38 protein-coding genes and 1 pseudogene (1 of these 39 cut by a window edge) are annotated in these 40,713 nt (G+C 54.5%); 11 read left to right on the top strand and 28 right to left on the bottom strand.

Annotation, left to right across the window (positions count from 1 at the left end; translation table 11 throughout):
* Window positions 1–602: 602 nt before the first annotated feature.
* From rpmH to VIJ98_RS19985, 8 genes and pseudogenes are all read left to right on the top strand, one after another.
* A complete protein-coding gene (rpmH, locus tag VIJ98_RS20020) occupies window positions 603–743 on the top strand; it encodes a 50S ribosomal protein L34 (RefSeq protein WP_003849659.1) in 141 nt (46 codons plus the stop codon).
* A 14-nt stretch (window positions 744–757) separates the two neighbouring features.
* Complete coding sequence (gene rnpA / locus VIJ98_RS20015) at window positions 758–1,117, top strand: ribonuclease P protein component (protein WP_036648555.1); 360 nt, start codon at window positions 758–760, stop codon at window positions 1,115–1,117.
* Window positions 1,081–1,338, top strand: a complete 258-nt coding sequence (gene yidD, locus VIJ98_RS20010) for a membrane protein insertion efficiency factor YidD (RefSeq protein ID WP_007893564.1) — start codon at window positions 1,081–1,083, stop codon at window positions 1,336–1,338. Before rnpA ends, yidD begins: the two co-directional genes overlap by 37 nt.
* 2 nt (window positions 1,339–1,340) lie before the next feature.
* Window positions 1,341–2,987 (top strand): membrane protein insertase YidC, encoded by a 1,647-nt coding sequence (yidC, locus tag VIJ98_RS20005; protein ID WP_008105303.1) that lies wholly within the window; start codon window positions 1,341–1,343, stop codon window positions 2,985–2,987.
* An 84-nt stretch (window positions 2,988–3,071) separates the two neighbouring features.
* Window positions 3,072–4,436, top strand: a complete 1,365-nt coding sequence (mnmE, locus tag VIJ98_RS20000; protein WP_008105304.1) for a tRNA uridine-5-carboxymethylaminomethyl(34) synthesis GTPase MnmE — start codon at window positions 3,072–3,074, stop codon at window positions 4,434–4,436.
* A gap of 134 nt (window positions 4,437–4,570) precedes the next feature.
* Entirely contained in the window at window positions 4,571–4,849 is a 279-nt protein-coding gene (locus VIJ98_RS19995; protein ID WP_323275699.1) for a helix-turn-helix domain-containing protein, read from the top strand.
* A pseudogene (locus VIJ98_RS19990) lies at window positions 4,849–5,756 on the top strand (HipA N-terminal domain-containing protein). The gene VIJ98_RS19995 and the pseudogene VIJ98_RS19990 overlap by 1 nt, the downstream one beginning before the upstream one ends.
* Window positions 5,757–5,898: 142 nt before the next feature.
* Window positions 5,899–6,489 (top strand): malonic semialdehyde reductase, encoded by a 591-nt coding sequence (locus VIJ98_RS19985; protein ID WP_323275694.1) that lies wholly within the window; start codon window positions 5,899–5,901, stop codon window positions 6,487–6,489.
* A 46-nt stretch (window positions 6,490–6,535) separates the two neighbouring features.
* Here VIJ98_RS19985 and VIJ98_RS19980 read toward each other — a convergent pair whose 3' ends face one another.
* The gene (locus VIJ98_RS19980) at window positions 6,536–7,045 is read right to left on the bottom strand and encodes a flavin reductase family protein (protein WP_061719984.1); all 510 of its coding nucleotides are present in this window, start codon (window positions 7,043–7,045) and stop codon (window positions 6,536–6,538) included.
* A gap of 295 nt (window positions 7,046–7,340) precedes the next feature.
* On the opposite strand from VIJ98_RS19980, the gene VIJ98_RS19975 reads away from it, so the two are divergent.
* Window positions 7,341–8,087: a 4'-phosphopantetheinyl transferase superfamily protein gene (locus VIJ98_RS19975; protein ID WP_008105307.1), complete on the top strand. Its 747-nt coding sequence runs from the start codon at window positions 7,341–7,343 to the stop codon at window positions 8,085–8,087.
* A 31-nt stretch (window positions 8,088–8,118) separates the two neighbouring features.
* Here the strand turns inward: VIJ98_RS19975 and VIJ98_RS19970 are convergent, their stop codons facing one another.
* Complete coding sequence (locus tag VIJ98_RS19970; protein WP_101763902.1) at window positions 8,119–9,432, bottom strand: NCS2 family permease; 1,314 nt, start codon at window positions 9,430–9,432, stop codon at window positions 8,119–8,121.
* A gap of 151 nt (window positions 9,433–9,583) precedes the next feature.
* Between VIJ98_RS19970 and yieH the strand changes: the two genes are divergently transcribed.
* Entirely contained in the window at window positions 9,584–10,246 is a 663-nt protein-coding gene (gene yieH / locus VIJ98_RS19965; RefSeq protein ID WP_323275691.1) for a 6-phosphogluconate phosphatase, read from the top strand.
* Window positions 10,247–10,329: 83 nt separating this feature from the next.
* Here the strand turns inward: yieH and VIJ98_RS19960 are convergent, their stop codons facing one another.
* The 24 genes from VIJ98_RS19960 to ravA form a co-directional block, all read right to left on the bottom strand.
* Window positions 10,330–11,568 (bottom strand): MFS transporter, encoded by a 1,239-nt coding sequence (locus VIJ98_RS19960; protein ID WP_061719980.1) that lies wholly within the window; start codon window positions 11,566–11,568, stop codon window positions 10,330–10,332.
* Between the two features lie 120 nt (window positions 11,569–11,688).
* The gene (phoU, locus tag VIJ98_RS19955; RefSeq protein ID WP_007893583.1) at window positions 11,689–12,423 is read right to left on the bottom strand and encodes a phosphate signaling complex protein PhoU; all 735 of its coding nucleotides are present in this window, start codon (window positions 12,421–12,423) and stop codon (window positions 11,689–11,691) included.
* A gap of 14 nt (window positions 12,424–12,437) precedes the next feature.
* Window positions 12,438–13,211, bottom strand: a complete 774-nt coding sequence (pstB, locus tag VIJ98_RS19950; RefSeq protein ID WP_007893584.1) for a phosphate ABC transporter ATP-binding protein PstB — start codon at window positions 13,209–13,211, stop codon at window positions 12,438–12,440.
* Between the two features lie 43 nt (window positions 13,212–13,254).
* Window positions 13,255–14,142, bottom strand: coding sequence for a phosphate ABC transporter permease PstA (gene pstA, locus VIJ98_RS19945; RefSeq protein ID WP_061719979.1), 888 nt, complete (start codon window positions 14,140–14,142; stop codon window positions 13,255–13,257).
* On the bottom strand, window positions 14,139–15,101 hold the full coding sequence (gene pstC / locus VIJ98_RS19940) for a phosphate ABC transporter permease PstC (RefSeq protein WP_061719978.1): 963 nt from the start codon (window positions 15,099–15,101) through the stop codon (window positions 14,139–14,141). The genes pstA and pstC overlap by 4 nt, the downstream gene beginning before the upstream one ends.
* A gap of 89 nt (window positions 15,102–15,190) precedes the next feature.
* The gene (gene pstS, locus VIJ98_RS19935) at window positions 15,191–16,234 is read right to left on the bottom strand and encodes a phosphate ABC transporter substrate-binding protein PstS (RefSeq protein WP_008106709.1); all 1,044 of its coding nucleotides are present in this window, start codon (window positions 16,232–16,234) and stop codon (window positions 15,191–15,193) included.
* A 175-nt stretch (window positions 16,235–16,409) separates the two neighbouring features.
* Complete coding sequence (glmS, locus tag VIJ98_RS19930) at window positions 16,410–18,239, bottom strand: glutamine--fructose-6-phosphate transaminase (isomerizing) (RefSeq protein ID WP_008106713.1); 1,830 nt, start codon at window positions 18,237–18,239, stop codon at window positions 16,410–16,412.
* Between the two features lie 130 nt (window positions 18,240–18,369).
* Window positions 18,370–19,740, bottom strand: a complete 1,371-nt coding sequence (glmU, locus tag VIJ98_RS19925; RefSeq protein ID WP_323275684.1) for a bifunctional UDP-N-acetylglucosamine diphosphorylase/glucosamine-1-phosphate N-acetyltransferase GlmU — start codon at window positions 19,738–19,740, stop codon at window positions 18,370–18,372.
* A 208-nt stretch (window positions 19,741–19,948) separates the two neighbouring features.
* Window positions 19,949–20,368 carry a F0F1 ATP synthase subunit epsilon gene (locus VIJ98_RS19920; protein WP_008106717.1) on the bottom strand — a complete coding sequence of 140 codons (420 nt, stop codon included), beginning with the start codon at window positions 20,366–20,368 and terminating at the stop codon, window positions 19,949–19,951.
* Between the two features lie 24 nt (window positions 20,369–20,392).
* Complete coding sequence (gene atpD, locus VIJ98_RS19915; protein ID WP_008106718.1) at window positions 20,393–21,790, bottom strand: F0F1 ATP synthase subunit beta; 1,398 nt, start codon at window positions 21,788–21,790, stop codon at window positions 20,393–20,395.
* 63 nt (window positions 21,791–21,853) lie between these two features.
* A complete protein-coding gene (atpG, locus tag VIJ98_RS19910; protein ID WP_007893596.1) occupies window positions 21,854–22,720 on the bottom strand; it encodes a F0F1 ATP synthase subunit gamma in 867 nt (288 codons plus the stop codon).
* 52 nt (window positions 22,721–22,772) lie between these two features.
* Window positions 22,773–24,314 (bottom strand): F0F1 ATP synthase subunit alpha, encoded by a 1,542-nt coding sequence (gene atpA, locus VIJ98_RS19905; RefSeq protein WP_008106721.1) that lies wholly within the window; start codon window positions 24,312–24,314, stop codon window positions 22,773–22,775.
* Window positions 24,315–24,328: 14 nt separating this feature from the next.
* A complete protein-coding gene (atpH, locus tag VIJ98_RS19900; protein WP_008106723.1) occupies window positions 24,329–24,862 on the bottom strand; it encodes a F0F1 ATP synthase subunit delta in 534 nt (177 codons plus the stop codon).
* Window positions 24,863–24,876: 14 nt separating this feature from the next.
* Window positions 24,877–25,347, bottom strand: a complete 471-nt coding sequence (gene atpF, locus VIJ98_RS19895; RefSeq protein WP_007893603.1) for a F0F1 ATP synthase subunit B — start codon at window positions 25,345–25,347, stop codon at window positions 24,877–24,879.
* A gap of 107 nt (window positions 25,348–25,454) precedes the next feature.
* On the bottom strand, window positions 25,455–25,694 hold the full coding sequence (gene atpE / locus VIJ98_RS19890) for a F0F1 ATP synthase subunit C (protein ID WP_003849523.1): 240 nt from the start codon (window positions 25,692–25,694) through the stop codon (window positions 25,455–25,457).
* Window positions 25,695–25,743: 49 nt separating this feature from the next.
* Window positions 25,744–26,562 (bottom strand): F0F1 ATP synthase subunit A, encoded by an 819-nt coding sequence (atpB, locus tag VIJ98_RS19885; protein WP_007893608.1) that lies wholly within the window; start codon window positions 26,560–26,562, stop codon window positions 25,744–25,746.
* 8 nt (window positions 26,563–26,570) lie between these two features.
* Window positions 26,571–26,951: a F0F1 ATP synthase subunit I gene (atpI, locus tag VIJ98_RS19880; RefSeq protein WP_008106725.1), complete on the bottom strand. Its 381-nt coding sequence runs from the start codon at window positions 26,949–26,951 to the stop codon at window positions 26,571–26,573.
* A 713-nt stretch (window positions 26,952–27,664) separates the two neighbouring features.
* A complete protein-coding gene (gene rsmG / locus VIJ98_RS19875; protein ID WP_008106727.1) occupies window positions 27,665–28,282 on the bottom strand; it encodes a 16S rRNA (guanine(527)-N(7))-methyltransferase RsmG in 618 nt (205 codons plus the stop codon).
* Between the two features lie 47 nt (window positions 28,283–28,329).
* Window positions 28,330–30,219 carry a tRNA uridine-5-carboxymethylaminomethyl(34) synthesis enzyme MnmG gene (gene mnmG, locus VIJ98_RS19870; RefSeq protein ID WP_176973320.1) on the bottom strand — a complete coding sequence of 630 codons (1,890 nt, stop codon included), beginning with the start codon at window positions 30,217–30,219 and terminating at the stop codon, window positions 28,330–28,332.
* Window positions 30,220–30,661: 442 nt separating this feature from the next.
* The gene (gene mioC, locus VIJ98_RS19865) at window positions 30,662–31,102 is read right to left on the bottom strand and encodes an FMN-binding protein MioC (protein ID WP_323275662.1); all 441 of its coding nucleotides are present in this window, start codon (window positions 31,100–31,102) and stop codon (window positions 30,662–30,664) included.
* A 154-nt stretch (window positions 31,103–31,256) separates the two neighbouring features.
* Entirely contained in the window at window positions 31,257–31,718 is a 462-nt protein-coding gene (gene asnC / locus VIJ98_RS19860; protein ID WP_008106733.1) for a transcriptional regulator AsnC, read from the bottom strand.
* 106 nt (window positions 31,719–31,824) lie between these two features.
* Window positions 31,825–33,951, bottom strand: coding sequence for a 5-histidylcysteine sulfoxide synthase (gene ovoA / locus VIJ98_RS19855; RefSeq protein WP_323275659.1), 2,127 nt, complete (start codon window positions 33,949–33,951; stop codon window positions 31,825–31,827).
* A gap of 67 nt (window positions 33,952–34,018) precedes the next feature.
* Entirely contained in the window at window positions 34,019–35,479 is a 1,461-nt protein-coding gene (gene viaA, locus VIJ98_RS19850; RefSeq protein ID WP_154156963.1) for an ATPase RavA stimulator ViaA, read from the bottom strand.
* Entirely contained in the window at window positions 35,476–36,972 is a 1,497-nt protein-coding gene (gene ravA, locus VIJ98_RS19845; RefSeq protein WP_154194995.1) for an ATPase RavA, read from the bottom strand. The genes viaA and ravA overlap by 4 nt, the downstream gene beginning before the upstream one ends.
* A 297-nt stretch (window positions 36,973–37,269) precedes the next feature.
* Between ravA and kup the strand changes: the two genes are divergently transcribed.
* Window positions 37,270–39,138 carry a low affinity potassium transporter Kup gene (gene kup / locus VIJ98_RS19840; protein WP_008106742.1) on the top strand — a complete coding sequence of 623 codons (1,869 nt, stop codon included), beginning with the start codon at window positions 37,270–37,272 and terminating at the stop codon, window positions 39,136–39,138.
* Window positions 39,139–39,237: 99 nt separating this feature from the next.
* Here kup and qseC read toward each other — a convergent pair whose 3' ends face one another.
* Entirely contained in the window at window positions 39,238–40,569 is a 1,332-nt protein-coding gene (gene qseC, locus VIJ98_RS19835; RefSeq protein ID WP_323275656.1) for a quorum sensing histidine kinase QseC, read from the bottom strand.
* Window positions 40,566–40,713, bottom strand: partial view of a quorum sensing response regulator transcription factor QseB gene (gene qseB, locus VIJ98_RS19830; RefSeq protein ID WP_323275654.1) — the final stretch only. The gene runs 515 nt beyond the window's last position; only the last 148 of its 663 coding nucleotides appear in the window; its start codon lies beyond the right edge, outside the window — the gene reads right to left on this strand; the stop codon is at window positions 40,566–40,568. The genes qseC and qseB overlap by 4 nt, the downstream gene beginning before the upstream one ends.

The following is a 40,713-nucleotide window of genomic DNA, read 5'->3' as shown; positions in this document are numbered from 1 at the left end:
GGCGGACTCCACTCGTACAAAATCGATAAGAATTTTAGGCGCTAATAAATAGAAACGTAATTTTTAGACACAGACGGTTGGAAAGCGCCTGCGACCGCTATTCGCGGTAGTCTTCCCCGGCGATCGCAGTGAGGATCGTCAGCGGAAGGGCGGATCATAACGTAAAGCCGCACAGAGATCTTCCCTTTCTACACAGTTTTGATCCAATTTATCCACAGGCTGCTGAAGCGATAATGAGTTTACGCTTTCTGCGAAAAAAGCCAGCGTTAATGTGGCTGAAAGCGGTAATTTTTCTGGCGAGCTCTCGTTTCTGCGCAACAAATCTGCAAATTGATCGCAAGAAGATCCTGCGCGATCCTTGCGCTTTAACCCACAGCCCGTATAATTCCCCACCCGGCATTATTGCGTGAAGCCTTGATGCCCGGAATCAGCGGGCTGTATCTGGGTTTCCAGGTGCCGCGACCAGCGAAGTAAATTGACTCTGGACTGTACAATTATTACAATCCCGCCTCTTTATTAAAGACACATTGAGGCGTTGGTCGATTTACTGGCCCGAAAACGCGTCACCCAGTGAAAATTTTCAAGTTTAGGTAGAAATCGCCATGAAACGCACTTTTCAACCGTCCGTACTGAAGCGCAACCGTTCACACGGTTTCCGTGCTCGTATGGCAACAAAAAATGGTCGTCAGGTTCTGGCACGTCGTCGTGCTAAAGGCCGTTCTCGTCTGACCGTTTCTAAGTAATAAAGCTAACCCTCGTGGTTAAGCTCGCATTTCCCAGGGAGTTACGTTTGTTAACTCCCACTCATTTCACTTTCGTCTTCCAGCAGCCACAACGAGCCGGTACGCCGCAAATCACCATACTCGGCCGACTTAACGCGCTGGGGCATCCCCGCATCGGTCTCACCGTCGCAAAAAAACATGTAAAACGTGCCCATGAACGCAACCGGATCAAGCGATTGACCCGCGAAAGCTTTCGTCTGCGTCAACATGAGCTCCCTGCGATGGATTTTGTGATCGTGGCTAAAAAAGGGATTGCTGACCTGGATAACCGTGCGCTGACGGAAGCGTTGGAGAAACTATGGCGTCGTCACTGTCGCCTGGCTCGCGGCTCCTGATTGCCCTGATACGCGTTTATCAACGCGCCATCAGCCCACTGCTGGGACCTCATTGCCGGTTCCATCCCACCTGTTCGCAGTATGGGATTGAGGCCTTACGCCGCTTTGGCGTTGTAAAAGGCAGTTGGTTGACGATAAAACGCGTATTAAAATGCCACCCTTTGAACCCGGGTGGTGACGATCCTGTGCCGCCAAAAACCTTTGATACCAGAGAACATTAACGATGGATTCGCAACGCAATCTCTTTCTCATCGCTTTTCTGTTCGTGTCTTTTATGATCTGGCAAGCCTGGCAGACGGACCACGCTCCGCAGCCACAGCAAACCCAGACCACGCAAAACACAAGCAGCGCAGCGGGTGATGCCGCCACTTCCGGCGTGCCGGCTAGCGGACAGGGCAAAACGATCACCGTTAAGACAGATGTCCTGTCACTCAACATCAATACGCGTGGTGGCGATATTGAGCAGGCTCAGCTGCTGACTTACCCGGACAAACTGGGTTCAGACGCACCGTTCCAGCTGCTTGAAACCACACCAGCCTTCGTTTATCAGGCGCAGAGCGGCTTAACTGGCCGTAACGGTCCGGATAACCCGAACAATGGCGCACGTCCGCTGTATACCACTTCGCAAGATAGCTTCGTCATGGCGGATGGCCAGAGCGAATTGCGCGTGCCGCTGACCTGGACCGGTGAAAACGGCGTGGTTTACACCAAGACGTTCGTCTTCAAGCGCGGTGAGTATGCGGTAAACGTTGACTACAACATCAACAACACCACGCAGCAGCCGCTGGAAGTGTCGATGTTTGGTCAGCTGAAGCAGACCATCGACGTGCCGAAGCACCGCGATACCGGCAGCAACAACTTTGCTCTGCACACCTTCCGTGGCGCAGCGTACTCAACCAGCGATGCGAAATACGAAAAATATAAATTCGACACCATCGCGGATAACGAGAACCTGAACACCACCACCAGCAATGGTTGGGTGGCGATGCTGCAGCAGTACTTTGCTACCGCCTGGGTGCCACGTACGCAGGGTAACAACACGCTGTACACCACTAACCTCGGCAATGGCATCGCGGCAATTGGCTACAAATCTGCACCGGTTACCGTTGGCGCAGGCGCACAGCAAGATCTTGGCGCAACGCTGTGGGTCGGCCCGGAAATTCAGGACCAGATGGCAGCCATCGCGCCTCACCTGGATCTGACCGTAGATTACGGCTGGTTGTGGTTCATCTCTCAGCCGCTGTTTAAGCTGCTGAAGTTCATCCACAGCTTTATCGGTAACTGGGGCTTCTCCATTATCGTTATCACCTTCATCGTGCGTGGCATCATGTACCCGCTGACTAAAGCGCAGTACACCTCGATGGCGAAGATGCGTATGCTGCAGCCGAAGATTCAGGCGATGCGTGAACGTCTGGGCGATGATAAGCAGAAGCAGAGCCAGGAAATGATGGCGCTGTATAAGGCGGAGAAAGTGAACCCGCTGGGCGGCTGTCTGCCACTGGTTATTCAGATGCCAATCTTCCTGGCCTTGTACTACATGCTGTCAGGCTCGGTTGAACTGCGTCATGCGCCGTTTATTCTGTGGATTCATGACCTGTCAGCGCAGGACCCGTACTACATTCTGCCGATCATCATGGGTATCACCATGTTCTTCATTCAGAAGATGTCACCGACCACCGTGACCGATCCGATGCAGCAGAAGATCATGACCTACATGCCGGTTATCTTTACCGTGTTCTTCCTGTGGTTCCCATCAGGTCTGGTGCTGTACTACATCGTCAGCAACCTGGTAACCATTCTCCAGCAGCAGCTGATTTATCGCGGCCTGGAAAAACGTGGTCTGCATAGCCGCGACAAGAAGAAAGCGTAACGTCTGACTGCAACCAGCAGCAGCGTATAATTAAGGGGCGGCATTTATGTCGCCCTGTTTTTTTGTTTCGAGAAAAGGTGAATCATGAGCCACAGCGACACTATCGTTGCCCAGGCGACGCCTCCCGGCCGCGGCGGCGTCGGCATTCTGCGTATCTCCGGCGCCAAAGCCGCTGAGGTGGCGCAAGCCGTGCTCGGCAAGCTGCCAAAACCGCGCTATGCCGACTATCTGCCCTTTACCGATGCCGATGGCAGTGTGCTCGATCAGGGCATCGCGCTGTGGTTTCCTGGCCCGAACTCCTTTACCGGTGAAGATGTGCTGGAGCTGCAAGGCCATGGCGGCCCGGTAATTCTCGACCTGCTGCTGAAACGCATCGTGGCGCTGCCCGGCTTGCGTATCGCCCAGCCCGGTGAATTCTCTGAACGCGCCTTCCTCAACGACAAGCTCGATTTAGCGCAAGCCGAAGCGATTGCCGATCTGATCGATGCCAGCTCAGAGCAAGCCGCCCGCTCGGCGGTGAACTCGCTGCAGGGCGCTTTTTCCCTGCGCATTAACGCGCTTGTGGAAGCACTTACTCACCTGCGCATCTATGTGGAAGCGGCTATCGACTTCCCGGATGAAGAGATCGATTTCCTTTCCGACGGCAAAATTGAAGCCCAGCTCAATGTGGTGATCGGCGACCTTGATGGCGTGCGTGCCGAAGCGCGTCAGGGCAGCCTGCTGCGCGAAGGGATGAAAGTGGTGATTGCCGGTCGTCCCAATGCCGGTAAATCGAGCCTGCTGAATGCCTTAGCCGGGCGCGAAGCGGCGATCGTCACCGATATCGCTGGCACCACGCGCGACGTCCTGCGCGAGCATATCCATATTGACGGCATGCCGCTGCACATCATCGATACCGCCGGTTTGCGTGAAGCCAGCGACGAGGTCGAGCGCATTGGTATCGAACGCGCGTGGCAGGAGATCGAGCAGGCCGACCGCGTGCTATTTATGGTTGATGGCACCACCACTGACGCGACCGAAGCCGCCGCGATCTGGCCGGATTTTGTTGCGCGTCTGCCGGAAGCGCTGCCGATTACCGTGGTGCGCAACAAAGCGGATATGACCGGCGAAGTACTGGGCCTCACTGAAGTGAACGGTCACTCACTGATTCGTCTCTCGGCGCGCACCGGTGAAGGTGTGGAAGCGCTACGCGATCACCTGAAACAGAGCATGGGATTTGCCGGCAACATGGAAGGCGGATTCCTCGCCCGCCGTCGCCATCTGCAAGCACTGGAGTTAGCCGCAACGCATTTACAGCAGGGCAAGCATCAGCTGTTAGGCGCGTGGGCCGGCGAATTACTGGCAGAAGAGTTACGCTTAGCGCAACAGGCGCTGAGCGAAATCACCGGCGAATTCACCTCCGACGATCTGTTGGGCAGAATCTTCTCCAGTTTCTGTATTGGTAAGTAACACGTCAGGTTAGAGATTCTCTACGCGCTATAGCGGATGAATGATGTTTTATCGGTTAAAGCGTGTGAATTCATTTTTACACGCTTTAACAGGTAAATATTGATATACCGGTTATAGCGTGTAAATGTGGTGCCTTGCTGATTGCAGGAGTGCCACAAATCACCAATGCCAAACAATTGAGTGCCTATCTCAAGGACGTAAGACAGTCTGAGCACCTTTCCCAGGGAAAAGTGGCCAACAAAGTGGGGATCCGGCAAGACACGGTCTCTAATTTTGAACTGCAACCCGGCACCACAAAACTCGATACGTTCTTTCGCATTCTCGCCGCCTTGAATTTAGAACTGGAGATAAAACCGCGCGGCAATTCCGATCACACCCAGCAAAAGAGTAGCGGCTGGAAGGAGGAGTGGTGATGACAGAATTGGATGTCTATATGAACGGCTACAAGGTGGGTATTTTCGCGCGAGCCGCAACGGGCGCCCATCAGTTTTGCTACTTAGAAGAGTGGTTAAACCAACCGGGAAGCCGCCCTATTTCTCTTTCAATGCCGTTACGCCATCCACCCTATACAGGCAGTGAAGTCTACAACTTCTTCGATAACCTACTGCCAGACAATATCGAAATTCGTAATAGAATTCTCACTCGACACCAAGCTGAATCCAGTCAACCATTTGATTTATTGTATAAAATTGGCGCAGATACTGTTGGAGCATTACAGCTGCTGGCTCATGACTCGCCTCCACGTGATGTGCAATCAATACACTATAAAGCGCTCGATGATGCTGAACTTGAGAAGATCCTAACCGGCTATCAAGCTGGCGCACCGCTCGGCATGATCGAAGAAATTGATGACTTCAGAATTTCACTGGCAGGTGCGCAGGAAAAAACCGCGTTATTCCGCATCAACGATAAATGGTGTCTGCCGCAAGGTACAACCCCCACAACGCATATCCTCAAATTGAAGCCGAAGGTCGTTTTCGCCTGGCGCCTTTTTACGACATCCTCTCCGTCTATCCCGTGATTGGCGGCAAAGGGTTAAATATTCGCGATGCAAAATTGGCAATGGGACTAAAAGGAAGCAAAGGCAAAAAGTATGCGGTTGAGCAAATTTTCCCACGCCATTTTATTGAGACCGCCAAAGCAGTCGGATTTGATCCTGCTGCCATGCAACGTGTTCTGCGTGAATTAAGCGAAAGCGTGGATGATGTTATTGAGCGCGTGTGCCAACAGCTTCCGGAAGATTTTCCTCCCTCTATCCAGGCCACCATTCTTGATGGTCTTAAGATGCGTGCAACACGCTTGAAACCAGAACAAGACTAACCCTATACATGCGTCTTTGTTATTTGGCTCTCCAACGCCTTTGCAGTATAACGATCACTGCCCGGCGAACAGGTCCTGCTGGGTACATTCATTATTCATGCTAAATATTGGGCGCAAGTTGCTGCCTGAACAGGAGAGAAACATGAGTACAACGCTCGACAGCGTGGCGCTGAACGCGCTGTTCAATGAAGCCCGCACCCACAGCTATTGGCAGGACAAACCGGTTTCGCAGGACGTGCTGAAACAGCTCTATAACCTGACCGCGCTGGGCCCAACCTCCGCTAACTGCTCGCCAGGCCGTTTTGTATTTGTGACCTCGCAGGAAGGCAAAGAGAAGCTGAAACCCGCGCTCTCATCGGGCAACGTCGATAAAACCATGGCTGCGCCGGTAACGGTGATCGTGGCGTGGAATCCTGAATTCTACGAAGCGCTGCCGAAGCTGTTCCCGCACGGTGATGCGCGCAGCTGGTTTACCAGCAGCCCGGATCTGGCGAAAGAAACCGCGTTCCGTAACAGCAGCTTGCAAGCAGGTTATTTGATTCTGGCCGCGCGTTCGCTGGGCCTGGATGCGGGCCCGATGTCCGGTTTCGATCCGTCAAAAGTGAACGATGCGTTCTTCAGCGAGAGCAAATGGCAGGTGAACTTACTGATCAATCTCGGCTATGGCGAAGCCAGCAAACTGCACGCGCGTCTGCCGCGTCTCGGCTTTGATGAAGCCAGCACCTTTGCCTGATTGAGAAAAGGCGTCGGGCTGAGCCCACGACGCCCGTTTTAAGCGGTTATCCCAGTGAATGGAAGCCGCTGTTGAAGTAGATCATCGGCTCTGCCGCTTCACCTGGCAGAGCAATGCCGACGATACGCGCCAGCAGCACGCTGTGCGTGTTCCACTCCACCACTTTCTCCAGCTGACAATCAAAGCTCACCAGCGCATCAGCTAAAATCGGCGCGCCGGTATTTAATGTCTGCCACGTACCACTTTGAAAGCGCTCGTCGCGGCGTGAGGATTGGCTGAACTGGGCACATAAATCGTCATGCTGTTCACGCAGCACGTTAACGGCAAAATGGCCGGCGGCGATAAAGGCATCATGACTGGACGCGCTGCGATTAACGCAAACCAGCAGACTTGGTGGCTCAGCCGCCAGCGAACTGACCGAAGTCGCAATCAGCCCCAGCTTTTCGCCCTGAAATTCGGTGGTAACCAGTGAAACACCCGCGGTTAAGCGACGCATGCCGTGACGAAACTCATCAAGCGAGATCGATTCCTGGCGAGAAATAGCGGTAACTGACATAGAAAACTCCGACGTGCATGCTTCTAAGATGCGCACGATTGGCAGATGAATGAATTGGTTAGCGCACTTCACTGTGCCTTTTTACTGTCCAAATCCTACACCACATCAGGCCGTTCGGCATCCGTTGAGACACGAATCTGCAAAAGCGTTCTATGCAAAGTTGCCAAATGGGATTGCCGCCTGGCTTCGTCCTTATCTGAAATATCGCCTATTCCATCTTAAGCCGGATGCAAACCCATGAGAAAATTCTTACAATAGCACTGATGATTATTCGACCATTTTCACGGAGCGACAGATGGCTAGTCATTTTGTACGTTGGATAGGTAATCCGCCCTTTTCTTCCGGGAATATGCGGGTGCCACAGGAAGTGATAAACAGCGCTCAGCGCTTCGCTGACAAGCGTCGCGGACGTTTTCTTGCCGCGCGCGAACTGCTGGCGCAACTGATGCTGCGCGTTTACGGCATTCGCGAACTCCCCGCGCTGACGACCTCCAGCAGCGGACGCCCCTGCTTTGCCGATGCCAACCTGCCCGACTTCAGCATTTCCTACGCCGGAAACACCATCGGTGTGCTGCTGGCCGAAGAAGGCGGTCGCGCCGGATTGGATATGGAAATTGTGCGCGCGCACAGCCGTCAAACGCAGGACATGCTGACGCAGGATCTCTCCTCCGGCGAAAAAGCCTGGATCAACGCGCAGCAGGATTTTATGGAAGCGCTGACGCAAATCTGGACGCTGCGCCAAAGCATTCTCAAGCTCACCGGTGAAACCGATAGCGGTATTGATTCACTGCGTTTGCATCCTGCGGCTGGTCGGCTGCGTTCCACCGTGTTCCCCGATATTCAGGCGGTGTGTGATGCTGAGCCGACGCTGGTGTGGTCGTGCGCGCTGTCGCCCGGCACCGAGCGCTTACACTTGTGGGAGATTGATGGCGCGCAGCAGTGGCAAGCGCTGCGCGATGTCGAGATGAGCAAACCCAATATCGGGCCGCGTACTCTGCGCCTGACCAGTTTGGTCACGCCGCATGAGATGGGACATCCGTAATAAAAAAGGCCGCATCAGCGGCCTCTTCTATTTAGTGGGCGTCAATAAAGACGATTTTCAGTACGAACAGCAGCGCAACAACCACCACACACGGGCTGATTTCACGCCAGCGCCCGGTTCCCAACTTCATCACGCAGTAAGAGATAAAGCCCAGCGCGATGCCTTCGGTGATCGAGAAGCTGAAAGGCATCATCGCCGCAGTAACGAACGCTGGCACCGCTTCGGTGAGATCGTCCCACTGCACACGTGACAGCGACGCCGTCATCAATACGCCAACGTAAATCAGTGCACCCGCCGCCGCATAAGAAGGCACCATCGCCGCCAACGGTGACAGGAACATCACCAGCAGGAACAGAATGCCGGTAATCACCGCCATCAGGCCGGTGCGACCGCCGATCGCCACGCCGGACGAGCTTTCAATGTAGGCGGTCACCGATGAGGTACCAATCAACGAACCGGTCACCGAACTAATGCTATCAACGTACAGCGCCTGCTTCATGCGCGGGAAAGTGCCTTTCTCGTCGGTCAGCCCGGCTTTATCGGTTACGCCAATCAGCGTGCCGGATGAGTCGAACAGGTTTACCAGCATAAAGGAGAAGATCACACCGGCCATGCCGATGTTGAACGCGCCTTTGATATCGACCTGGCCGACAACGGAAGTGATCGCAGGCGGCGCCGCGAACACACCGCTGAATTTCACATCACCAATAATCAGGCCCAGCGCGGTCGTCACCACAATCGATACCAGCACTGCCGCATGGATATTGCGTGAAGCCAGAATCGCGATAATGAAGAAACCGAGCGCCCCAAGCAGCACGCTATGCGAGGTCAGATTGCCAACGGCAACGATGGTATCGGCGTTTGGCACGATGATACCGGCGTTTTTCAGCCCCATCATGGCGATAAACAGGCCGATACCGGCGGTGATACCCACGCGCAGGCTGAGCGGAATGTTGGCAATCATCCAGTAACGCACGCGCAGCAGCGTAAGGATCAGCAGACCCAGCGCGCCCCAGAAAATCGCGCCCATACCAATCTGCCACGAATAACCCATGGCACCGACCACCACAAAGGCGAAGAAGGCATTCAGGCCCATCGCCGGCGCCAGCGCCACCGGCAGATTCGCCACCAGCCCCATCAGAATGCTGCCGAACGCGGCAATCAAGCAGGTAGTAACAAACACTGCCTGCGTATCCATGCCCGCCACACCGAGAATTTGTGGGTTAACGAAAACGATGTACACCATCGTCAGGAAAGTCGTGCAACCGGCAATCACTTCGGTACGCACGGTGGTTCCGTGTTCCTGCAGTTTGAAGATGCGCTGCAAAAGGCCCTGATTAGTCATTCCACTGTTCCGCTAAAAAATTTATCGCCGCGTATCCTATAGAGTTTAGCGCGGCAAAACACTGATTTTTCGCAACCGGTTGCTCAGGGTCGCTTTCTGCGCTCAGTGCGCTAGAGTGTCAGCTTATTGTTTAACAAAAGGATGATGTGCGATGTCGGTTGAATGTATTTTTTTTGATTGCGACGGCACGCTGGTCGACAGCGAAGTGATCTGTACGCAAGCTTACGTCAACACCTTTGCCCGCTACGGTATTGAACGCTCTCTGCAGCAGATGTTTGAGCAGTATAAAGGGGTGAAGCTTTACGACATCATCCGCGATGTGGCGGCAGAACATCAGGTTGAGTTGCCGCTCGAAGAGGTGGAAGCCGCCTATCGTGCCGAAGTAGCTAGATTGTTTGATCTCGATTTAAAGCCGATTGCCGGTGCCAAAGCGCTGGTGGAAAGTGTCAACGTGCCGATGTGCGTGGTTTCCAACGGCACGGTGAAGAAGATGCAGCATTCGCTGGGATTGACCGGCATGCTGCCGTATCTCGATGGCAAGCTGTATAGCGGTTATGACATTAATCACTGGAAGCCAGATCCTGAGCTGATGTATCACGCCGCCGAACAGATGCAGGTGCCGATTGAGAAGTGCATTCTGGTGGATGATTCCGAGGCTGGCGCGCGCGCGGGGATCGCGGCCGGGATTCCGGTGTTTTACTACTGCGCCGATGCGCACAATCCTGAATTAGATCATCCGCTGGTGACGCGCTTTGATGATATGGCGCAGTTGCCGGATCTGTGGCGCGCGCGTGGCTGGGATTTGTTGAAGTAAGGTGCGGTAATCAGCCAGGTCGGCATAAATGCCGACCCTACATTCATTCAGGTGTAGGGTCGCCATTAATGGCGACCACAAACTCAACCAATCGCCCCTAACGAATCCTCGTTGCTCTGCTTCTTCGGTAGCAGGAACAGCGTGGCGGCGATATCCAGCAGATAAATCAGCGCCAGCAGCGTAATCGCGGCGGTGAAAGAGATATTGGTCGCCAGCAGGCCAATCACCAATGGACCAAATCCGCCTACGCCACGTCCCAAATTAAACAACACGTTCTGCGCCGTCGCGCGTGCCTGCGGTGGGAAGGTGTCGGAAATCAGCGCGCCGTAGCCGCCAATCATGCCGTTTACAAACATCCCCATCAGCGCGCCGGTAAACAGCATCACCGTTGGATCGCGCAGCTGCGCGTACACCACCACCATCACCACTGCGCCGAACTGATACAGCAGGAATATTTTCCAGCGCGCGAAACGATCGGCCAGCACGCCAAACAGCCAGATGCCGAACGTCATGCCCACCACCGTGACGGCGGTCCACAAACCAGATTTGGTCAGGCTGAAACCGAAGTTGGATGACAGATAGCTCGGCATCCAGATCATCAATCCGTAGTAACCAAAGTTCTGCACCGAGCAGAGAATGAAAATCCCCAGGCTGGCTTTGCTGGTGGCGCGATCGGCAAACAGTAATTTAATGCGTGCGGCAAAAGAGAGCTGCGGCGTTTTCTCAACGTGACGCGTAAAGCTCTCCGGCTCGCCCATGCTGCGGCGGATCACAAACGACACCAGCGCTGGCAGCAAACCGACGAGGAACATGCCGCGCCAGCCAATCACGCTCAGCAGCGGCGGCGTGATAAAGGCCGCCAACAGCACACCGAGCTGCCAGCCAATGCCGACCCACGCCGAGGCGCGGTTGCGCTTCTCTTTCGGCCAGGCTTCGGCAATCAGCGCCATGCCGATGCCGAACTCACCGCCCAATCCCACACCCGCCAGCGTGCGATACGCCAGCAGATCCCAATAACCTTGCGCCACCGCGCACAATCCAGTGAACACCGAGAACACCAGAATGGTGACAGTGAGAATGCGGATGCGGCCATAACGATCGCTCAGATGACCAAACACAATGCCGCCGATCACTGCACCGATCAGCGTCCAGGTGACCAGCGAACCGGCCTGAGAGGGATCGAGCGCCAGCGAGACGCTGATCGCTGGTAGCATAAAACCAAGAATCAGCAGATCAAATCCGTCCATCGCGTAGCCGCTGATCGCAGCCACCATGGCTTTCGCCGGTGTTATGGCTTGTTTTTTAGGGGTTGGGGAGGACATGTAACAGCACCTGGCAGAAAAAAAGTGCGCCAAGTATAAAGAGAGGACAACGCGGAGAACAGACAGAATTTAAGCAGGCAGCCCGTTAGCCACAGTGGCAACGGGCCGCCGACGCGTCAATCAAGAGGGTTTATTGCTGCCGTCATCGCCTGACAGCAGTTCATCCAACTTGTCGCCGCCCACATGACGGAAATCCTGACCTTTAACGAAATAGAAGATAATTTCGCAGATGTTCTGGCAACGATCGCCGATACGCTCGATGGCGCGCGCGCAGAACAGCGCGGTCAGCACGCTTGGGATGGTGCGCGGATCTTCCATCATATAGGTCATCAACTGACGCACGATGCCTTCGTACTCTTTATCCACCTTCTTATCTTCACGGTAGATTTTGATGGCTTCGTTGAGATCCATGCGCGCAAACGCATCCAGCACATCATGCAGCATCTGCACGGTGTGATGACCCAGCGCTTCAAGGCTCACCAGCAATGGCAGATGCTGCTGGCTGAACTTCTCCAGCGCGGTGCGGCTGATTTTTTCCGCCACGTCGCCAATGCGTTCCAGCTCAGAAATGGTCTTGATGATCGCCATTACCAGACGCAAATCGCTGGCGGTGGGCTGGCGTTTGGCGATGATGCGCACGCAGGCTTCATCAATCTCCACTTCCATCATGTTGACCTTCTGGTCGCCGTCGATCACGTGACGCGCCAGCTCGCCATCCTGGTTGTGCATCGCGGTGATAGCGTCCATCAGCTGCTTCTCAACCATGCCGCCCATGATCATCACTTGCGTGCGAATGTGCTCCAGCTCCGCGTTGAACTGACCGGAGATGTGTTTGTTCAGATTTAAATTATCCATGTGCGTCTCCTGAATCAGCCGTAACGACCGGTGATGTAATCTTCGGTCTGCTTCTGTGCGGGCTTAGTGAACAAGGTATCGGTATCGCTGAACTCAATCAGCTCGCCCAGATACATGAAAGCGGTGTGGTCAGAACAACGCGCGGCCTGCTGCATGTTGTGGGTCACGATTACCACAGTGTAATCCTGCTTCAGTTCGGTGATCAGCTCTTCGATACGACCGGTTGAGATCGGATCCAGCGCTGAACAAGGCTCATCCAGCAACAGCACTTCCGGGCGAATGGCGATGCCGCGCGCGATGCACAAACGCTGCTGCTGACCGCCGGAGAGACTGTAACCGCTCTGATGCAGCTTGTCTTTGGTTTCATTCCACAGCGCGGCTTTGGTCAGCGCCCACTGAACGCGCTCATCCATATCGGCACGCGACAGCTTTTCAAACAGACGCACGCCGAAGGCGATGTTGTCATAAATCGACATCGGGAACGGCGTCGGCTTTTGGAACACCATGCCGACGCGCGCGCGCAGCAGGGCGATGTCCTGATTGGAAGCCAGAATGTTATCGCCATCCAGCAGGATGTCACCTTCTGCACGCTGCTCCGGATAGAGCGAGTACATTTTGTTGAAGGTGCGCAGCAAAGTGGATTTACCGCAGCCTGATGGGCCGATAAACGCGGTCACCTGGTTTTTAGTGATATCCAGGTTGATGTTTTTCAGCGCGTGAAACTTACCGTAATAGAAGTTCAGATTACGGACCTGAATTTTACCGGCTGATGAAGTCACGTTACTCATTCTCGTCTCTCATAAGCAGCGCCGCCGAAGCCGCGCCGGGAAATTAGTGTTTGCCCTTGGCGAAAACCACACGCGCCACAATGTTCAGCAGCAGCACGCACACGGTAATAATCAGCACACCTGCCCACGCCAGACTTTGCCACTCGGCAAACGGGCTCATGGCGAATTTAAAGATGGTGACCGGCAAGTTAGCGATCGGCTGCATCATGTCGGTGCTCCAGAACTGGTTCGACAGCGCAGTGAACAGCAGCGGTGCGGTTTCACCGGCGATACGCGCTACGGCCAACAGCACACCGGTGATGATGCCGGAAACTGACGCTTTTAGCGTAATCGCCGAAATCATTTTCCACTTCGGCGTACCCAGCGCATAAGCCGCTTCACGCATGCTGTCTGGTACCAGACGCAGCATGTTTTCGGAGGTACGAATTACAATCGGGATTTGCAGCAGCGCCAGCGCCACTACGCCGGCCCAACCGGAGAAGTGCTGCATCTGCGCCACCACGATGGTGTAGACGAACAGACCCACCACAATCGACGGTGCTGACAGCAGAATGTCGTTGATGAAGCGAATCACTTCCGCCAGCCAGTGTTTACGGCCATATTCCGCCAGATAAATACCGGCCATGATGCCGAGGGGCGTTCCGACGATCGTCGACCAGAAAATCAGTAAACCACTGCCGACTAAGGCGTTGGCCAAACCACCGCCCGCGGTATTCGGCGGCGGCGTCGATTCGGTAAACAGCGACCAGCTCAAACCATCAACACCGCGCGTAATGGTGGTGAACAGAATCCACACCAGCCAGAACAGACCGAATGCCATGGTCATCAGCGACAGCGTCAGAGCAATTTTGTTTTTGGTACTGCGCCACGCCTGCATTTTGCGGCGCGAGGCTTCCAGCTCAGCGCGAGCCTGAACTTCAATAGCGGTCATGAACGGGCTCCTTCACTCTTCGCCAGACGCAGGATCATCAGTTTGGAGATCGCCAGCACGATAAAGGTAATCACGAACAGGATCAGACCCAGTTCCATCAATGCTGCTACGTGGACGCCGGATTCCGCTTCGGCGAATTCGTTGGCCAGCGCGGAAGTAATACTGTTGCCCGGCATAAAGAGCGAGGCGCTGTCGAGCTGGTAGGTGTTACCGATGATAAAGGTCACCGCCATGGTTTCACCCAATGCGCGGCCCAGGCCGAGCATCACGCCGCCAATCACGCCGTTTTTGGTGAACGGCAGCACGATGCGCCAGATCACTTCCCACGTGGTGCAGCCGATGCCGTAAGCCGACTCTTTCATCATCACCGGCGTTTGTTCAAACACGTCGCGCATCACCGAGGCGATGTACGGAATGATCATGATGGCGAGAATCACGCCCGCCGCCAGAATACCGATACCGAATGCCGGGCCAGAGAACAGCGTGCCGACAATCGGGATATTCGACATCACGTTACCCACCGGCGTCTGGAAATATTCGGCGAACAGCGGAGCGAAAACAAACAGGCCCCACATGCCGTAAACGATGCTGGGGATCGCCGCCAGCAGCTCAATGGCGGTGCCCAGCGGGCGACGCAGCCAGCCTGGCGCCAGTTCCGTCAGGAACAGCGCGATGCCGAAGCTCACCGGCACGGCAATGATCAAGGCAATAATCGAGGTGACGAGGGTGCCGTAAATCGGTACCAGCGCACCAAATTGTTCGTTTGGCGCATCCCAGGTTTTATTCCACAGGAAAGAGAAACCAAATTTTTGGATGCTTGGCCAGGAGGAGAAAATCAGGGAGACGATAATGCCGCCCATCAACAACAACACGATAAGCGCGGATAGCTTCACCAGCGCGCCGAAAATCATGTCGCCTTGTTTACCGGGGGCTTTGAACGTCGGCTTAGTGGCAGCCATAGAATTCTCTGTTCTCAGGGGGATGTCAGGGCGGCACGCAGGCCGCCCATTGGGGTTGGCCAGCCGTCTCGGCTGGCCAGGTAAATCTGTTACTGATACAGCGCTTTACCGGAGCTATCTTTGATGTTCGCTTTCCACGCTGCACGAATCTGGTTAGCAACGCTTTCTGGCAGCGCGGCGTAATCCAGGTCGGTTGCGGTTTTGCTGCCACCTTTGTAAGCCCAGTCGAAGAACTTCAGTACTTCGCTACCTTTTTCCGCATTCGCCTGATCTTTGTAAATCAGGATGAAGGTGGTCGAGGTGATCGGCCATGCTGCGTTGCCTTTCTGGAAGGTCAGATCCTGAGCAAAGGTTTTGCTCCAGTCTGCGCCTTTCGCGGCGTTCGCAAAGCTCTCTTCGCTTGGTGCGACCGCTTTACCGTCGGCATCAACCAGTTTGGTGTAGGTCAGGTTGTTCTGCTTGGCGTAAGCGTATTCCACATAGCCAATTGAACCCGGCAGACGCTGTACGAATGCGGCCACGCCGTCGTTACCTTTACCGCCCAGACCGGTCGGCCAGTTAACGGTGTTACCTTTACCGATTTTGCTGTTCCACTCTTCGTTCACTTTCGCCAGGTAGCTGGTGAAGACGAATGAAGTACCGGAACCGTCAGCGCGGCGAACCACGTTGATGTTGGAATCTGGCAGTTTCACGCCTGGGTTCAGTTTAGTGATCGCCGGGTCGTTCCACTTTTTGATGGTACCGAGGTAGATGTCGCCCACGGTTTTACCGTCGAGAGTAAGTTCACCTGATTTCACACCTGGGATGTTAACCGCCAGCACCACGCCACCGATCACGGTAGGGAACTGGAACAGGCCGTTTTTCTGCAGATCTTCTTCTTTCATTGGCGCATCAGACGCACCGAAATCGACGGTTTTAGCGATGATTTGCTTCACGCCGCCTGAAGAACCAATACCCTGATAGTTGATTTTGCTACCGGTGGCTTGCTGGTACTCGGCTGCCCACTTGGCATAAACCGGCGCCGGGAATGTCCCGCCTGCGCCCGTCAGATCGGTTGCTGCAAAAGCAGAGACCGCGCTTACTGCGAAGGTGGCGGCGAGGATTCGGGCTACGGTGCTACGCATCAGTGTCATGTTCCCTCCAGGGGATTTAAAAAAATCAGGCTCAATGCCATTTTAGTAGGAGTCGTGATTGCTGCTGGAGGGAAAATAGGACAGTTTGATGACAGTGAAATGTACGAAATATGACAGTTATATGACAGCGTGCAGAAATGAAGCGGGCCCGTTGTGGGCCCACTCTTATAGCAGTTTATTCAACGGTAACTGATTTCGCCAGGTTACGTGGTTGGTCAACGTCGGTGCCTTTAATCAGCGCCACATGATACGAGAGCAGCTGTAACGGCACGGTGTAGAAGATCGGTGCAATCACCTCTTCTACATGCGGCAGAGAGATGATTTTCATGCCATCGCTGTCGCTGAAACCTGCATCCTGATCGGCAAACACGTACAGCAAACCGCCGCGCGCGCGTACCTCTTCAATATTGGATTTCAGCTTCTCCAGCAGTTCGTTGTTAGGCGCGACCACGATCACCGGCATATCCGCATCAATCAGCGCCAGCGGGCCGTGCTTCAGCTCGCCCGCCGCATAGGCTTCGGCGTGGATGTAGGAGATCTCTTTCAGCTTCAGCGCGCCTTCCATAGCGATTGGATACTGATCGCCACGGCCAAGGAACAGCGCGTGATGTTTATCCGAGAAACCTTCCGCCAGATTTTCGATCACTTTGTCCTGCGCCAGCATCTGCTCGATGCGGCTCGGCAAAGCCTGCAGCGCGTGCACAATCTCGTGCTCGGTTTCGGCTTTCATGCCATGCAGACGACCGAGTTTCGCCACCAGCATCAGCAATACCGCCAACTGCGTGGTGAAGGCTTTGGTCGAGGCAACGCCAATTTCGGTACCGGCTTTGGTCATCAGCGCCAAATCGGATTCACGCACCAGCGATGAACCGGCCACGTTACAGATCGCCAGCGAACCGAGATAACCCAGCTCTTTTGACAGGCGCAACGCCGCCAGCGTATCGGCGGTTTCACCCGATTGTGACAGCGTGATCAGCAGACTATTTTTACGCACCGCAGATTTGCGATAACGGAATTCCGAAGCGATTTCCACATCACAAGGCAGATTAGCCAGCGACTCAAACCAGTAGCGCGACACCATGCCAGAGTTGTATGAAGTACCGCAGGCGATGATCTGAATATGTTCGACCTGGCTCAGCAGCTTCTCAGCATCCGGGCCCAGCTCGCTGAGATCGACTTCGCCGTGATTGAAACGACCGGTGATGGTGTTTTTGATCGCGTTCGGCTGCTCGTAAATCTCTTTCTGCATGTAGTGACGATAGATGCCTTTGTCACCGGCATCGTATTGCGCGGTCGATTCGATTTCGGCGCGCTTAGCCGTTTTACCGTCACGATCGATAATGGTGACTTCGCGGCGGGTGATCTCGGCAATATCGCCCTCTTCCAGATAGATGAAGCGACGCGTCACCGGCAGCAGTGCCAGCTGATCGGAAGCAATAAAGTTTTCACCCACGCCACGGCCAATCACCAGCGGGCTACCGGAACGCGCCGCCACCAGCAGCGAAGGATCGCGGCTGTCCATGATCACCATGCCATACGCACCGCGCAGCTGCGGAATGACGCGCAGCACCACTTCACGCAGCGTGCCGCCCTGCTTCTGCTCCCAATGCACCAGATGCGCCACCACTTCGGTGTCGGTTTCTGAGGCAAAGTGATAGCCGCGCTCAAGCAACTGCGCGCGCAGCGGCTCATGGTTCTCAATGATGCCGTTGTGCACGATGATGATGTGCTCGGAAACGTGCGGATGCGCATTGGCCTCCGACGGTTCACCGTGGGTCGCCCAGCGCGTGTGTGCGATACCGGTGCCGCCAATCAGCGGCTGCTGCTCTGCGGCTTCCGCCAGGTTCTGCACTTTACCCAGACGACGCAGGCGCGTCATATGGCCCTGACGGTCAACAACGGCTAATCCCGCTGAGTCATAACCGCGATACTCAAGACGACGCAAACCTTCCAGCAGAATTTCTGCGATGTCACGCTGCGCTACTGCACCAACAATTCCACACATAGTAATTTCCTGACTTCATGGCTTTCGGCCATTGCGTTGTCATACGACCTGATTTCCCCGAGCCTTGTAGAGAGTGGGGATATTTTTTTATGGCACTGCAAACAGGCCGATCGTTGTCGGCCTTTAAAATTTATTTTTTCTTAACAGGGCGCTGCCAGCCCGATTTTTGATTCTGCTCTTTACGGTTGTAGACCAGATCCGCCGCGGAGACATCTTTCATTACCGTGGTGCCTGCGGCGATGGTGGCGCCGCTCGCTACGGTTACAGGCGCTACCAATTGCGTATCGGAGCCGACAAACACGTTATCGCCGATGATGGTTTTGGATTTGTTGGCGCCATCGTAGTTACAGGTAATGGTGCCCGCGCCGATATTCACACCCGCGCCAATTTCCGCATCGCCGAGATAAGAGAGATGACCGGCTTTGGAGCCTTTGCCGAGAGTGGCTTTCTTCATCTCTACGAAGTTGCCCACGTGCGCTTCTTCCGCCAACTCGCTGCCCGGACGCAGACGCGCAAAAGGCCCAACCGTACAGGCGGCGGCTAAGGTGGCATCTTCGATCACCGAATAGGGGCTGATTTCGCAGTCGTCAGCAATCACGCTATTTTTGATGATGCAGCCTGCACCGATTTTTACGCGGTCGCCGAGCGTGACCTTGCCTTCGATGATCACGTTGGTATCGATCTCAACATCGCGGCCGTGTTGCAGCGAACCGCGTAGATCGAAACGCGCCGGATCTCGCAGCATTACACCCGCCAGCAACAGCTTCTCTGCCTGCTCGCTTTGGTAGACACGCTCAAGCGTTGCCAGCTGCAGGCGGTTGTTGACGCCGTCGGTTTCGCTGATGCGCGCCGGATGCACCGCATTGATCACGCGGCTTTCGTGGTGCGCCATGGCGATGATATCGGTGATATAGAATTCGCCCTGTGCGTTGTTGTTGTTAAGCTGCGCCAGCCAGCGCTTGAGGTCGCCGCCGTTGGCAATCAGGATGCCGGTGTTAATTTCCTGAATTTTCAGCTGTTCTGGCGAGGCATCTTTCTGCTCGATAATGCCGGTCACCGTGCCGTTTTCACGCACGATACGACCGTAACCGGTTGGGTTATCCAGAACCACAGTGAGTAAGCCAATGCCGCCAGCGGGTTTCGCGTCGCGCAGACGTTGCAAGCTGGCCTGCGAAATCAGCGGCACATCGCCGTACAGCATCAGAATATCTTCGTCATCGGCAAAGAAGGGCGCGGCCTGCTGCATCGCGTGGCCGGTACCGAGTTGTTCGGCCTGCAGCACCCAGTTGAGTGCGTTATGCGCTAACGTCGATTGCAGCAAATCTCCGCCGTGGCCATAAACCAAGTGGATCTGCTGGGCGCCCAAACCGGTTGCGGCATCAATCACGTGTTGAACCATCGGTTTACCTGCAAGGGCGTGCAGAACTTTGGGCAGGTCGGAATACATTCGGGTGCCTTTGCCAGCGGCTAAGATCACCACACTCATCGCGTTCGTAGACATAACTATCCTGATTCTCTTCAACTGTCGAAAGTGTAAGGTTTAGCCCTGAGATTACTACATTTTTCTCGGGTCGAAATTAGCGGGGTTGGGGGAAAGCGGATTGAGGTTTGCTGGTGGCCGCCGTAAATGGCGATCCTACGAGATGATGGATTTTGGGCAAAAAAATGCCAACCCAAAGGGCTGGCATTTCGTGACGCATAAAGCCTGATTACATCGCTTTTTTGGTCAGCTCGATGACACGCAGTTTCGCGATGGCTTTCGCCAGTTCCGCAGAAGCCTGAGCATAGTCCACGTCGCCGTGACTGCTGTTCATGTGCTCTTCTGCTTTACGTTTCGCTTCCAGCGCGCGCGCTTCGTCCAGATCTTCGCCGCGAATCGCGGTGTCGGCCAGAACGGTGGTGCTGCCAGGCTGAACTTCCAGCACGCCGCCAGAGAGGTAAATAAACTCCTCTTCGCCGTGCTGTTTCACGATGTGAATCATACCAGGCTTGATGGCTGTCAGCAGCGGGGCGTGGCCAGGACGAATCCCCAACTCACCTTCGCTACCTGACACCTGGATACGCTCGACCAGACCGGAGAACATTTGTTGCTCCGCGCTGACCACGTCCAGATGATAAGTCATAGCCATACCATTCCTCCTGGGAAACCTAAATTACAGTTTCTTCGCTTTTTCTACGGCTTCTTCGATAGCGCCGACCATGTAGAACGCCTGCTCTGGCAGGTGGTCGAATTCGCCTTCCATGATGCCTTTGAAGCCACGGATGGTGTCTTTCAGGGTCACGTACTTACCTGGAGAACCGGTGAAGACTTCAGCAACGAAGAACGGCTGAGACAGGAAGCGCTGAATCTTACGCGCACGTGCCACCAACAGTTTGTCTTCTTCAGACAGCTCGTCCATACCAAGGATGGCGATGATGTCTTTCAGTTCCTGGTAACGCTGCAGCAGAGACTGCACGCCACGCGCAACGTCATAGTGCTCCTGACCCACGATCAGTGGATCCAGCTGACGGCTGGTTGAATCCAGCGGGTCAACGGCTGGGTAGATACCCAGAGAGGCGATCTGACGGCTCAGCGTAACGGTTGAGTCTAAGTGAGCAAAGGTGGTTGCTGGTGACGGGTCAGTCAAGTCATCCGCAGGAACGTAAACGGCCTGAACAGAAGTGATTGAACCAGTCTTAGTGGAGGTAATACGCTCCTGCAACACACCCATCTCTTCTGCCAGCGTTGGCTGATAGCCTACCGCAGATGGCATACGACCCAGCAGTGCTGATACTTCAGTACCGGCCAGGGTGTAACGATAGATGTTGTCGATGAACAGCAGAACGTCACGGCCTTCATCACGGAATTTTTCCGCCATGGTCAAGCCGGTCAGTGCTACGCGCAGACGGTTACCCGGCGGCTCGTTCATCTGGCCATACACCAGCGCTACTTTATCGATAACGTTGGAGTCAGTCATTTCGTGGTAGAAGTCGTTACCCTCACGAGTACGCTCACCCACGCCAGCAAATACCGAATAACCTGAGTGCTCAGCCGCGATGTTACGGATCAGCTCCATCATGTTTACGGTTTTACCTACACCCGCACCACCGAACAGACCGACTTTACCGCCCTTAGCGAACGGACACATCAGGTCGATAACCTTGATGCCGGTTTCCAGCAGTTCCTGCGAGTTAGACTGATCTTCATAAGAAGGTGCTGCACGGTGAATAGAGGAAACCTCTACTACAGTGCCGTCGTCATTCTGCAGGTCGCCTTTCATGTCGATTGGCTCACCCAATACGTTCATGATACGGCCGAGGGTTGCTTTACCAACCGGAACCTGGATAGGTTTTTTCAGGTCAGTAACTTCCAGACCGCGCTTCAGGCCGTCAGAAGTACCCATGGCGATGGTACGAACCACGCCACCACCCAGCTGCTGCTGAACTTCCAGCACCAGACGAGCATCACCATTTTTCACCTCGAGAGCGCTGTATACCTGCGGTACCGCGTCCTGAGGGAATTCGACGTCAACTACGGCGCCGATAATCTGGACAATCTTTCCAGCTGCCATCTTGAATCCTCTACCTAATACGAAAATACCCAGCCGCGCTCGCGCGACAGGATATATGCCTGGTTAAACCGCGGAGGCTCCCGAGACGATCTCGGTAAGTTCCTGGGTGATGCTGGCCTGACGAGCTTTGTTGTAAACCAACTGCAGCTCTTTGATCAGGTTTCCGCCGTTATCGGTTGCAGCTTTCATCGCAACCATACGTGCGGCCTGCTCACTGGCCAGGTTTTCCACCACACCCTGATAAACCTGCGATTCGACGTAACGACGCAGCAGGGTATCCAGCAGCGCTTTCGGATCGGGTTCGTACAGGTAATCCCAGGTCTTCGCCTTCATCTCTTCTTCACCTTCCGCTGGCGGTAACGGCAGCAGTTGGGTAATGGTCGGAGTCTGAGACATGGTGTTATTAAACTTGTTGGCAACGATATACAGCTTGTCGATGCGACCTTCATCATAGGCCTGCAACATCACTTTTACCGGGCCGATCAAATCAGACAGTGCAGGCTTATCGCCCATACCGGTGACCTGTGCCACGATGTTGCCACCTACAGAGCCGAAGAATGAATTGCCTTTCGAACCGATAACGGCCAGATCGCTCTGTACGCCTTTATCTGCCCAGCCTTTCATATCTGCCAGCAATTTTTTGAACAGGTTAATGTTCAAACCACCACAAAGCCCGCGGTCAGTCGAAACGACCAGGTAGCCGACGCGCTTAACGTCACGCTCATCCAGGTAAGGGTGCTTGTATTCCAGATTACCCAGAGCAAGGTGACCAATCACTTTGCGCATGGTATCTGCATACGGACGGCTGGCCGCCATGCGTTCCTGCGTTTTACGCATTTTGGAGGCGGCGACCATTTCCATCGCTTTGGTGATCTTCTGCGTATTTTTTACGCTTCCGATCTTACTACGTATTTCTTTTGCGCCGGCCATTAGCTTCTCCTCAAAGCCTTGCGGCCTGCCTTTTCAGACAAGCCGCCAGACATTACCAGGACTGGGTTGCTTTAAACGTTTCGAGGAGGCCTTTCAGCTTCTCTTCGATTTCGTTATTGAAGTTACCCGCTTGGTTGATTTCAGCCATCAGCTCAGCGTGATCGCGATCCGCGAACGCCAGCAGAGCGGCTTCGAAGCTGCCGACTTTCGCCAGTTCAACATCGTTCAGATAGCCGCGCTCAGCAGCAAACAGCACCAGACCCTGTTGCGCGACTGACATCGGCGCATACTGTTTCTGTTTCAGCAACTCGGTCACTTTCTGACCGTGGCTCAGCTGTTTACGCGTTGCATCGTCCAGATCAGAAGCGAACTGAGAGAACGCAGCCAGTTCACGATACTGTGCCAGAGCGGTACGAATACCACCGGACAGTTTCTTGATGATCTTGGTCTGTGCAGCACCACCAACACGGGATACCGAGATACCCGGGTTAACGGCTGGACGAATACCGGAGTTGAACAGGTTAGATTCCAGGAAGATCTGACCATCAGTAATCGAGATTACGTTGGTCGGAACGAACGCAGAAACGTCACCCGCCTGAGTTTCGATGATTGGCAGTGCGGTCAGAGAACCGGTCTGGCCTTTCACTTCACCATTGGTGAAGCGCTCAACGTAGTCAGCGCTAACGCGTGATGCACGCTCCAGCAGACGAGAGTGGAGATAGAACACGTCGCCAGGGAATGCTTCACGACCTGGTGGACGGCGCAGCAGCAGAGAAATCTGACGGTAAGCAACAGCCTGCTTAGACAGGTCATCGTACACGATCAGTGCATCTTCACCGCGGTCACGGAAGTACTCACCCATCGCACAACCAGCGTACGGTGACAGGTACTGCAGTGCTGCAGATTCAGAAGCAGAAGCGACAACCACGATGGTGTTAGCCAGCGCGCCGTGCTCTTCCAGTTTGCGAACTACGTTAGAAATGGTTGACGCTTTCTGGCCAATCGCAACGTAGACACACTTGATGCCTGAATCGCGCTGGTTGATGATGGCGTCGATTGCCATTGCGGTTTTACCGGTCTGACGGTCACCGATGATCAGCTCACGCTGGCCACGGCCGATTGGAATCATCGCATCGACAGATTTGTAACCGGTCTGAACAGGCTGGTCTACTGACTGACGGTCGATAACGCCCGGTGCAATCACTTCAACAGGCGAGAAGCCGTCGTTTTCGATTGCGCCTTTACCGTCGATCGGTGCACCCAGGGTGTTCACCACACGGCCCAGCAGGCCACGGCCAACTGGAACTTCTAAAATACGACCCGTACATTTTACTTTCATGCCTTCCGCGAGGTCAGCATACGGGCCCATCACTACTGCACCAACCGAGTCACGCTCGAGGTTCAGTGCGATAGCGTAACGGTTGCCCGGCAGGGCAATCATCTCACCCTGCATGACATCGGCCAGGCCGTGTACGCGGATGATACCGTCACTTACAGAAACAATAGTACCTTCGTTGTGAGCTTCACTCACGACATTGAACTGAGCAATGCGCTGCTTGATCAGTTCGCTGATTTCGGTGGAATTCAGTTGCATATGCTCCAGTCCCCTTAAGACTGCAAGACGTCTGCCAGACGATCAAGACGGCCGCGTACGCTGCCATCAATGACCAGGTCACCCGCACGGATAACCACACCTGCCATTACAGACTTATCAATTTTGCAATTCAGCTTAACTTTACGTGACAGACGTTTTTCCATCGCGGCGCTGATTTTAGTCAGCTGACTGTCACTCAGCGTGCTGGCAGAAATCACATCAACTTCGGCTGTCGCTTCATAAGCGTCACGCAGTTGAATGTACTGAGCCAGTACCGCTGGAAGCGCTGTCAAACGTCCGTTTTCGGCCATTACCTTAATCAGGTTCTGGGCGTTTTCATCAAGTTGATCGCCACAAACTGCAATGAAAGAAGCAGATAACGCTTCCGGTGCAAGCGCACCGGAAAGAAGATCTGCGATCTGTTCGTTGCGAGCCACTTCTGCGGCAAACGCCAGCATTGATTGCCAGCGATCGATGCTTTGATGCTCAACAGCAAAGTCAAAAGCTGCTTTGGCGTAGGGGCGAGCTACAGTAATCAGATCAGACATCAGCCCCTCCCTCCTTACAGTTCAGCGACCAGTTTATCAACGATGTCGCTGTTAGCAGCTTCATCCACGGAACGTTCGATGATTTTCTCGGCGCCAGCTAATGCCAGCAACGCGACTTGCTTACGCAGCTCTTCACGGGCACGCGAACGCTCGGCATCAATTTCTGCCTGCGCCTGTGCCACGATGCGGTTACGTTCAGTCTCAGCTTCGGTTTTCGCTTCGTCCAGAATCTGGGCACGGCGTTTGTTCGCCTGCTCGATAATGACCTGAGCGTCTTCTTTCGCTTTTTTCAGCTGGTCGGTCGCATTGGCCTGCGCGAGATCTAAATCTTTCTTCGCGCGCTCAGCAGAAGCAAGGCCTTCAGCAATTTCTTTCTGGCGCTTTTCGATGGCAGCCATAATCGGCGGCCATACGTACTTCATGCAGAACGCGACAAACAGAATGAACGCGATGGCCTGGCCGAGGATTGTTGCATTAATGTTCACAGCACAATGCCTCTTATTAAGTTAACTTGCTCTGCCGCTATCAGAGATAAACGGCAGAATCCGTCCCTCATCACACCAGGTGCCATGAGTGAACAAGGCTACCAGGTTTAAGCGACAGCAAACATCACGTAGAGACCCAGACCTACAGCGATCATCGGGATTGCATCCACCAGACCCATTACAACAAAGAACTGCGTACGCAGCAGAGGGATCAGATCCGGTTGACGCGCGGCGCCTTCCAGGAATTTACCTCCGAGGATGCCGATACCGATCGCAGCACCGATTGCCGCCAGGCCCATCATCACAGCGGCAGCCATGTACAGCAGATCCATATTCAGGTTTTCCATGACAGTCTCCAGTTTGTTTCAGTTAAAAGCTTAAGTGTTGAGATAAAAATCAATGTTCTTCAGATGCCATCGACAGATAGACGATCGTGAGGACCATGAAAATGAAAGCCTGCAGCGAAATGATCAGGATGTGGAAAATGGCCCAAGGCACATTCAACAACCACTGCGACCACCACGGCAGCAAGCCGGCAATCAGGATAAAGATCAACTCACCCGCATACATGTTACCGAACAGTCGCAGACCCAGTGAAACAGGCTTGGACAGCAGGCTAACACCTTCAAGAATCAGGTTAATGGGGATGAAGATCGGGTGATTAAAAGGCTGCAGCGTCAACTCTTTGGTGAAGCCGCCAATGCCTTTCATTTTGATGCTGTAGAACAGAATCAAAATAAATACGCCCAGCGCCATAGACAGCGTGATGTTCACGTCTGCAGACGGCACGACGCGCAGCGCCGGCAGGCCTAAATAGTGCTCGCCGATAAACGGCAGCAAATCGATAGGCAGCAGATCCATGAAGTTCATCAGGAAGACCCAGACGAAAATCGTCAGAGCCAGCGGGGCGATAAGTTTGCTTTTACCGTGGTACATGTCGCGCACGTTGTTATCAACGAAGCCGACAACCAGTTCGATAGCCGCTTGTAATTTCCCTGGAACACCGCTGGTAGCGCTTTTCGCCACTTTACGGAACAACACCAGGAAAATCAGTCCCAGCACCACAGAGAAAAACATGGAATCGATATTTAATACCCAGAACGTCGCGGGAGCGTCGTGCGGATTCACCAACTCGAAAGTACGCAGGTCCAACTGAAGGTTATTCAGGTGGTGACCTATGTATTCTTGCGGAGTAGAGATTTCTCCAGCAGCCATGATGCCTCTTACCCTTTGTTGTTAATTACAGCCGGAGCGACGATCTGCACCACCAGCACCGATAACCACGTGATTGCGAGTGGCCAGAAGACCGCTCCAAACACACCCAACGCCACCGCGAGGAAAATGACGGTTGTGAACACCTTCAACACTTCACCGAGGGCGAAGCTCCAGGCAACACGTCCTTTCGCAGGCGTTTGATCCTGCAGGCGCCAGGCCAAAAACATAAACAACACGTTCGGCAGCCAGGCTGCCACTCCACCCGCGAAGGCGGAGGCGCCCCAGGTAACCTCTTTCAGGGTAAAGAGCGCACCGATGATGACAAAGGTCACCAGCTGAATGATCAGCACGGCCCGGGCTAATTTCACACTGTAAAGAGACACTGACATGACGCTGAACTCTCCTGCCCCGAACGGGGTATGTCGCGTGTCGTATAAGACTGCCTTTACTCATTTGAGTCAAGCAGCAAAAGCCGTGCAAATTATACGGGCGCCACCTGCGATTTCAATCGGTAAGTAGCGAAAAGGTGAACAATTATTTAAATTTCTTTCTGAAGGGCTATTTTTCAAAACATCGTCATTAGGCAATGTCTGACTTAAATGCTGAAAATGCCCGATCGACTTGCTTTTAAAGCGTGCTTTAGATCACATAATAAACAAGGAATGCCTGACTGAATTTGTACCAGTTAAGATTTATACGATTTCAAATTCGACTAAAGCATCTATAAATCAGTGCATTAAATTTATTTATTAGGTGTTGGACTACGATTTTCGAGAAAAACACTCTATTGACATCATGCGCTGCAATAAAAACGCAAAACTGATATTACGCACGCCAATTTATTGCAAAGTTATATTTTCCCCAGTGATTATTTGGTTGGGTAAATACACGCAATAAAGTGATCTAAGTGATAATGAAATGTGAAATGTTCGTTAAATGTAACAGAGCTTTTCGGATAATTTCCGTCGGAGATGTTAACTCGCTCGCCCTGCCCTGCTAAATAAAAGCTTTTACCTAAAAGTGTTCAATCGCTGCTTTTTCGTTCAGGGAAAAGACTAAGGCAAACGGCATGAACTGGCTCAAATCCATATCGTTTAAAAGGCTATTGGCGGGTAATCACCACCAGATGACGTTCACCATCCAGTTCGGGTACCTGCAGCGGTTGAATTTTCTCTACCGTAAAGCCCGCCGGTAATGCAGAAATCTCATCATCCGGACGCACGCCTTTCAGGGCATAAAAGCGACCTTCAGGGCTCGGCAGATGATGACACCAGTTCAGCATATCTTCTAGTGAAGCAAATGCACGGCTGATAACACCATCGAATGGCGGCTCAGACGGGAACTCTTCAACGCGGCTCTGCACTGGCGTGACGTTAGTAAGTCCTAACTCATGTTGTACCTGTCGCAGGAAACGCACGCGTTTGCCGAGGCTATCCAGCAAGGTGAAATGCGATTGCGGGCGCACAATGGCCAGCGGAATACCCGGTAAGCCCGGACCGGTGCCCACATCAATAAAGCGTTCGCCCTGCAGATGTGGCTCAACCACCACGCTGTCGAGAATATGGCGCACCAGCATCTGCTGCGGATCGCGCACCGATGTCAGGTTATAGGCCTTATTCCACTTATGCAGCAACTCTACATAGCCAACCAACTGCTGTTTTTGTTGATCGGTAAGGGAAATGTTTGCCGCATTCAGCAGCGAGGAGAGTTTGTTGATCACGACGAGAATTCCATTAACGGGGGCGAGTTGCCTCACCCCAAAGTCTATCAGGCGCTTTTACGCAGCAGGCCCTGTTTTTTCAGGTAAATCAGCAGAATTGAAATTGCCGCAGGCGTGATACCCGAAATACGCGAAGCCTGGCCGATGGACGTCGGTTTGTGATCGTTGAGTTTGGCGATCACTTCATTCGACAAGCCATTCACCTGACGATAGTCGAGCTCAACAGGCAACAAGGTGTTTTCATTCCGCAACTGGCGATCGATCTCTTCCTGCTGACGCGCAATGTAACCTTCGTATTTCACCTGAATCTCCACCTGCTCAGCAGCTTGCTCATCAGGCAGTGCCGGACCGTAGCTGGCGAGTGACGTCAGCAGCGGATAGGTCATCTCTGGACGACGCAGCAGATCTTCACCGCTGGCTTCTTTGGTAAGCGGCGCGCTGATCACCGCGTTCACTTCAGCCACGTTATCCGATTTCGGATGCACCCACAGATCGCGCAGACGTTGACGCTCCTGCTCAATCGCTTCCAGTTTCTGGTTGTAGCGCGCCCAGCGGGCATCATCAACCAGACCGAGTTCGCGACCGGCTTCGGTCAAACGCAGGTCGGCGTTATCTTCACGCAGCATCAAGCGATACTCCGCGCGCGATGTAAACATACGATACGGCTCTTTCGTGCCCAGTGTGCAGAGATCGTCGACCAGCACACCGAGATAAGCTTGATCGCGGCGTGGCGCCCAGCCCTCTTTGTCGGCGGAAGCGCGTGCTGCGTTCAGACCAGCCAGCAAACCTTGCGCTGCCGCTTCTTCGTAGCCGGTGGTGCCGTTGATCTGGCCGGCAAAGAACAGGCCGTGGATAAATTTGCTCTCCAGCGTCGGTTTAAGATCGCGTGGATCGAAGAAGTCATACTCGATGGCATAACCCGGACGGATGATTTTCGCGTTTTCCAGTCCTTTCATCGAACGTACGATCTGCATCTGTACGTCAAACGGCAGGCTGGTGGAGATACCATTCGGGTAGATCTCGTTGCTGGTCAGGCCTTCCGGCTCCAGGAAGATCTGGTGCGCGTTACGATCGGCAAAGCGCATCACTTTGTCTTCGATCGACGGACAGTAACGTGGACCAATACCTTCGATGATCCCGGCATACATCGGGCTGCGATCGAGGTTATTGCGGATCACGTCATGCGTCTGTTCGTTGGTGTAGGTGATCCAGCACGGCACTTGTTGTGGATGCTGTGAAACCTTGCCCATGAACGAGAACACCGGCATCGGATTATCACCGTGCTGCGGTGTCAGCACCGAAAAATCAATCGAGCGTGCGTCGATACGTGGCGGCGTACCGGTTTTCAGACGGTTTACGCGCAGCGGCAGTGCACGCAGGCGTTTTGCCAATGGGATTGATGGCGGATCGCCTGCACGGCCTCCGCTGTAGTTATCCAGGCCAATGTGGATTTTGCCATCGAGGAAGGTTCCAACGGTCAGCACCACGGTTTTAGCGCGGAACTTCAAGCCCATTTGCGTTACCGCACCGACGACACGATCGTTTTCCACAATCAGATCGTCAACCGCCTGCTGGAAGATCATCAGGTTCGGTTGGTTCTCCAGCGCAGTGCGTACCGCCTGGCGATACAGTACACGGTCAGCTTGAGCACGAGTGGCACGAACGGCGGGGCCTTTGCTCGCGTTTAGTATCCTAAACTGGATACCTGCCTGGTCAATTGCCGTGGCCATCAAACCGCCTAAGGCATCCACTTCCTTCACCAGATGTCCTTTCCCGATGCCACCGATCGCGGGGTTACAGGACATTTGTCCAAGCGTATCAATGTTATGGGTGAGTAACAGGGTTTGCTGACCCATTCGGGCTGCGGCCATCGCGGCCTCTGTGCCCGCATGACCACCACCGATTACGATGACGTCAAAAGGATCTGGATAAAACATGAAGTGGGTCCTCGTTAGTGTTTCGGACAGGGATCGTTGCCCTGGGCGGTGGATTCTACTGAAATAATGTCGGCGGCGAAAGTCGCGGGATCCTGAGGTTTAAAAGAAAGGATCTTAAGTCTTTTATATGATCTCTCTGTTAGATCTACTATTAGGATCGCACCTTGCTGTTGATAACCCCGAAAAGCGCAGGCTTAACAGCAGATTAGAGAGGATCATTAGCTGTGAATGATCGGTGATCCTGATCCGTATAAGCTGGGATCAAAATAGCCACTTATGCACAGCCTAAAAAAGAAACAGCAGTTGTTCTTTGGATAACTACTGGTTATACGCATGAAACAGGCCATGTTATCCACAGTCGATCGTGTGTTTAAAGTGAAAAAACAGCGCAATCAACTAGGGATCATTCTATTTTCCCGATCCCCAGCCATCGAAGATCGTTTTAAATCTGCGTTTTCCATGTGGCGACCCACACTTCAGCCGCGTCTTCCGGGATCTCATGCTCCAGCACGTCGATCTCCAGGCGATCGCCAATGCGTTTGGCGCCCAACTGGTTCAATTGCTCTTCCAGCAGCTTGATCGCGCCGCAGAAAAGATCGTATTCATGGTTTCCGATGCCTACTGCACCATAACGTAAGCCCGAGAGGTCCGGTTTTGTCTCTTGCAGTGCATCATATAAAGGAAGCAAATTATCAGGCAGTTCACCGGCACCGTGCGTGGAGGTAACAATCAGCCAGATGCCTTCCGGTTGCAGCTCATCCAGCTCTGGGCCATGCAGCACCTCGGTTGAGAAGCCCGCTTCCTGCAGTTTTTCTTCCAGATGTTCAGCAACATATTCGGCGCTGCCAAGGGTACTTCCACTGATTAACGTAATATCGGCCATGATGCTCTCCCGCACTAAAGGCGAGCATTGTACGCTGTGATCAAGCCGTGATCCACCTGTGGAAAACAGGGTTAATAGATGAAAGCATCAGGCGACAAGTCGCGCCATACGCGCGATCTGCCGGGGATAAGTTTGTGCACAGCTTAGAGAGGGATCACGGCTTAATGGTGCGCATGATCGGGTTTTGCAGTGAGATCAGGGTTTCGGTGGATTGGATTTCGTCGATGGTCTGGATCTTGTTGATCAATACCTGTTGCAAGGCATCGATCGATCGGCACATCACTTTGATAAAGATGCTGTAGTGACCGGTGGTGTACCAGGCTTCAACCACTTCATCCAGCGCATCGAGTTTGCTCAGCGCCGCCGGATAATCGCGCGCGCTTTTGAGGATAATGCCGATAAAGCAGCACACATCGAAGCCAAGCTGACGCGGATCGATCTCCACGCGCGTGCCCAAAATAATGCCCGCCTGACGCATCTTCTCCACCCGCACATGAATGGTGCCGGGGCTGACGTTGAACTGTTTGGCGAGCTCGGCATAGGCGGTGCGCGCATTCTGCAGCAGCGCATTGAGAATGCCGCGATCCAGGTTATCCAGCTGAAGGTGTTCCGCCATTGTCCATCCTCGTTAAGTTCTTCTTCTATGAATAGAGGAGAATGTGCAGCAAATTAGCGGTGCAGGCAAGGTGCAGACAACAGGCTGGCCGTTGTCTGCATGCTTTTTAGCGCTTACGCCAGAAGGTCACTTGCGCCTGCGTGTGCTGGAATTTGCGCGCCGTTTCGCGGATGACAAATGGCACATCCTGCGGCGGTGCCACTTCATCGAAGGCATCACGCAAAAGACGCTGCAGCGCCTGATAGGTGGTCAGCGCTTCGCCATTTTCGCGCACACCGCCCAGCCAGTTCTCTTTGGGCGTGAAATCTTCCAGCCAGGTATACGGCGATGACAGCACCAGCAAACCGCCGGCGCGGATCATCGGGGTAATATCCTGCAGGAATCGCTTTGGCTGACGCAGACGATCAATCAGGTTAGAGGCCAGAACCAGATCGTAACGATCCGGCTGCGACTTCAGGTTACAGGCATCGCCCTGCACAAATTGAATGCGCTGCGCCTGTTCTGCTTCGAGACCAAACTCTTTCAGCCGCACCTGACGATACTCCACCAGCTCGCCTTCTTCTGGCACTACATAGCGGAAATCCTCACCGGAGGTCAGCTGCAGCGCAACATCAATAAAGCGCGCCGAGTAATCCATGCCGGTTACCGCGTCGAAGTGTCGCGCCAGTTCAAAACTGGCCCGCCCGGTGGCGCAGCCGATGTCCAGCGCCTGACCGCGCGCAGTACAGTGCGGCAGCAGTTTTTCCACCAGCGCCGCCGCGTAGTTAGGCACGTTGTAGTAGCTCGGCCCGTATTGGAAATCGAGATACTGCGACACCATGCTGTCAGTTTCATAAGGATTGAGCGCCATGCTCTCTTCATGGGAAGAAACCACATAGCGGAAACCGGCGTGCTGGAAGAAGTGACGACGGAAAGCGTAGCGCGCAGATTTCAGCGCTTCGTTGCCGGTGGAAATCCAGCTGCCACCTTTGATCAGCGCATGTTTGCCATCAAAGGTCGGCGTGGAGAAATCGTCGTACAACGGATGCACCATAAAGCCTTCGAAACCGTTGGTTGGCGTCGTGGTCCATTGCCAGACATTGCCGACGATGTCGTAAAACTCACCCTGCGCGAAACGGTCGACCGGGCTGGAGGAGGCCCAATATGCCAGATTGATATTGCCCGGCGCTTCAGTCCAATCCGGCTGATCGCCGCCAACCTGCTCACGCAGCTGCGCCCATTCGGCCTCGCAGGGAAGCTGAATAGATTTACCGGTCTCTTCGGCCAACCAGCGACAGAACGCGGCGGCTTCCAGTTGGTTCACTTCCGCTGGCCAATCCCACGGCATCGCCACTTCTTCGGCCAGTACGCGCAGTTTTAGCTGATCGGGCAGCTTTTCGTCACCAACCCAGAATGTCGGCATCTGTGCACCGGAGAATTCACGCCAGCCCCAACCTTCGTCATCCCACCAGCGTCGATGGTTATAACCGTCCGCAGCAATGAAGCGATAAAACTCGGCATTGCTGACCAGCATTTTGCTGGCCTTGAACGGTTTAAGTTCGGTCTGCTGACTGCCGTATTCGTTATCCCAGCCATAAGTGTCGTCGGTTTTGCCCTGCTGCACGCGGCCGCCGGGCATCGCGATCAAAGAATTTTCCGGTACCGATTGACGATCGTGACGCGCCTGCGGACAAACCGGCCAGTGCGGCTGAGGCTTGACCCATTCAATCGGCAACTGGCGCATCAGCACGCTGGAGGTTTCCAGATGAATACGCTCGTGCTCAATGCCCATCAACACCACCCACGCCGGGCTGTCCCAGCCGATTGGCAGTTCCAGCGGCAGGGTGCGAATAAACTCACTCACCAGGCTTTTCACTTTGCCACGATAGTCGCGCACCTCTGCGATGCTAGGCCAATCGTAATGGCTGTCGTTGAGATCGTCCCAACTCATCTCATCCACGCCGATCGCCATCATCGCTTCGATGCGATCGTCAACGCGTTGATCGAGATAGCGGCCCGCCATCAGCTTATTAATGTAGAAGGTCGCGGTGTGGCCAAAATAGAAGATCAGCGGATGGCGCAGCGAAATGGCTTTGTTAAACCAGGCGCGCTCGTCCGCCAGGCAATCAAACAGGCTTTCATACAGTTCCCAGGTTTGGGTGAAGTACGCCAGCAGCTCGGCCCTTTTTTGTTCGGAGTTTTGGCCGGAAAGTTTTAGCGTGCGGGTTGGTGCGGGAAGTTGGGCGGTCGTCACAAGGTGCTCCAGTTTGCTATGTGCTCGAACTTATCAATATAGCAAATTAGCATTTCCGTCAGATGAATTAGCGCTGCCAGCGGCGCAGCAGACGGCTTTTCAGGCCGGTATCGAAGCGCCAGATGTGATCGAAGATGCGCAGGATGCCGGGTTTGCCATGCAGGGACATCGCCACCGCATGGAAACGCTGTTGATGTTGGCGCTGACGCTGCTTAATGGTGCTGACGATGTCGTCCGGCAAACGTTGGGCAATAAAGTCAGAGACGATCACCGCATCCGCTTCCTGCCAGGCGCTGCCTTCCATGCGTTTCACCACCGCCGCAAGGCAGGCCGCGAGATCGGTGCCGCCGCGAAAACGCTGGCTGAGGAAACGGATCGCCTGCTCAATGCCGTTGTCGGCGGTGAGCTCATAGCCGATCACTTCATGAGCGAACAGCATGATGTAGCAGCGGCGCTTATCCGCCAGCGCCACTTTCAGCAGCGCCAGGCAAAAGGCTTTGGCGCAGCGTTCGTTGAAACCGCCCATCGAACCGGACGTATCAACGCAGACGATAAACGGGCCGCGCGGTTGCTCTTCATGCTGCTGGTGGCTGACCGGACTCATGGTGACTTTTTCATGCCACGCATCGCCCTGCAGACGATAAGTCAGCAAGCGTTTTTCAACTAAGCGCCGATAAAACTCCAGCTCTAACTCGCTGATGCTCAATGCCGCCAATTCAGGTGGCAACAGACGCAGCACATCATCGCTTTGATGAATGCCGCTGACCTCTTCCGGCACGTTATCCGGTTCGCGCACCAGCTGGTGAAACTCCTCCAGCGGCGCATCCTGCGACGGCACCGATTTAGCTTCGCGGCTGCGACCCAACTGCTGCGCCAGCTTCATCAGCTCCGGCTGCTGGGCAAGGAAATCGCCGTACTGCACGATGAGTTCGTAATCGCCGTGCTGCAGCGGCGCTTTGCTCAAATCCCACAGGCGTCCGGCGGCGGCTTCATCATCATCGGTAAGGATTGGCGCCAGCTGACCGCTGATCGCCATGCGCTGTTGCAGCTCGGCCATCAAGCGTTCGCGCTGCTCTTCGAGAATGGTTTCATTCAGCGTTAGCGTTTGCAGCGTCAGGCTGAGACGCCAGCGTTGCAGGAACAGCGTGTGTTGCGCGTTGCTGAGCTGGTCGCTTTCGGCATTCAGCAGCAGTTTGCTGGCTTCTTCGATGAACGGCGACGGCAGGCTTTTCAGCTGCGTCATGATGTTGGGTAACTGCTGGGTGAAATGTTGCGTGCTGAGCAGCTGCATCTGCTGAAACAGCTGAAACTCCTGCGCCAGCGCTTCTGGCACCGGCGTGACTTTGATCTGCTCGGCGATCTCCGATCGCCAGCGTGGCAGATCGCGCATCATGGCTTGCTTCAGGCGGGGAAACTTCTCAAAGAACAGCGCCAGCTGCGGCGAGGCGAGCAGCGCGATAATCAGCTCTTCGATTAACTCGGTTTCGCCAATCGACAGCAGCGCACTCAGCGTCTCCAGTGAGATCATTTTCTCGCCTGTTTCAGCTGTTCCGCGACATCCTGCAGGCTGGTTTCAATGCGTGCCAGCCAGTCATCGCTAATGAACAGGCAGCGCTGATGCTGGCTGAACAGCGTGCGCTGCGCGCGCAACTGGGTTTCCAGCGCGTCATATTCATCGGCGATCTCCTGCGGCATCTCGCTGCTGCTGCTGGCGCCCGGCAGCGTCAGACGCGTGGATTGCAGGCTAACATCGCGCAGCGTCAGACAATGATGGGTATCCACCAGCATATCCAGCGTTTGCCCAAAGCCGATGCCGTTCAGCTTGCCGCGAATTTCACCGCCCTTCAGCAGCCACTGATCCAGTGCTTCACGGCCAATCAGAATGTGCGTCACCTGCATGTCGTGCAGCATTAACGGCTGTTGCAGCATCAGCGTCAGCTGCTCATCGGTAATGGCGGCGGGTAATTCGTAATGCGGTTTGCGGCTGAACATGCCGCTGTGTTTCTCCAGCGTCAGCGCTTGCGCCACGCTTTGCTGCTGTTGCAGCGCCAGACGGCGGCCTTTGATCTGCTGCAGCTTATGCAACAGCGCTTGTTGCTGCCACGCATGTTGCGACATCAGCGTATCGATTTCGCGATCCAGCATTTTCATCGATGCCACGTCATGCCACAGGCAATCTTTCAGCAGTACTAAGTCGATGGGCGCGATAGTCACGCGACCGCTATAAAAGGCGCTGGCCTGCAACAGGTGAATGGCTTTCTTCCAGCGACGATCGGAAATGTACGGCGCGTCCGGCAGCGTTTCTAACTGCTGACGTAGCTGATAGATCAGTTCAAACACGTGATCCGGCAAACTGACCTGGCTGATGCCTTTCTGCCACTGTTCATACTCTTCATCGCTGATGCGCAGTGATTCCGCCACCGGATTGTCGTTTTCATCCTGCTGGTGGGTGAGCATGCTGCGGAAGTTCTGCTTCTCATGCACGTTATCCAGCCACAGACGAATCAACATGCGGTCATAAAGCGCTTCCAGTCCGCTATCGGCTTCTGGCAGTTCGTTGGAAGCGGTAACCAGCAAGCGCATCGGGATTTTTTCTTCGCTGTCGCCATTACGGAAACGGCGTTCGTTGATGGCGGTCAGCAAGGTATTCAGAATCGCCGGGCCGGCTTTCCAGATTTCGTCGAGGAAGACAATTTCGGCATCCGGCAGATAGCCTTTGGTGAGACGCTGATACCGCCCTTCATCTTTCAGTGCCTGAATCGACAGCGGGCCAAACACCTCTTCCGGGGTGGAAAAACGGGTCATCAGGTATTCAAAAGCGCGGGCGTGCTGGAAGGCGTATTTTAATCGGCGGGCAATCAGACTCTTGGCGATGCCCGGCGGCCCGAGCAGAAACACGCTTTCGCCACTTAAGGCTGCCAGCAAACAGAGGCGGATCGCATGATGGCGTTCATACAGCCCTTTTTCCAGAGCGTTGCTCAGGCGAGAAATTCTTTCTGCCAAAAGATGGGGTTGAGCCATAATCACATCATTATCCTTTTGATCCTGGTGCCGTCATATTCTGGCGAGCGCAATACTCTACTGATTATCATGCGCAATTGCGTTGATAGCCGTCAGCTTTTTTGTTTCAGAAGGTTGATGCGAGAGAACTCGCCGCTTCCAACGGTTTTTTGGCGCTATTTTCGGCGAAAAACCGCGTCACCAACGCGATGGTGACACTTTGTAAGAGTAGGTTTTTTTGGGAATATGTGCATACTGTGCGCTTTTTGATGGCTTGAGCGGAAGGCAAGTGCCTCCGGCTCCAACAAAAGACAACTTATGAGCTCGGATAAGAAACAGTCCCTTGGGGCAGTCACGCTGGCGGCAATTGGCGTGGTGTATGGCGATATCGGTACCAGCCCGCTCTATACATTGCGTGAATGTCTCTCTGGTCAGTTTGGATTTGGCGTAGAGCGCGAAGCGGTATTTGGCTTCCTGTCGCTGATCTTCTGGCTGCTGATTCTGGTGGTGTCGCTGAAGTACATCAGCTACGTAATGCGCGCGGATAACGCCGGTGAAGGCGGGATTTTAACGCTGATGTCGCTGGCCGGACGCCATACCGGTGCCAGAGCCACGGCAATTCTGGTGATCATGGGACTGATTGGCGGCAGTTTCTTCTACGGGGAAGTGGTGATTACGCCGGCGGTTTCGGTGTTATCGGCGATTGAAGGTCTGGAAATTGCCGCGCCAAGTCTTGATGCCTACATCGTGCCGTTGGCGATTGCAGTGCTGACTTTGCTGTTTGTCATCCAAAAACACGGCACCGGTATCGTCGGCAAGCTGTTCGCGCCGGTGATGCTGCTGTGGTTTTTGGTGCTGGCGGTACTGGGCGCGCGCAGCATTATCGACAATCCTGACGTCCTGCATGCGATGAACCCGTATTGGGCGGTGCACTTCTTCATCCAATATAAAACCGTATCCTTCTTCGCGCTGGGCGCGGTGGTGCTGGCGATTACCGGCGTAGAAGCGCTGTATGCCGATATGGGCCACTTCGGTAAATTCCCGATTCGTCTCGCCTGGTTCATCGTGGTGCTGCCTTCGCTGGTGCTCAACTACTTTGGTCAGGGCGCGCTGCTGCTCAAACATCCCGAAGCGATCAAAAACCCGTTCTTCCTGCTCGCGCCGGATTGGATGCTGATCCCGATGTTGATTCTTGCGACCTTAGCCACGGTGATTGCGTCGCAGGCGGTGATTTCCGGCGTGTTCTCATTAACGCGTCAGGCGGTGCGTCTCGGCTATTTGCCACCGATGCGCATTGTGCACACTTCAGAAGAGGAGTCCGGGCAGATCTATATTCCAGTGATTAACTGGCTGCTCTATTTCTCGGTGGTGATTGTGATTGTCGGCTTCGAGCACTCCAGCAATCTGGCGGCGGCGTACGGCATTGCGGTAACCGGCACCATGGTGCTGACCGCCATTCTCTGTTCAACCGTGGCGATTCAAAACTGGCACTGGAACCGCTATCTGGTGGTGTTGATTCTGATTGCCATGTTGATCATCGACGTGTCGCTGTTCTCCGCCAACCTGATCAAGGTGTTCTCCGGTGGTTGGCTGCCGCTGACGCTGGCGTTGATGATGTTCATCATCATGACCACCTGGAAAAGCGAGCGTTTCCGCCTGCTGCGTCGTATGCATGAGCACGGCAATTCCCTCGAAGCGATGATTGCGTCGCTGGAGAAATCGCCGCCGGTACGCGTGCCGGGCACCGCAGTGTATATGTCGCGGGCGCTGAACGTGATTCCGTTTGCCATGCTGCATAACCTCAAGCACAACAAAGTGTTGCATGAGCGCGTGGTGCTGCTAACGCTGCGTACGGAAGATGCGCCTTACGTGCACAATGTGCGTCGTGTGACCATTGAACAGTTATCGCCGACCTTCTGGCGCGTGGTGGCAAGCTATGGCTGGCGCGAAACGCCAAACGTTGAGGAGATTTTCCACCGCTGCGGTCTTGAAGGCCTAAACTGCCGCATGATGGAAACCTCCTTCTTTATGTCGCATGAATCGCTGATTATCGGCGATCGTCCGTGGTATCTGCGCCTGCGCGGCAAGCTGTTCCTCGCGCTGCAACGCAACGCGCTGCGCGCGCCGGATCAGTTTGAAATCCCACCGAACCGCGTGATCGAGCTGGGAACCCAGGTCGAGATTTAACGTTGTTTGAAGTCGCCATGAATGGAGTAATCCTTTGTAGGGTCGCCATTTATGGCGACCTGGTGCGCATGAATGCGCACCCTACGAAAACGTGGGCATTCACCAACTCAAGGTGACGCGCAATCCTCCGCTGGCGCGCTGGCTGAACTGCAAGCGAATGCCGTGCAGCTGGGCAATATTCTTCACGATGGAAAGCCCCAATCCGCTGCCGGTTTGTGCCTGTCCCGGCGGTCGCCAGAAGCGTTCACCCAACCTTGCCAACTGCTCATCGCTGACGCCCGGCCCGTTATCATCAACGGTAATGGCGCGAACGTTGAGCTGCACATCAATAGTGCTGCCCGACGGCGAATAGCGCAGCGCGTTATCCAGCAGGTTCCGCACCATCAATCCCAGCAACAGCGGATGACCGTTCATCACCGGTTCGGCGTGGCTGGTGAACTGCAAAGCGGTGTTTTGTTGTTCCGCCTGCGGGAAGTGCTCCGCCAGCAGGTTTTGCAGCAGCGGCGCCAGCGCCACCGGCTGAAACTCGCTGCGCAGATCGTCAGCTTCCACGCGTGACAGCGTTAAGAGCTGATCCACCAAACGCGTGGCGCGCACAATGCCGCTGTCCAGCTGCTGAATCGCCCGTTTACGCATCGCTTCATCATCATCGGCCAGCTGAATCACTTCGCTCTGCACGCGCAGCGCCGCCAGCGGGCTGCGCAGTTCATGGGCGGCATCGGAGGTAAAGCGACGTTCGCGCTGCACCAGATGCGCCATACGGCTGAACAAGCCGTTGAGCGCCACCACCAGCGGCTTCACTTCTTTAGGCAGGCGCGTTTCAGGTAATGGCGTGGCATCATCCGGCGCACGCTGGTGCAGTGAAAGCGTAAGGCGTTTCAATGGGCGCAGCTCGAACCACACCAGCGCCAGCAGTAACAGCAGCATAAAGGGCATGGCGATCAGCCACGGCAGCAGGCTGCTGAGTGCCAGATCGCGCGTCATATCTTCGCGGTATTCCCACTCTTGCCCAACCACCACGCGATAACGCTTATCCGCAGAGGTGAGCCACACCAAGCGCCAGCTATCTTTGTCGCCGCGCAGGCGGCCATCGGTAAAGCCATCACGTTGGTAATCAAACTGTAAATCACGCCCATTTTCGCCGTCATTGAGCAGCGGCTGGCCGTCAGCGCTGAAGATGGCAAACGCCAGCGCATCGTCATCCTGATCGCCACGATGATGACGCAGGATCGACTTGGTTTTAGGCAGTTTTTCGTCCTGGAGCGAGGTGGGATCGAGCGTAATTAAACGTTTGGCGAACAGCATTTGCTGAGTATCAAATAGCTCGTCTACCGTATCGCGGGTTTGGTGCCAGGAGCTGAGGCTGGCCAGGCCGCCGCACAGCATAATCAGCAGCACAAAGCCGATGGCGAGGCGCAGAAACAGACTCATTCCGCCGCTCCCAGCGTATAACCGACGCCGTGTACGGTACGAATAAACTGGCTGCCGAGTTTCTTGCGCAGATGATGAATGTGCACTTCCACCGCATTGCTGGAGACATCTTCATCCCAGCTGTAGAGCTTTTCTTCCAGCTGA

The organism is Pantoea sp. S18 (assembly GCF_045689705.1).
In the GTDB taxonomy this organism is placed as follows: Bacteria; Pseudomonadota; Gammaproteobacteria; order Enterobacterales; family Enterobacteriaceae; genus Pantoea; species Pantoea symbiotica.
Note: the sequence above shows the minus strand (reverse complement) of the source record. Positions and strands in the feature narration are given on the sequence as shown.

Coding starts and splice junctions, on each gene's coding strand:
- rpmH (WP_003849659.1), top strand. CDS start 603: ATGAAACGCACTTTTCAACCGTCCGTACTGAAGCGCAACCGTTCACAC.
- yidD (WP_007893564.1), top strand. CDS start 1,081: ATGGCGTCGTCACTGTCGCCTGGCTCGCGGCTCCTGATTGCCCTGATA.
- yidC (WP_008105303.1), top strand. CDS start 1,341: ATGGATTCGCAACGCAATCTCTTTCTCATCGCTTTTCTGTTCGTGTCT.
- mnmE (WP_008105304.1), top strand. CDS start 3,072: ATGAGCCACAGCGACACTATCGTTGCCCAGGCGACGCCTCCCGGCCGC.
- VIJ98_RS19985 (WP_323275694.1), top strand. CDS start 5,899: ATGAGTACAACGCTCGACAGCGTGGCGCTGAACGCGCTGTTCAATGAA.
- VIJ98_RS19980 (WP_061719984.1), bottom strand. CDS start 7,045: ATGTCAGTTACCGCTATTTCTCGCCAGGAATCGATCTCGCTTGATGAG.
- VIJ98_RS19975 (WP_008105307.1), top strand. CDS start 7,341: ATGGCTAGTCATTTTGTACGTTGGATAGGTAATCCGCCCTTTTCTTCC.
- VIJ98_RS19970 (WP_101763902.1), bottom strand. CDS start 9,432: ATGACTAATCAGGGCCTTTTGCAGCGCATCTTCAAACTGCAGGAACAC.
- yieH (WP_323275691.1), top strand. CDS start 9,584: ATGTCGGTTGAATGTATTTTTTTTGATTGCGACGGCACGCTGGTCGAC.
- VIJ98_RS19960 (WP_061719980.1), bottom strand. CDS start 11,568: ATGTCCTCCCCAACCCCTAAAAAACAAGCCATAACACCGGCGAAAGCC.
- phoU (WP_007893583.1), bottom strand. CDS start 12,423: ATGGATAATTTAAATCTGAACAAACACATCTCCGGTCAGTTCAACGCG.
- pstB (WP_007893584.1), bottom strand. CDS start 13,211: ATGAGTAACGTGACTTCATCAGCCGGTAAAATTCAGGTCCGTAATCTG.
- pstA (WP_061719979.1), bottom strand. CDS start 14,142: ATGACCGCTATTGAAGTTCAGGCTCGCGCTGAGCTGGAAGCCTCGCGC.
- pstC (WP_061719978.1), bottom strand. CDS start 15,101: ATGGCTGCCACTAAGCCGACGTTCAAAGCCCCCGGTAAACAAGGCGAC.
- pstS (WP_008106709.1), bottom strand. CDS start 16,234: ATGACACTGATGCGTAGCACCGTAGCCCGAATCCTCGCCGCCACCTTC.
- glmS (WP_008106713.1), bottom strand. CDS start 18,239: ATGTGTGGAATTGTTGGTGCAGTAGCGCAGCGTGACATCGCAGAAATT.
- glmU (WP_323275684.1), bottom strand. CDS start 19,740: ATGTCTACGAACGCGATGAGTGTGGTGATCTTAGCCGCTGGCAAAGGC.
- VIJ98_RS19920 (WP_008106717.1), bottom strand. CDS start 20,368: ATGGCTATGACTTATCATCTGGACGTGGTCAGCGCGGAGCAACAAATG.
- atpD (WP_008106718.1), bottom strand. CDS start 21,790: ATGGCAGCTGGAAAGATTGTCCAGATTATCGGCGCCGTAGTTGACGTC.
- atpG (WP_007893596.1), bottom strand. CDS start 22,720: ATGGCCGGCGCAAAAGAAATACGTAGTAAGATCGGAAGCGTAAAAAAT.
- atpA (WP_008106721.1), bottom strand. CDS start 24,314: ATGCAACTGAATTCCACCGAAATCAGCGAACTGATCAAGCAGCGCATT.
- atpH (WP_008106723.1), bottom strand. CDS start 24,862: ATGTCTGATCTGATTACTGTAGCTCGCCCCTACGCCAAAGCAGCTTTT.
- atpE (WP_003849523.1), bottom strand. CDS start 25,694: ATGGAAAACCTGAATATGGATCTGCTGTACATGGCTGCCGCTGTGATG.
- atpB (WP_007893608.1), bottom strand. CDS start 26,562: ATGGCTGCTGGAGAAATCTCTACTCCGCAAGAATACATAGGTCACCAC.
- atpI (WP_008106725.1), bottom strand. CDS start 26,951: ATGTCAGTGTCTCTTTACAGTGTGAAATTAGCCCGGGCCGTGCTGATC.
- mnmG (WP_176973320.1), bottom strand. CDS start 30,219: ATGTTTTATCCAGATCCTTTTGACGTCATCGTAATCGGTGGTGGTCAT.
- mioC (WP_323275662.1), bottom strand. CDS start 31,102: ATGGCCGATATTACGTTAATCAGTGGAAGTACCCTTGGCAGCGCCGAA.
- asnC (WP_008106733.1), bottom strand. CDS start 31,718: ATGGCGGAACACCTTCAGCTGGATAACCTGGATCGCGGCATTCTCAAT.
- viaA (WP_154156963.1), bottom strand. CDS start 35,479: ATGATCTCACTGGAGACGCTGAGTGCGCTGCTGTCGATTGGCGAAACC.
- ravA (WP_154194995.1), bottom strand. CDS start 36,972: ATGGCTCAACCCCATCTTTTGGCAGAAAGAATTTCTCGCCTGAGCAAC.
- kup (WP_008106742.1), top strand. CDS start 37,270: ATGAGCTCGGATAAGAAACAGTCCCTTGGGGCAGTCACGCTGGCGGCA.
- qseC (WP_323275656.1), bottom strand. CDS start 40,569: ATGAGTCTGTTTCTGCGCCTCGCCATCGGCTTTGTGCTGCTGATTATG.